This is a genomic window from Peribacillus sp. NPDC058075, from assembly GCF_042885195.1.
Classification (GTDB): Bacteria; Bacillota; Bacilli; order Bacillales; family DSM-1321; genus Peribacillus.
This window is the reverse complement of sequence record NZ_JBHVSL010000002.1, coordinates 171,421-229,091: the sequence shown is the minus strand read 5'-3', so window position 1 is coordinate 229,091 and position 57,671 is coordinate 171,421. Positions and strand designations below refer to the sequence as shown.

Annotated in this window: 52 protein-coding genes, 1 other RNA gene, 3 pseudogenes and 1 riboswitch (2 of these 57 only partly in view); of the genes and pseudogenes, 40 read left to right on the top strand and 16 right to left on the bottom strand. The window is 41.8% G+C overall.

Annotated features, from left to right (window positions below):
• Positions 1–269: the 5' portion of a M15 family metallopeptidase gene (locus ACFVS1_RS18860; RefSeq protein WP_352923886.1), read on the bottom strand. The gene continues 556 nt to the left of window position 1, outside the view; 269 of the gene's 825 nt are visible here — the first part of the coding sequence; the start codon lies at positions 267–269; the stop codon falls past the left edge of the window.
• Between the two features lie 56 nt (positions 270–325).
• On the bottom strand, positions 326–868 hold the full coding sequence (locus ACFVS1_RS18855; protein WP_387549708.1) for a hypothetical protein: 543 nt from the start codon (positions 866–868) through the stop codon (positions 326–328).
• A gap of 177 nt (positions 869–1,045) precedes the next feature.
• On the opposite strand from ACFVS1_RS18855, the gene secG reads away from it, so the two are divergent.
• The 5 genes from secG to ssrA all read left to right on the top strand — a co-directional run bounded on the left by secG (position 1,046) and on the right by ssrA (position 5,573).
• The gene (gene secG / locus ACFVS1_RS18850; RefSeq protein ID WP_034309999.1) at positions 1,046–1,279 is read left to right on the top strand and encodes a preprotein translocase subunit SecG; all 234 of its coding nucleotides are present in this window, start codon (positions 1,046–1,048) and stop codon (positions 1,277–1,279) included.
• A gap of 139 nt (positions 1,280–1,418) precedes the next feature.
• A complete protein-coding gene (locus ACFVS1_RS18845; protein ID WP_352923883.1) occupies positions 1,419–2,165 on the top strand; it encodes an alpha/beta hydrolase in 747 nt (248 codons plus the stop codon).
• A 30-nt stretch (positions 2,166–2,195) separates the two neighbouring features.
• Positions 2,196–4,553, top strand: a complete 2,358-nt coding sequence (rnr, locus tag ACFVS1_RS18840) for a ribonuclease R (protein WP_387549705.1) — start codon at positions 2,196–2,198, stop codon at positions 4,551–4,553.
• Positions 4,554–4,620: 67 nt separating this feature from the next.
• A complete protein-coding gene (gene smpB, locus ACFVS1_RS18835) occupies positions 4,621–5,088 on the top strand; it encodes an SsrA-binding protein SmpB (protein ID WP_101223703.1) in 468 nt (155 codons plus the stop codon).
• Positions 5,089–5,211: 123 nt separating this feature from the next.
• Positions 5,212–5,573: a transfer-messenger RNA gene (gene ssrA, locus ACFVS1_RS18830) on the top strand.
• A gap of 166 nt (positions 5,574–5,739) precedes the next feature.
• On the opposite strand, the gene ACFVS1_RS18825 is transcribed toward ssrA, so the two are convergent.
• Together ACFVS1_RS18825 and ACFVS1_RS18820 are read right to left on the bottom strand one after the other, a co-directional pair.
• The gene (locus tag ACFVS1_RS18825; protein WP_387550152.1) at positions 5,740–5,886 is read right to left on the bottom strand and encodes a hypothetical protein; all 147 of its coding nucleotides are present in this window, start codon (positions 5,884–5,886) and stop codon (positions 5,740–5,742) included.
• Between the two features lie 111 nt (positions 5,887–5,997).
• On the bottom strand, positions 5,998–7,152 hold the full coding sequence (locus tag ACFVS1_RS18820; protein WP_387549702.1) for a DUF2515 family protein: 1,155 nt from the start codon (positions 7,150–7,152) through the stop codon (positions 5,998–6,000).
• A 99-nt stretch (positions 7,153–7,251) separates the two neighbouring features.
• Between ACFVS1_RS18820 and shc (ACFVS1_RS18815) the strand changes: the two genes are divergently transcribed.
• From shc (ACFVS1_RS18815) to ACFVS1_RS18795, 5 genes and pseudogenes are all read left to right on the top strand, one after another.
• Positions 7,252–9,120: a squalene--hopene cyclase gene (gene shc, locus ACFVS1_RS18815; RefSeq protein WP_387549700.1), complete on the top strand. Its 1,869-nt coding sequence runs from the start codon at positions 7,252–7,254 to the stop codon at positions 9,118–9,120.
• Between the two features lie 99 nt (positions 9,121–9,219).
• Complete coding sequence (locus ACFVS1_RS18810) at positions 9,220–9,765, top strand: HXXEE domain-containing protein (RefSeq protein ID WP_387549698.1); 546 nt, start codon at positions 9,220–9,222, stop codon at positions 9,763–9,765.
• A 33-nt stretch (positions 9,766–9,798) separates the two neighbouring features.
• Positions 9,799–10,701: a TIGR01777 family oxidoreductase gene (locus ACFVS1_RS18805; RefSeq protein WP_352923875.1), complete on the top strand. Its 903-nt coding sequence runs from the start codon at positions 9,799–9,801 to the stop codon at positions 10,699–10,701.
• Between the two features lie 181 nt (positions 10,702–10,882).
• The gene (locus tag ACFVS1_RS18800; RefSeq protein WP_387549696.1) at positions 10,883–11,089 is read left to right on the top strand and encodes a hypothetical protein; all 207 of its coding nucleotides are present in this window, start codon (positions 10,883–10,885) and stop codon (positions 11,087–11,089) included.
• A pseudogene (locus ACFVS1_RS18795) lies at positions 11,074–11,172 on the top strand (nuclease-related domain-containing protein); the annotation flags it as partial. The gene ACFVS1_RS18800 and the pseudogene ACFVS1_RS18795, both read left to right, overlap by 16 nt.
• Before the next feature lie 40 nt (positions 11,173–11,212).
• Here ACFVS1_RS18795 and ACFVS1_RS18790 read toward each other — a convergent pair.
• The 5 genes from ACFVS1_RS18790 to fdhF form a co-directional block, all read right to left on the bottom strand.
• Positions 11,213–11,371 carry a hypothetical protein gene (locus ACFVS1_RS18790; protein WP_352923873.1) on the bottom strand — a complete coding sequence of 53 codons (159 nt, stop codon included), beginning with the start codon at positions 11,369–11,371 and terminating at the stop codon, positions 11,213–11,215.
• A 569-nt stretch (positions 11,372–11,940) separates the two neighbouring features.
• Positions 11,941–12,234 carry a hypothetical protein gene (locus ACFVS1_RS18785; protein WP_387549694.1) on the bottom strand — a complete coding sequence of 98 codons (294 nt, stop codon included), beginning with the start codon at positions 12,232–12,234 and terminating at the stop codon, positions 11,941–11,943.
• Between the two features lie 211 nt (positions 12,235–12,445).
• Positions 12,446–12,733 (bottom strand): hypothetical protein, encoded by a 288-nt coding sequence (locus ACFVS1_RS18780; RefSeq protein ID WP_387549692.1) that lies wholly within the window; start codon positions 12,731–12,733, stop codon positions 12,446–12,448.
• A gap of 260 nt (positions 12,734–12,993) precedes the next feature.
• Positions 12,994–13,470 carry a helical membrane plugin domain-containing protein gene (locus ACFVS1_RS18775; protein ID WP_352923869.1) on the bottom strand — a complete coding sequence of 159 codons (477 nt, stop codon included), beginning with the start codon at positions 13,468–13,470 and terminating at the stop codon, positions 12,994–12,996.
• Between the two features lie 19 nt (positions 13,471–13,489).
• The gene (fdhF, locus tag ACFVS1_RS18770; RefSeq protein WP_352923868.1) at positions 13,490–16,429 is read right to left on the bottom strand and encodes a formate dehydrogenase subunit alpha; all 2,940 of its coding nucleotides are present in this window, start codon (positions 16,427–16,429) and stop codon (positions 13,490–13,492) included.
• Between the two features lie 333 nt (positions 16,430–16,762).
• Here fdhF and ACFVS1_RS18765 point away from each other — a divergent pair, with 333 nt between their 5' ends.
• From ACFVS1_RS18765 to ACFVS1_RS18685, 17 genes are all read left to right on the top strand, one after another.
• Entirely contained in the window at positions 16,763–17,125 is a 363-nt protein-coding gene (locus ACFVS1_RS18765) for a Na-translocating system protein MpsC family protein (protein ID WP_241593165.1), read from the top strand.
• A 55-nt stretch (positions 17,126–17,180) separates the two neighbouring features.
• Complete coding sequence (fdhD, locus tag ACFVS1_RS18760) at positions 17,181–17,978, top strand: formate dehydrogenase accessory sulfurtransferase FdhD (protein ID WP_387549690.1); 798 nt, start codon at positions 17,181–17,183, stop codon at positions 17,976–17,978.
• A gap of 148 nt (positions 17,979–18,126) precedes the next feature.
• Positions 18,127–18,999 (top strand): LysR family transcriptional regulator, encoded by an 873-nt coding sequence (locus tag ACFVS1_RS18755; protein ID WP_387549688.1) that lies wholly within the window; start codon positions 18,127–18,129, stop codon positions 18,997–18,999.
• Between the two features lie 156 nt (positions 19,000–19,155).
• Positions 19,156–20,082, top strand: coding sequence for an AEC family transporter (locus tag ACFVS1_RS18750; RefSeq protein ID WP_352923864.1), 927 nt, complete (start codon positions 19,156–19,158; stop codon positions 20,080–20,082).
• Between the two features lie 159 nt (positions 20,083–20,241).
• On the top strand, positions 20,242–21,264 hold the full coding sequence (locus tag ACFVS1_RS18745; protein ID WP_144527576.1) for a Bug family tripartite tricarboxylate transporter substrate binding protein: 1,023 nt from the start codon (positions 20,242–20,244) through the stop codon (positions 21,262–21,264).
• Positions 21,265–21,321: 57 nt separating this feature from the next.
• Positions 21,322–21,777 (top strand): tripartite tricarboxylate transporter TctB family protein, encoded by a 456-nt coding sequence (locus ACFVS1_RS18740; protein ID WP_387549685.1) that lies wholly within the window; start codon positions 21,322–21,324, stop codon positions 21,775–21,777.
• A gap of 18 nt (positions 21,778–21,795) precedes the next feature.
• Positions 21,796–23,322: a tripartite tricarboxylate transporter permease gene (locus ACFVS1_RS18735; protein WP_241593176.1), complete on the top strand. Its 1,527-nt coding sequence runs from the start codon at positions 21,796–21,798 to the stop codon at positions 23,320–23,322.
• A gap of 78 nt (positions 23,323–23,400) precedes the next feature.
• Complete coding sequence (locus ACFVS1_RS18730) at positions 23,401–24,993, top strand: ATP-binding protein (protein WP_352923861.1); 1,593 nt, start codon at positions 23,401–23,403, stop codon at positions 24,991–24,993.
• The gene (locus ACFVS1_RS18725; RefSeq protein ID WP_387549682.1) at positions 24,993–25,697 is read left to right on the top strand and encodes a response regulator; all 705 of its coding nucleotides are present in this window, start codon (positions 24,993–24,995) and stop codon (positions 25,695–25,697) included. Before ACFVS1_RS18730 ends, ACFVS1_RS18725 begins: the two co-directional genes overlap by 1 nt.
• Positions 25,698–25,972: 275 nt before the next feature.
• Positions 25,973–27,016, top strand: a complete 1,044-nt coding sequence (gene desA / locus ACFVS1_RS18720) for a Delta(5) desaturase DesA (protein WP_352923858.1) — start codon at positions 25,973–25,975, stop codon at positions 27,014–27,016.
• Positions 27,017–27,118: 102 nt separating this feature from the next.
• Positions 27,119–28,240, top strand: coding sequence for a sensor histidine kinase (locus ACFVS1_RS18715; RefSeq protein ID WP_387549679.1), 1,122 nt, complete (start codon positions 27,119–27,121; stop codon positions 28,238–28,240).
• Between the two features lie 12 nt (positions 28,241–28,252).
• A complete protein-coding gene (locus ACFVS1_RS18710) occupies positions 28,253–28,861 on the top strand; it encodes a response regulator (RefSeq protein WP_387549677.1) in 609 nt (202 codons plus the stop codon).
• A 97-nt stretch (positions 28,862–28,958) separates the two neighbouring features.
• Complete coding sequence (msrA, locus tag ACFVS1_RS18705; RefSeq protein ID WP_352923855.1) at positions 28,959–29,480, top strand: peptide-methionine (S)-S-oxide reductase MsrA; 522 nt, start codon at positions 28,959–28,961, stop codon at positions 29,478–29,480.
• Between the two features lie 692 nt (positions 29,481–30,172).
• Positions 30,173–30,868, top strand: coding sequence for a response regulator transcription factor (locus ACFVS1_RS18700; protein ID WP_387549675.1), 696 nt, complete (start codon positions 30,173–30,175; stop codon positions 30,866–30,868).
• Positions 30,865–32,226 (top strand): sensor histidine kinase, encoded by a 1,362-nt coding sequence (locus ACFVS1_RS18695; RefSeq protein WP_387549673.1) that lies wholly within the window; start codon positions 30,865–30,867, stop codon positions 32,224–32,226. The genes ACFVS1_RS18700 and ACFVS1_RS18695 overlap by 4 nt, the downstream gene beginning before the upstream one ends.
• A gap of 65 nt (positions 32,227–32,291) precedes the next feature.
• A complete protein-coding gene (locus tag ACFVS1_RS18690) occupies positions 32,292–32,834 on the top strand; it encodes a PepSY domain-containing protein (RefSeq protein ID WP_352923851.1) in 543 nt (180 codons plus the stop codon).
• Positions 32,835–33,095: 261 nt separating this feature from the next.
• Positions 33,096–33,578: a tetratricopeptide repeat protein gene (locus ACFVS1_RS18685; protein WP_352923849.1), complete on the top strand. Its 483-nt coding sequence runs from the start codon at positions 33,096–33,098 to the stop codon at positions 33,576–33,578.
• A 226-nt stretch (positions 33,579–33,804) separates the two neighbouring features.
• Here ACFVS1_RS18685 and shc (ACFVS1_RS18680) read toward each other — a convergent pair whose 3' ends face one another.
• From shc (ACFVS1_RS18680) to ACFVS1_RS18670, 3 genes are all read right to left on the bottom strand, one after another.
• The gene (shc, locus tag ACFVS1_RS18680) at positions 33,805–35,700 is read right to left on the bottom strand and encodes a squalene--hopene cyclase (RefSeq protein WP_387549670.1); all 1,896 of its coding nucleotides are present in this window, start codon (positions 35,698–35,700) and stop codon (positions 33,805–33,807) included.
• A 170-nt stretch (positions 35,701–35,870) separates the two neighbouring features.
• Positions 35,871–37,520 (bottom strand): M14 family metallopeptidase, encoded by a 1,650-nt coding sequence (locus ACFVS1_RS18675; RefSeq protein ID WP_387549668.1) that lies wholly within the window; start codon positions 37,518–37,520, stop codon positions 35,871–35,873.
• A gap of 196 nt (positions 37,521–37,716) precedes the next feature.
• Positions 37,717–38,079 (bottom strand): DUF1450 domain-containing protein, encoded by a 363-nt coding sequence (locus ACFVS1_RS18670; RefSeq protein ID WP_352923845.1) that lies wholly within the window; start codon positions 38,077–38,079, stop codon positions 37,717–37,719.
• A 251-nt stretch (positions 38,080–38,330) separates the two neighbouring features.
• On the opposite strand from ACFVS1_RS18670, the gene ACFVS1_RS18665 reads away from it, so the two are divergent.
• The 5 genes from ACFVS1_RS18665 (at position 38,331) to ltaS (ending at position 45,197) form a co-directional block, all read left to right on the top strand.
• Positions 38,331–39,281, top strand: coding sequence for an ABC transporter permease (locus ACFVS1_RS18665; protein ID WP_387549666.1), 951 nt, complete (start codon positions 38,331–38,333; stop codon positions 39,279–39,281).
• On the top strand, positions 39,274–40,221 hold the full coding sequence (locus ACFVS1_RS18660) for an iron chelate uptake ABC transporter family permease subunit (protein ID WP_387549664.1): 948 nt from the start codon (positions 39,274–39,276) through the stop codon (positions 40,219–40,221). Before ACFVS1_RS18665 ends, ACFVS1_RS18660 begins: the two co-directional genes overlap by 8 nt.
• The gene (locus tag ACFVS1_RS18655; protein WP_034310071.1) at positions 40,215–40,973 is read left to right on the top strand and encodes an iron ABC transporter ATP-binding protein; all 759 of its coding nucleotides are present in this window, start codon (positions 40,215–40,217) and stop codon (positions 40,971–40,973) included. The genes ACFVS1_RS18660 and ACFVS1_RS18655 overlap by 7 nt, the downstream gene beginning before the upstream one ends.
• Positions 40,974–41,183: 210 nt before the next feature.
• Positions 41,184–42,128 (top strand): siderophore ABC transporter substrate-binding protein, encoded by a 945-nt coding sequence (locus ACFVS1_RS18650; RefSeq protein ID WP_483878258.1) that lies wholly within the window; start codon positions 41,184–41,186, stop codon positions 42,126–42,128.
• 1,098 nt (positions 42,129–43,226) lie between these two features.
• On the top strand, positions 43,227–45,197 hold the full coding sequence (ltaS, locus tag ACFVS1_RS18645) for a lipoteichoic acid synthase (protein ID WP_387549659.1): 1,971 nt from the start codon (positions 43,227–43,229) through the stop codon (positions 45,195–45,197).
• A 57-nt stretch (positions 45,198–45,254) separates the two neighbouring features.
• On the opposite strand, the pseudogene ACFVS1_RS18640 reads toward ltaS, so the two are convergent.
• Together ACFVS1_RS18640 and ACFVS1_RS18635 are read right to left on the bottom strand one after the other, a co-directional pair.
• Positions 45,255–45,875: pseudogene (locus ACFVS1_RS18640) on the bottom strand (RraA family protein).
• A 340-nt stretch (positions 45,876–46,215) separates the two neighbouring features.
• Positions 46,216–46,395, bottom strand: a complete 180-nt coding sequence (locus ACFVS1_RS18635) for a hypothetical protein (RefSeq protein ID WP_095390863.1) — start codon at positions 46,393–46,395, stop codon at positions 46,216–46,218.
• Between the two features lie 118 nt (positions 46,396–46,513).
• Between ACFVS1_RS18635 and ACFVS1_RS18630 the strand changes: the two genes are divergently transcribed.
• The 7 genes and pseudogenes from ACFVS1_RS18630 to ACFVS1_RS18600 all read left to right on the top strand — a co-directional run bounded on the left by ACFVS1_RS18630 (position 46,514) and on the right by ACFVS1_RS18600 (position 53,561).
• Positions 46,514–46,843 carry a DUF948 domain-containing protein gene (locus ACFVS1_RS18630; RefSeq protein WP_352923837.1) on the top strand — a complete coding sequence of 110 codons (330 nt, stop codon included), beginning with the start codon at positions 46,514–46,516 and terminating at the stop codon, positions 46,841–46,843.
• 187 nt (positions 46,844–47,030) lie between these two features.
• Positions 47,031–47,346 (top strand): annotated as a pseudogene (locus ACFVS1_RS18625) (DMT family transporter).
• A 53-nt stretch (positions 47,347–47,399) separates the two neighbouring features.
• On the top strand, positions 47,400–47,933 hold the full coding sequence (locus ACFVS1_RS18620) for a YhcN/YlaJ family sporulation lipoprotein (protein ID WP_387549656.1): 534 nt from the start codon (positions 47,400–47,402) through the stop codon (positions 47,931–47,933).
• Positions 47,934–48,084: 151 nt separating this feature from the next.
• Positions 48,085–49,596, top strand: a complete 1,512-nt coding sequence (locus ACFVS1_RS18615) for a spore germination protein (protein ID WP_387549654.1) — start codon at positions 48,085–48,087, stop codon at positions 49,594–49,596.
• Between the two features lie 23 nt (positions 49,597–49,619).
• On the top strand, positions 49,620–50,720 hold the full coding sequence (locus ACFVS1_RS18610) for a GerAB/ArcD/ProY family transporter (RefSeq protein WP_352923832.1): 1,101 nt from the start codon (positions 49,620–49,622) through the stop codon (positions 50,718–50,720).
• A complete protein-coding gene (locus ACFVS1_RS18605) occupies positions 50,717–51,796 on the top strand; it encodes a Ger(x)C family spore germination protein (protein ID WP_387549651.1) in 1,080 nt (359 codons plus the stop codon). The genes ACFVS1_RS18610 and ACFVS1_RS18605 overlap by 4 nt, the downstream gene beginning before the upstream one ends.
• 85 nt (positions 51,797–51,881) lie before the next feature.
• Positions 51,882–53,561: a glycoside hydrolase family 13 protein gene (locus ACFVS1_RS18600; RefSeq protein WP_387549649.1), complete on the top strand. Its 1,680-nt coding sequence runs from the start codon at positions 51,882–51,884 to the stop codon at positions 53,559–53,561.
• 49 nt (positions 53,562–53,610) lie between these two features.
• Here ACFVS1_RS18600 and ACFVS1_RS18595 read toward each other — a convergent pair whose 3' ends face one another.
• A complete protein-coding gene (locus tag ACFVS1_RS18595; protein WP_387549647.1) occupies positions 53,611–55,062 on the bottom strand; it encodes an amino acid permease in 1,452 nt (483 codons plus the stop codon).
• Between the two features lie 95 nt (positions 55,063–55,157).
• Positions 55,158–55,342, bottom strand: a riboswitch (Lysine riboswitch).
• 255 nt (positions 55,343–55,597) lie between these two features.
• On the bottom strand, positions 55,598–56,560 hold the full coding sequence (locus ACFVS1_RS18590) for a LacI family DNA-binding transcriptional regulator (RefSeq protein WP_352923827.1): 963 nt from the start codon (positions 56,558–56,560) through the stop codon (positions 55,598–55,600).
• A gap of 633 nt (positions 56,561–57,193) precedes the next feature.
• Between ACFVS1_RS18590 and ACFVS1_RS18585 the strand changes: the two genes are divergently transcribed.
• Positions 57,194–57,671, top strand: partial view of a metal ABC transporter solute-binding protein, Zn/Mn family gene (locus ACFVS1_RS18585; protein WP_387549645.1) — the 5' portion only. It continues 446 nt past the right edge of the window; the window shows 478 of its 924 coding nt (coding positions 1–478); the start codon lies at positions 57,194–57,196; its stop codon lies beyond the right edge, outside the window.

The following is a 57,671-nucleotide window of genomic DNA, read 5'->3' as shown; positions in this document are numbered from 1 at the left end:
TATTGCTTATTGACAAGTACAGGTATGCTTTCCGGATGGGCCAACGTCTGAAGGCCATCCTGTGCGGGTTTAGACGTTTCATCAACTTCCACTTGGCGTTGGGCCGATTCTTTTGAATCATTATTCTTGTCGGTTTCTGTCTCCGTCTCCTGGGAGCTCGGTTGTTCTTCTTTTTGCTCTTTTTCATGCTCGCTGGTCAGGTCGGATGAACAGCCAGCCATCAGAATGAAAGATGATAGAGCGGTTGCTGCAAATATAGGTTTTAACATATGAAAGGCCCCTTGCTTTTAATGTAAGATTTTCCGATAAAAGTAGTTTTGAAAAATTATCGTGATAAGTAATCCCTAGTTAATTCACTTTGGTATTTATCAAGAAATAAGCCAATCCAGACGACCATCAATAAAAATGGATAATCGTTACGGATTGCGGTTTCCACGACTGGATCAGACCAAAAGCTCGAAAGGAAACCAGATGACTTCTTGACTGTCTCGAATGTGACAAGGGCGTGAAGCGATAACCAAAGAATCGTAAGAGTATTGGTTCCAAACCCAATGACCGCAGCTATGACGCTCAGCAAGGCGGCTGCTGCCCCGATCAGGAGGACATTGAAACTTGATTGGAAAAAGTCGGTACCGCTATTGGAAAGTCCATTATAAATAATAGCAGTAAAATAAACGGTTGTCGTGATATATGCAGCAAATAATAAGTATCGATTTCCGTGATACTTTGCCAGCAGCAATAAAAGCGGTGATAGGATGATTAATAGGACACTGATAAAATTGCTTCCGCCTGTCCATAAAGAATAGCCGGCAACCGCCGAGAATAGGATGGTCAGGAGATCAAGAATCCGGAGTATGGACTTAAACATGTTGACACCTCTTTCTCTATTTATGCAAATTATCTCAAACTTTGATTCAAAAAGAAAATAAATGACTATGGATTTTTAGGAATTCTTACCATCATAGTATAACAAAGATTGTGGATATTTATTGGGTGTGGTAAAGTTAAAGTAATTGTTTATTGGTTCTTCAGGAGGTGTAATTGCATGCATGCATTTCTCATAACGCTTTTAGTGATTGTCAGTATCGCCCTCATTGTGACGGTATTGCTTCAATCAGGTAAGAGTGCAGGTTTATCAGGTGCGATTGCCGGCGGTGCTGAGCAGCTATTCGGAAAGCAAAAGGCACGCGGTTTGGACCTGGTTTTACATCGTGCAACAATAGTATTGGCGATTTTATTCTTTGCTTTAACTTTACTTGTTGCATACTTTGATGTGTAAAGGATCAAAAATGAGTCTAGCTAAATAGCTAGGCTTTTTTCTTTGCACAATAGTTACATGAATAGATATAGTGATTTTAGTACTTAATTATAGGATAGGGATGTTTAAAATTCTATTTACTGATAAAGGAGCTTAGGTCATGAAAATAAAGCTGCAGCAGCCCTTTACTTTTGAAGGCGGAAAAAGAGCTGTCTTACTTTTACATGGATTTACGGGGAATTCAGCGGATGTACGGATGCTGGGGCGTTACTTGGAGAAACAGGGATACACCTGCCATGCCCCGCACTATAAAGGGCATGGCGTACCCCCAGAGGAGCTGGTGAAAACAGGTCCGGAAGATTGGTGGAAAGATGTCATGATGGCCTACGATTTCCTGAAAAGCAAAGGCCATGAAGAAATTGCTGTTGCCGGACTGTCATTAGGAGGCGTATTTTCTCTTAAATTAGGTTACACTGTACCTATAAAGGGTATCGTATCAATGTGTGCGCCTATGTATATCAAAAGTGAAGAAATGATGTTTAAAGGAGTATTGGACTACGCCAGAGAATTTAAGAAGTATGAAGGAAAAACTCAAGAGCAAATAGAGCTTGAAATGGACCTCCTTGCCGATAAACCGATGAATACATTGAAAGCCCTTCAGGAATTGATAACGGATGTACGAGAGCACGTCGACCTTATATACGCGCCGACATTTGTTGTGCAGGGTCGGCATGATGATGTTATCAATCCAAAAAGTGCCGATATTATTATGAATGCCATTGAATCACCGGTCAAAAAAATCAAGTGGTATGAAGAATCCGGTCATGTCATTACTCTTGATAAAGAAAAGGACCAGCTGCATGAAGATGTATTGGAATTTTTAGAAAGTCTGGATTGGGCCGAATAACAAAAATATACCCTGAATAGGAGGGTTTCCATGGAAGATAACATTCAAGAACATATTAATAAGCTTCTGACATACATGACGGATGAAGCGTATAAGCCGTTAACGGTACAAGAACTGGAAGAGGCTTTGAAAATCGAAGACTCGGCAGATTTCAAGAATTTCGTTAAGGCTTTAGTAAAGATGGAAGAAAAGGGATTGGTGGTCAGAACGAGGAGCAATCGTTATGGGCTGCCGCAAAAAATGAATTTGTTCCGCGGTAAATTAACAGGACACGCTAAGGGATTCGCCTTTGTCACACCTGAAGATAACCCAGGAATGGATGATATTTTCATCCCGCCGAATGAAACGGGCACAGCGATGCATGGAGATGTCGTCATGGTAAGAGTATCTTCGGAAACATCGGGCTCAAGGCAAGAAGGCACGGTCATCAGAATTCTAGAACGCGGTATTACACAAGTGGTCGGTACATACTCCGAAAGTAAAAGTTTTGGTTTCGTCATCCCTGATGATAAAAAGATCGCAAACGATATTTTCATTCCACAGCATGCTTCACATGGAGCGGTGGAGGGCCATAAGGTTGTCGTCAAGCTTACTTCTTATCCTGAAGGACGCATAAGTGCCGAAGGTGAAGTCATCGAAATTCTTGGGCATAAAAATGATCCTGGAGTAGATATTCTTTCCGTGATCCATAAATATGGTTTGCCGATGGAGTTCCCGGATGACGTCATGGAGCAGGCGAATGCCGTTTCGGATACCATTCAAGAAAGTGAAATTGGCGGCCGCAGGGATTTGCGCAATGACGTTTTGGTCACGATTGATGGAGCGGATGCAAAGGACCTGGATGATGCCGTCTCTGTTTCCAAACTTGAAAATGGCAATTATAAGCTGGGTGTCCATATTGCTGATGTCAGCCATTATGTGAAGGAAGGATCACCAATCGATAAGGAGGCATTGGAAAGAGGGACGAGCGTGTATTTGGTGGACAGGGTCATCCCGATGATCCCGCATCGTTTATCGAATGGCATTTGTTCCTTGAATCCACAAGTCGATCGTTTTACACTCTCTTGTGAAATGGAAATTACGCCGGATGGCAAAGTCGTCAACCATGAGATTTTTGAAAGTGTCATTAAGACGACGGAACGTATGACTTATGGAAATGTGAACAAAATCCTTGTTGATAAAGATGAAGAACAGCTCGAACGCTATGAAGCGTTGGTGCCAATGTTCCAGGACATGGAGAAGTTAGCGGCCATTCTTCGCAAGAACCGGATGAACCGCGGTGCGATAGACTTTGATTTCAATGAAGCGAGAGTCATCGTTGATGATGAGGGCCATCCGACTGATGTGGTTTTACGTGAAAGGTCGGTTGCCGAAAAGCTGATTGAAGAGTTCATGCTTGCGGCTAATGAAACCGTTGCTGAGCATTTCCACCGTCTTGACGTACCGTTCATTTACCGTATTCATGAAGATCCCAAGCCGGAAAAACTGCAGCGTTTCTTTGAATTCATTACGAACTTCGGATATATTGTCAGGGGATCGGCCAATGACGTTCATCCTAAGGCGTTACAGGAAATCATTGAGGCGGTTGCCGGTAAACCGGAAGAAACGGTCATATCCACCGTCATGCTTCGTTCCATGCAACAGGCGAAATATGATCCGGAGAGCTTAGGCCACTTTGGTTTATCTGCTGAGTTTTATACACATTTCACATCGCCGATTCGCCGTTACCCGGATTTGATCGTGCACAGGTTGATCAGGACCTACTTGGTGGAAGGTAAACTGGATGAAGCTACGAAGGAGAAATGGAATGCCATCTTACCTGAGATAGCCGACCATACATCGAAACGTGAACGTCGCTCAGTCGATGCTGAACGGGAAACGGATGATCTGAAGAAAGCGGAATATATGCTGGATAAAATCGGCGAAGAATATACCGGGATCATTGGTTCAGTCACGAATTTCGGGATGTTCGTCGAGCTGCCGAACACCATTGAAGGACTTGTCCATGTCAGCTTCATGACGGATGATTATTACCGCTTCGATGAGCGTCAGCTTGCAATGATCGGGGAACGTACCGGTAATGTGTTCCGGATTGGCGATGAGATCGACGTACGTGTTTCCAACGTCAATAAAGAGGAACGCGCCATCGATTTTGAAATTATCGGCATGAAGGTAAGCCGTCCGCGTCCATCTGGCGAGAAGAAAATATTCAAAGCCAATTCAGGTGAACGTAAACGCGGCCGTGGCGGCAATGGAGGACGTAATGAAGGTAAAGGCGGCGGCCGTAATGGAGATTCGCCTTCTACTGGGAGAAAACCGAAAAAGAAGAAAAAATTCTTTGAAAATGCGCCAGCTGCCAAGCGCAAGAGAAAACCAAAAAAGAGATAAAGATTGAGGCAGGGGGATGATTCTTTCATCCTCTTGCCGCGATTGGATGTAAAAAGGGGAGAGTTAGATGCCAAAAGGCTCAGGTAAACAACTAGCACAAAATAAAAAAGCGTATCATGATTTCTTTATTGAACAAACGTTTGAAGCAGGAATCGTTTTGAAGGGGACCGAAATCAAGGCCATCCGTGCGGCCCGGGTGAATTTGAAGGATGCCTTCGCTAAAATAGAAAATGGAGAAATCTATCTTTATAATATGCATGTCAGCCCTTATGAGCAGGGAAACCAGTTTAACCATGACCCGTTGCGGACACGGAAGCTTCTTTTGCATAAGAAAGAAATCAGTAAACTGATCGGTGTAACAAAGGAAACAGGTTACACGATCGTACCTTTGAAAATGTATTTGAAAAATGGCTTTGCCAAGGTTTTGATCGGTCTGGGTAAAGGGAAGAAACAATATGACAAGCGTGAAGACCTGAAGAAGAAGGAAGCGAAGCGTGATATTGAACGTGCTTTCCGTGATCGGCAGAAGATGTAGAACTGCCAAGACCTTACAATTGATTTTTTGAACCAATCTGTTATAATTAATCTTGTACCGATGACAATTGAATATCAGCCAACTTGCTGACTATTCTTCTCTCGTACGCTCCATTTCTATCATGGGGACGTTACGGATTCGACAGGGATAGTTCGAGCTTAAGTTGCGAGTCGAGGGGATCGGCCTCGTTAAAACGTCAACGCCTATAACTGGCAAACAAAACAACAACCTAGCTTTCGCTGCTTAATAACAGTCGATAGCTGTTCCTCCCTCCATGGCCCACGTGGTAGGGTAAGGGACTCACTCTAAGTGGGATACGCCGGAATCCACCGTCTGAGGATGAAGGAAGAGACCAATCAGACTAGCTGCTCTGCCGCCTGTCGATAGGCTAATGAGTTTGCGAAATGCGAATATATCGACTACACTCGTAGAAGCTTAAGTGCCGTTATGTCTGGACGTGGGTTCGACTCCCACCGTCTCCACCAATACATATATTGGTGGTTTTTTATTTGTGTGACTTGAAGCATAAAATTGTCATCATAACATCTTTATGCTTTATAAATTTGTTTATAAGTTAAAAAAGTAGATCTAGTCCAAATATTACACAGAGCCCCCGACAACTTCTATTGGAGTTGTCGGGGGCTCTTAAGTCTACAAGAATGTTGTTTCATTTATAATTTGAACTGCTGTATAACGGAAACGATCACTTAAATCGAAGTAACCGAGATTATGCAAACCTTTTTCAACGATTTCAAGACAAATGGTACCGTATGTTTTATCATTGTTCTTTCCTGACACTCTCCCCTTTCTGTTATGACACAATCAACAATTCGAGGAATAAAAGTCAAAATGAAAGGAGCGACCAATGCAATATATAGAACAGCCGTCAAAATCACCGCACGTTGATGGTTATTCCTCTTCCCGTAACAGAAGGGCTTCCTTTCCCATGACCGCAAGCTCAATTATTTCAAGCGTTTTGCAATAATTCCCGAATACATCTCCATTCACATCGACTTCCTTATGAATATAGTCCAGAACATGCCAATCCTCAAACCAGTCGCCGCTTTCCGCATCTTCATGAGAAGTATTCGGCCAGGCGTATTTTAACAGTGGACTGTACAACCGGTCGGCGGCGCCTTTTCTCAACTTACAATTCTTGACCCGAGGTTTATAAAGGGAACGGGGGAAAAATTCGTTTACATCATTAAATAAATCAGGCCAATAATCTTTTCGTGAACCCGTATGGGGATGAGCGTTTGCCCATTTCAAAATGCCCGCTGAAATATTTGTACGCTGAAAAAGAAGGGAATACAATCTTTTTCCCAATAAAATTCGTTCGTGAAGCGAAGTGAAATGGCGCGAGGTAGCGCCGGCAAGTAAGGCTCGTTGCCTATTTTCCTCTGCACAGTATGGAAAAAGAATGTGATTGAAACGCAAAAAATCATACAACTTGAAGCTGGCCGTACCGGTTACGGTTTTTTTAAAATGATCATTTTGGATCACTCTTTTTTCCAAATAACTTTGTTCATTTATTATAGTCGCAATCGCAAGAGTGTAGGAATCCCCACTGTTCCAAAAATAACGCCACATCGTTTCCATAAAGGTAGAAATGTGAAAAAAGTGTAAAAGGTGGAACATTTCCTGGTTGGCTTTCACACTTAGGTCATAAATCAAACACTGGGGATACACATCCTGAAAAATCAACCAGCTGCCGCGTTCCAAAAAAGAATAAATCGCCTTCTGATCTCTTTCTGGCAGAAGTTTTGTCAGCAAATCCCCTTTTAAATCGGTCATGTTCCAGCCAACGTTCCTAGATACCATATGTCCAAGAAAGGCCCAATGGATTTCTGGATGCTCAAGATAAAAATTATAATAAGCGCGAGTCCGTGTAACATTGTTTTGATTATGTTGTTTTGTCTGTTCTCTTATATAGTGAATGTGTTGTTTATCGATTTCGGATAAAAAGGGCAGGAGGCCGGAAGATTTACTTTTTAATTTTTTTTTCAAATCCTTCTTTACATCCGAATAGGAATCAAGCAAAAATACATCATCCCTTATCAACATTTCATTTTAACTGCGTTCGATTCTCCCATTAAAGAAATGCATATTCATATTGCTAGAGGAATATGAATACAACGTGAGTATTCGAAAGAGGGGGGTAACATGGGACATCGGGTAAATGAGGAAATGAACCGAATCGTCGATCAGTTCATTAGGGACCAATCAGATGACGGGTCCTGGCAATATCCTTTTGAGACCGGCATCGGAACAGACTGTCACATGATTATCTTATTGCGGACATTGGAGATAAATGATGAGGCGTTTATAAAAGAACTGGTGGAACGTATTGCAGGGAAACAGCAGAAAGATGGTTCATGGGGTTTGTTTTATGATGAAGGAAAAGGGAACCTTACGTCCACTGTGGAAGCTTATTATGCCCTTCTTTACTCCGGTTACCGGGATCGGGATGACCCGGATATCCAGGCAGCCAGGCGGTTTATCCTTGCCAACGGAGGGGCTACAGAAGTCCATATGCTTTTTAAAGTCCTGTTGGCTTTAACCGGACAGTGCGAGTGGCCGCCTTTCCCCATTAAGATTGAAGTGCTGCTTATACCGGACTCCTTTCCAATTAATCTTTTTGACTTCTCCATGTTTGGCAGAACGAACATCATCCCGTTACTGATTCTGGCCAATTTGGGTTTTAGCAGGAGAACACTGCGGTCTCCTGATCTCTCTGATTTGTATCTCAAAAAAGAAAATCGGTTTTTTACAGAAGATCCGGAATTCCGCTCGGTTTTCGATTCGATTCAAAAAGGGATAGAAGGCCTGAAAGACTACCCCGGAAATCTTCGCGAGTTAGCTTTAAATCGCGCCGAACAATATATGCTGGATAGAATAGAACCGGATGGCACCTTATGTAATTATTTCGGTTCAACTTCTATGATGATTTTTGCCTTATTGGCGAGGGGATATTCGAATACACATCCGGTGATTACTCGTGCCTTGCAAGGCTTAAATGCGATGACCTGCCGGATTGATGGAGAACTCCACTGCCAATATGCGACGGCTACGGTCTGGAACACGACGTTAATCAGTTATGCTCTGCAAGAATCCGGAGTCCCTTATTCATCGAATACCGTCCAGAAGGCAAACCGATATATCCTCTCCCGGCAACATGTCAAATACGGGGATTGGGTCATTCATGAACCAGACCTGTTGCCGGGAGGCTGGGGCTTTGAGGACATGAATACAATCCATCCGGATATTGACGACACAACGGCAGCACTAAGAGCGATTCGAACGTTAGCCATCGAAAGGGTGGATTGTCGACAGGCATGGGATCGGGGAATCAAATGGCTCATTTCCATGCAAAACAATGACGGTGGATGGGCGGCATTCGAAAAGAATGTAAATAAGAAAATATTGAACCTGTTACCGATCGAGGGCGGAAAAGATTTGTTGACTGATCCGTCGACGGTTGATTTAACGGGAAGGACATTAGAGTTTTTCGGGAACTATACTCATTTGGATTTTCATCATCCTATGGTGAAACGCGGGATTCGTTGGCTGTTAAAGAATCAAGAGTCGGATGGTTCTTGGGTAGGGCGCTGGGGCGTCTATATTTATGGCACATGGGCGGCTGTAACGGGAATGATTGCGGTTGGGATTTCCCCGAATCATCCTGCCATTCAGAAGGCTGTAAACTGGTTAAAGGCCATTCAAAATCAAGACGGAGGGTGGGGGGAATCCTGTAAAAGTGATATCGAAAATTGTTATGTGCCGTTGGGTGAAAGTACCCGCACCCATACAGCGTGGGCCCTTGATACACTTATCTCAGCAGCGGCAGAAGTCACACCTGACATTAAACGGGGCGCAGCTTTTTTAGTAGATGGAAAAGAAAAAGATTGGGCAAAGGCCTACCCGAAAGGAAGGGGAATGGCGGGAGCCTTTTATATCAATTATCATTGTTACGAATACGTTTTTCCGCTATTGGCCTTGGCCCATTATCAAAAATTAGCTGAAGGGAGCTAAACAGGGATTTGTGGATTCAAATAGCTTTCAAGTGACTTTTTGCATTTTTTAAAGTTTGTCCCATTCAATGAACAAAACTACACCAGCAGGAGGCAAAAGATGCTTGAAACTTTCCACCAATTTTTCGATCTTCATACAATTATTTGGTTGTGCCCAATCATTTTTATTTTCCATGACTTAGAAGAGATCATCACCATTGAATCTTCCATGAAGGCAAGTGAAAATAGGTTTCAAAAATCTTCTTTCGTCCAACTAATATTAAGTATGAGGGAAAAACTAGGTTCGACCGCTGCCCAGCTTTCTGTTTCGGCTACTTGGATTTTGTTGATTATTTCATTCACTACAGTGGTGACTGCCCATCTCACATTAAACGGAGGGGGCTTTCTTTTATATACAGCTATTCTCAACTTATTTATTCTGCAAGCGATCATGCATATTGTTCAGTCCATCTGTTTCAAAGGCTACACACCTGGCATCATAACGGCCCTATTCCTTCTCATCCCTTACTGTCTTATTGCCTATGACAGTTTGTTCGAACACCGCCTGATAGACGGGCAATTACTTTTTGCAAGTCTCCCCGTCAGCCTGCTCATGATCCCGATTTTTCTTGTTGGCAATCTTTTAGGCCGTTATTTTATTCACTAACTTATAAGAAAGCAGTAGCAGGAGGTGAGTAAATTGCATGTTGTTATAACGGGAGGAAGCGGGTTTGTAGGTCAAGCCCTGACTCACCTGTTGACTCAAAAAGGCCATCGAGTAACCATATTAACGCGTCTTCCTGATCATAAAAGAACAAGTGAATTCGTTCATTATGTCAATTGGCTTTCTGCAGATCATCAACCTGAAAACGAACTTAAGGATGTCGATGCGGTGGTCAATTTAGCCGGGGAATCAATTAATAGCGGACGGTGGATCCAAAGTAAAAAGGAGGCTATTTTGAATAGCCGTCTTACAGCCACAAAAGAGGTCATTCGAATTTTGAGACATCTTCATCCAAAGCCAAAAGTTCTTGTTAACGCTTCAGGTGTAAGTTACTACGGGATGTCAGACTTCAAAACGTTTAATGAGTCCTCCAAAAGTGATGCAAACGATTTTTTGGCCAGTGTTGTAAAGCGTTGGGAGAAAGAAGGGGCAATGGCGAAAGAATTAGGCGTTCGAACGGTCTTCGCGCGTTTCGGCATCATTCTGGGTCAAGAGGGTGCCTTTCCGCGAACGGTGCTACCGTATAAATTAGGTATTGGGGGGACAATCGGCAGTGGGATGCAATGGATTTCCTGGGTGCACATTCAAGATGCGGTTGAGATGGTGTACTTCGCCATAATTAATTCTGAAGTAGAAGGACCTTTGAATGTGACCTCGCCTCATCCAATACGCATGTCATCATTCGGACAGTCCATTGCAGACGTCCTTCACCGCCCATATTGGCTTCATGTTCCTGGGGTTGTAGTAAGAGTAGTACTTGGTGAAATGAGTCAGTTGGTATTAAAAGGGCAGCGGGTACTCCCTCAAAAAGCACTTTACCACAATTACTCCTTTCAATTTCCATACGTACAAAGTGCACTTTCTGATATTCTAGGTTAAAGATACATTGCAGCAGGCCCTCCTTAATCAGGGGTACCGTCAGAGGCGGTACCCCTATAAGGATTAGGTACAGAATTTTAAGTTGTTTTTGTCGAAAAATCGATAAATCGTAAAATTCGCAGATAAACTGTACAATTTCCATCATTTGCTGTAGAATCCTTTTGAAAATAGGATTGGAGAGATGAAATTGATTGTAAAAAAGCGAACAGTTCCTCTTGCCGTCCGCAAATTACGTGCATTAGCGTGCAAGCTTCCTCCGAGTCACCCTAAAGTTCCCTTAATCATGAACGATCTCAGAAAAAGGGAAGCGGGCTATAAAGGGGAATGTTCCATTGATTTTCCATTAAGCTTTCTTGAACCGAAAGCTATTTCATCTCCCACGATTTAAGGCTTCAGGATCAATCCCGATTTTTTCAACTGGATACCTTATTAATCTCCAAGAAATATGCGCTTATTATTGAAGTGAAGAACATTGCAGGGTCGATCTATTTTGATCCGCATTTCAATCAGCTCAATCGAACGATAGAAGGAAAAGAAACGGCCTTTCCAGATCTCCCATCATACAAGTCAGCCGCCAGGAATCACAATTGACCAATTGGTTCTTGAAAAATGGCTTTCCCTCACTTCCCATCCTTTCATTGATTGTCATCAGTAATCCCCAAACAATCATCCATACGGCTCCTGAAAATCATGAACTCCACTATAAAGTTATCCATCGCGATGCACTTCCCGCTAAAATTAATCAAATAGAGCATTCCATAACAGAATTCAATTTTAGTGAGAAAGATTTGAAGCAAGCAATTCACGTAATGAATAAACTCCACACCGATGCGGACTTTTCCATTCTGGAACGATACAATCTTACCGAAAAGGACCTGATAAAAGGAGTGTTATGTGAGAATTGCAAGGGGAATCAGTTATTTAGAAGGCATGCACTTGGATTTGCCCTCTATGCCAATTATCCAGTAAAAAAGCACATATCCCGGCTTTACGAGATTATTTTTATCTATTAGTCTCGACCATAACGAATCAGCAGTTGGGGGATTTTTTATGCATTTCATCTTCATCCAGTGCAACGAGGATTTTGCAATCATTGAATCTGACAAGCAGCGGTGTGAATAAGGGAAGGGTGTAGAGCCTGTATTTTGATGAGTGATTTCTGGGTAATCTTGCCTTAATTATTACTCACACTACCTTAAAAAAAGGAATAGTTTCTACACTATTCCTTAATATAAAAAATCATTTCTCTGTATTTACATCAACATTTTGGAAATCCTCCAAAATAATATCTATTACTGGAAAAACTCCATCCGCTTGATAAGCTAATAAGATTTTTTTTACTGAGGCCATATGTAATTCTTCCATTTCCATATTTTTTATATCCGCCATTTTTTTTCTCATTTCTTCCTTTGTGGGATAATTTTTTGTGCCGTAAACCCACATGAAAAATCTATCTAATTCACTAACCTCTTGCTCTGTAAAGCCATGTGATAATAACTCATAATACCTAGATTTTAAATGCCATACTATCATGTAATTTAAAAAATGCATGCTTCAATAAAAACAATTCAAATTCTAATTCCTTAATTTTTTCTTCTTGATTCATTAAATCATCCACTCCAATGCTAATCTTATCCAATACGCTACACTTTCAGCAGTTGTTCGTTTTACTTTTGCAGCAACTAAGCCATTACGAACTTGATCTTGTACTGTTTTCCAAGCTAATGATTCATATTTTAACAATTTATTTAGCAGCATCATTACCAATCCATACTCTGGCAGTTTTAACTATTTTCGCTTTATTATTAAGAGCTTCTTTAATTGCTACTTTTACTACCTTTGTCGAACCAGCCGCTGGCTGAATTCCTATAGGAGTAGTAGGTTCTTGTACGTTCTCATTTTCACTCACTGATGTAGAAGTAGAAGTAGAAGTAGAAGTAGACGCAGAAGCAGTTCCGATTCCAATCCCACTAAGTATTAAAATACCAGACAATAAAACTAATAGAATCTTAGAAAAAATATTTGTTTTCAAAAGAATTCCTCCTCAAAATTTAGTTAATTAGTAACAACTTCACCCTAACATTAGTGTGAAAATATATCCGTATAAATTTACTATTATATAAAAAAATATAAAATATTAGGATTTAATACCCATTTTTATCAAAAAAACATGCCTAGTATAATAGTTGTAGGTAATAACAAAATAAGAGGGTCTTCTCTTTTTATACAAGTTCGTAATACGTGATAAAAAAAAGACTCAAAAGAAGCTTCTCTTGAGTCTTTGTGCCGAGTCTATTCTTTTAATTCCTTGCCCATCCCCTTAAGGAAGTGGACGCCAAAGCCGATTGCTCGGTTTATGTCTGGGTCATTCAATGTTTTCATTAAATCCAGAACGCCGATCTTCTTATCGGCCTGAAGGAATTTGTTTCCTTCATCGATTCCTGCAAGTGCACTGTTAAGCAGTTTCGTGGATTGTGCGGCATCGGCGTTCATCAAGGCTCCTGTTGCTCCCATAAGGGTATTGATCAGGTTTGTGACAGGTTGCCTTGTGACTTGTTGGAGTGCGATTTTGGCAATTTGTTCTTTTCCTTGAAGCATGGAGGTCGCGGCTTCGAATACTCCTGAGTCATTCAGTTCATTGACGATTTTAAACATATTGTTCAATGCCTCTTCATTATCGGTGATCAGCGTTTTAAGTTCTTCCAGCTTTTGTAGCTTTATCTCATCCTCAGTAATGGGATTATGGATTTCCGTAATAGGCGCTGCCATGATCTTCACCCTCCTTGTTTTATTTATCCGTTAAGTGAACATAACCTGGACGGGCCCACTTACGTTCAACTTCGACACCATTTTGAGGATGGCGTTTTTTGTTCCGTGGATTGGTGCCCGGTAATGGAATGTCTCCGCTCGCGCTTAATACTTCCATGCGGACCATCGTCTGTTTGTAAGCAGGCGTGCTTGTGCGTTGATCATAGATAGGACCAGTCAGGAAGTTGATGGCAGAGTCTTTATCGACGGAGTTCATCGGTAAAAATAGCTCATTATTTTTAACGCGGTCTGTGATCAGGGCTTTTAATTTAACGGCCCCGAATGGAGACACTAAGCGAACGAGTCCGCCATCACTGACTTTACGTTCTTTGGCTAGTTCCGGTGAAACCTCAACGAAAATATCAGGTACTTTCGATTGGATTCCGTTGGATTTGTTCGTCATATTGCCTTCATGGAAATGCTCCAGCATGCGTCCATTATTGATATGAAGGTCATATTCTTTCGGGAATTTATGCGGCTCCACCCAGTCAGCCAGTGCAAAGCGGGCTTTCTTATCAGGGAAGTTGAAGCCATCCACATAAAGAAGCGGCGTGCTTGAACCATCATGGCTTCCCCATAGGAAGCTGTTCCATCCTTCCAGCACCTCGTAATTCGCTTGGCTGAATATCGGTGATAAGCTTGCCATTTCATCATAGATTTCACCAGGGTGAGTGTAGTTCCAATTTGCACCTAAGCGGTTGGCGATCTCCTGAGTGATTTCCCAGTCCGCCTTAGAATCGCCCATAGTGGGAAGGGCTTTATATAAACGCTGTACACGGCGCTCCGTATTGGTGAACGTTCCGTCTTTTTCAAGAGATGGAGCTCCGGGCAATACTACGTCGGCATATTGGGCTGTCCTTGAAAGGAAAATATCCTGGACAACAAAGAAATCCAATCCGGATAACACTTTATCAACATGGTTTGCATCCGCATCAACAAGTGCCATATCTTCACCTACAAGATACATGGCTTTCATGTCGCCTTTTTCTATCGCTTTAAGCATTTCAATATTGTTCATGCCTGGTTTGCCATCGATTTTCACTCCATAAGCTTTTTCGAATTTAGCACGTGCCACGTCATCGGTAACATGCTGATATCCTGGAAGCCATGTTGGAAGGGTGCCCATATCGCAAGCGCCCTGTACATTGTTATGGCCGCGAAGCGGATAAGCTCCTGCCCCTGGGCGACGGTAGTTACCTGTAGCTAATAGCAGGTTGGAAATTGCAGCCGAAGTATCGGAAGCACCGGTGTTTTGTGTAACGCCCATTCCCCAAAGAATGCAGGTTCCGTCAGCATCGCGAATAGTTTCAGCTATTTGGATCAATGTTTCTTTTGAAATACCTGTGTGTGTTTCTGCATATTCCAGGGTATATTTCTCAAGTACTTCTTTATAATCGTCGAAGAAGTTAACATTTTCATTGATGAATTCTTGATCATGCCAGCCTTGATCGATCATATATTTTGTAACCGCCATCAACCAAACTTGGTCCGTTCCTTGTTTTGGACTGATATGGATGTCGGAGCGCTCGGCCATTTCGTTTTTGCGGATGTCAGCTACGATCAGTTTTTGTCCGTGAAGCTTGTGTGCCCGTTTTACGCGTGTCGCCAGTACGGGATGGCCTTCTGCAGGGTTAGCCCCAACGATGATGACAAGACCTGCTGCGGCGATATCTTTGATCGTACCGGCATCTCCGCCCATGCCGACTGTACGGAACAGTCCGTCTGTTGCCGGGGATTGACAGTAACGCGAGCAATTGTCGACGTTATTCGTTTCGAACATTTGCCGTGCCAGTTTTTGAATTACATAGTTTTCTTCATTCGTGATCTTGGATGAGGAAATGAAGCCTACTGAATTACCACCGTATTGCTGTTTGATCGAACCAAGTCTGGATGCAACCAAATCAAGTGCTTCATCCCAGCTTGATTCAACGAATCTACCATTTTTCCGAATCAGGGGCTTGGTCAAACGTTTTTCCGAGTTTACGAAGTCCCAGCCGAATTTCCCTTTGACACATGTGGATATCGCATTGACGGGTGCTTCATGAGTAGGTTGGACTTTAAGGATTTTACGGCCTTTTGTCCAGACTTCGAATGTGCATCCTACCCCACAGAACGTGCAGACCGTTTTTGTCTTCTTCGTCCGTGTATCACGCATTGCCGCTTCAATCTCCGAAATGGCAAAAATCCCGCTGTAGCCAGGCTCCACTTCTTTGACAAGGTCTATCATTGGTTCTAGCATATCGTTTTTCAAACCTGACATGAAACCAGCCTCACCAAGCATCGATTTTTCCATTAATGCATTACATGGACAAATGGTTACACACTGGCCGCAGCCTACACATGATGAGTTATTGATTTCCGTTCCTTCATCCCAGATTACCCGAGGGCGTTCCGCTTCCCAGTCGATGGACAGCGTCTCGTTGACCTGAAGGTTTTGGCAGACTTCAACACATTGCCCGCATGCGATACATTGATTGGCATCGTAGCGGTAAAATGGATGGGACATATCGACGGCACCCAATTGCACTTTCGGTGTATAAGGATATTTTTGGTGTTCAATTTCCATTAATTCTGCTGTGTTATGCAGTTTGCAATTTCCGTTATTATTATCACATACAGTACAGTATAAAGAATGGTTTTCCAGGATCCGGTCCATGGCTTCGGTTTGGGCTTCTTTTGCTTTGCTTGAGTCCAAGGCAATATCCATGCCGCTTACTGCTTTTGTCGAACATGATCGGACGAGTTCCCCATTAACCTCGACGATGCATGTGTCGCATGTTTGGATCGGATCCACTTCAGGAACATAACAAATCTGTGGATGAGCCATCTCATTTTGGTTGATGACCTCCAGTATTGTTGCTCCTTCATTAGCGGTATAATCCTTCCCGTTGATTTTGATGGTGATGTTTGATTCGCTCATTATATTTCCCCCTTTTATAGCCAAAAAGACGCAAAAAAACCACCATGATTACACCTCCGTCTCTGAACGGAAATGTAGGTCATGGTGGAATAGTTTAATAGCAAAGCTTGCCAATATACCAATCCATACCATAATGGATAATTTTAAAAAAGATAGGACACAACAGTACACTATTATGCTCCCAACTTTCATCATTGATATTATACCTTTAATTAGTAAAAGAAACAATGCTGGAAAGAGGGTATCATTCCCAAATTCCTTTCGTTTTTCTTCGCGTTGATTTATGATAAGAAAATTGAGAACTTAATTTTCTTGAATTGGAGTGACGCAACGGTGTCAAAAGTTATCCATGAATTCAATGATATGATTCGTAAGCTGCGCAAGGAACTATTCGGTAAAGGACCAGAACGCATACACACGGTTTTCGTGGAAAATATGGCCGTTTCCACGTTATATGGAAATTTGACTCCTACGGAAATGTTCATATCAAGATCGGAGGAAGGAAGGGATATGGTCCACTCTGCACGAACCAAAATGGTTCAGGATGTGTATTCGGAGAGTCCTCCGGATGGAATGGAAGAACTGGTTGGAGCTAAACTGCTCCATTTGTTTTCAGATATCAAAATCAAAGAGAACATAGCGATTTCCGTATTCGTATTTGATAAGGATATAGCGGACAAACTCAACGGGCATTGACCATGTTCCTTACATATTGGTCAATTGGCTCCTGGATAGTAAAAGGAGTGGGAAGATGAAAGCGATTGAAAGCAAGAGGGACATTATCCGGATAACGAAAGGCAGCATCGAGCGGACGGAAGATACGATCGTATCGGAGTATCCCGTCACTGTCAAAATAAATGGCCAGGAATTCGTCACGATGGTTTGTACACCCGAATACATCGAGGATATGGTGATCGGTTATTTGGCTTCGGAAGGCATCATCAAAAAATATGATGAGATAAAAGAAATCTGGGTCCAGGAAAAAGAAGGCTTTGTTCATGTGAAGACAGATAAAGTGAATCCCTACTTCCAGGACTTTCAAAATAAGCGGTATATTACATCTTGCTGCGGAATGAGCAGACAAGGTTTCGTCTTTGTGAATGATGCATTGACTGCCAAGAAAATGGATCATGTTTCGGTGAAGCTGACTCCTGATGACTGCTTCCGCTTGATGAAGGATTTACAAAATTCCGCCGTCACCTTTCAGAACACGGGCGGAGTCCACAATGCCGCTTTATGCGATGTCGACGGCCTCGTATTAAGCAGGATGGACATCGGACGGCATAACGCATTGGATAAAATATACGGCCATTGCCTGAAAAATGGTATTTCGATAGAAGGGAAAGCTATCGTGTTCAGCGGCCGGATTTCATCGGAAATTCTCTTGAAGGTGGCGAAAATCGGCTGTGAACTGATACTCTCGAAATCCGCTCCAACCGAATTGGCCTTGGAGTTGGCTGAAGGATTGGGAATCACCACGGTCGGATTCATCCGTAATGATTCAATGAATATCTACACATGCCCTGAAAGAATTCAATTGAATGAATGAGCATCATTCGCTTAAAAGGTACTTATCGTAAAGTCCTTGCCAGCATGGCTTGGGCTTTTTTTGTACTTGTAAAAGGATATATCCAACAAACCTTTTATGGTACAGTTTGGATAACACATTCAAGGAAATGCGTATCGGGGGAAGGGCTATGAATGAAAGGGATTGGCATATTTTAAAGGTGTTGCATGAGCATAAGAACATTACTAAAACGGCGCAAAGTCTATATATATCGCAACCTTCTTTAACAAAACGAATCCAACAAATAGAGAAGGAATTCAATCTGAAGATTGTGGAGCGGGGAACAAGGGGAGTGCAGTTCACCCCTCAAGGGGAATATTTGGCCAACTGTGCAGATGAGATGCTGATCAGGCTGCGGCAGATAAAAGAGACAGCGTTCAATATGGGTCAGGAGATCAGCGGGACATTAAGGCTGGGTGTTTCCAATTATATCACGCTGCATAAATTGCCTGGCCTGTTGAGATTATTTCGTGAGCGATATCCTAAAGTGGATTTCCATGTGACCACTGGTTGGAGTAAAGAAGTACAGAACCTCATTTACAAGGAAGAGGTGCATGTAGGGATCGTTCGGGGGGACTATCAATGGGCAGGATCAAGGCACCATCTTTTTAAGGAAACGATTTGTATTGCTTCCAAGGAAGAAATCGAAGCCCGGGACCTGCCTTTCCTGCCGAGGATCGATTATGGGACGGATGCTTTTTTGAAAACGATGATCGATAATTGGTGGAGAGACAATTTTTCAGGACCTCCTTTGGTTGGGATGGAAGTGGACAAAGGTGATACATGCAAAGAAATGGTCAGGAATGGCCTGGGCTATGGCATCCTCCCCAGTGTTTTATTGGAGAAAGACCAAAATCTCCGTCAAATGGACCTTAAGGATAAGCAAGGTAATCCCCTTATTAGGAATACGTGGATGTTATATCATGAAAAGTCGCTGGAATTAAAACTGGTCAAAGCGTTTGTCGAGTTTGTCAAAGGCGTCGATTTCATGAGTGATATTTAACTGGAAGCGCAGAAATTTCTGTGCTTTTTTTTGTCATACCTTTTTTGAATGGATAACGATAATTTATTGGTATTTTAATTATGGTTATCCCGGGATTATGATAGATGGGAGATGTAAATCATCAGGAATTTGCCTAAGGATTGGAGTGGAAGTTAAGTGAGTGTCCTGTTTCTAATCGTATTGAATGTCATTGTGCCGGTCTTTTTCCTAATAGGGGCTGGGGCCATCCTGCATCGTAAATTCAAGTTGGATATGAATACGCTGTCTAAATTGAATCACTTCCTGCTCATGCCGGCCATTAGCTTTGTCAATATCTATCAAAGTAAAATGGGCGGGGGGATGATCGTCCAGATATTCAGCTTCCTTGCTCTTCAAGCAGTAAGCCTCATCATCGTGAGTACAGTGATTGCTAAACTTGCCAGGTTTGATCAAAGTCTATCTGCCACGTTTAAAAATAGTGTAGTCCTGAATAACTCAGCCAATTTCGGGTTACCCGTCAGCCAGATGGTTTTCAATGGGAATCCTCTTGGCCTGTCGATCCAAGTCATCGTGATCATTTTTCAAAACCTGTTGACCTATACCTATGGATTGATGAATTCCGTTTCCGTCCATACAAAAAGTGCGAAGGGCGCCATTCGCGAATTCTTGAAGAACCCCGTCATTTATGCTTTATTACTCGGTTTTCTATTACATTCCGCTTCTTTCGACATTCCGCTGTTCTTATGGACCCCGATTGAAAATATCTCGAGTGCTTTCATAGCCATTGCCTTGATTACATTGGGTGCACAGAGTGCCTATTTGAAAATGACGCAATTTCCGCTTCCGCTTATCCTTAGCCTGATTGGCCGGTTAATACTCTCGCCATCCATCGCATTCCTGATCATCCTCATGCTGGGCCTGGAAGGAACTGTCGCCCAAGGATTATTTATCGCAAGCTCATTTCCAACATCGAGAAACAGCGCATTATTCGCTTTGGAATATGACAACCATCCGGAGTATGCGGCACAGGCAGTCTTGATGTCGACTTTATTCAGCAGTATAACGGTAACGATGGTCGTATATCTATCAAAAATACTATTCTAGCAGGGCTGCTCTTAGTGGGCGGGCCTTTTTCCCATGTTTCCCAATAAAACTTTATGAACATTATAGAGGTTATGGAATTTATGCATCTTAGGTTAATAATCAAAGAAAAGGGAGATATTTTTGTAGAATTAAGAAAACGCTTTCAAAAGGAGGATTATTATGTTTTCTCGTAAAAAGATTTCAGCGGTCATATTGGCGGGTTCGTTAGCTTTAAGTTTAGGTGCATGCAGCAGTTCGGATACATCAGGAGAAAAGAAAGAAAGCACCGGCTATCCGAAAAAAGCCATAACGGTCGTTGCTCCATCGGGTGCAGGCGGGGGATGGGATTTAACCGCCCGTTCATTTACAAAGGTTCTGAGCGAGACAAAATTGGTGAACCAGCCATTGACCGTCGAAAACAAACCCGGTGGCGGGGGCGCAGTCTTCATGGCGGATTATGCAACACAGCAAGCGGATAACAATGACATGCTGTTCGTGAATTCACCACCAGTCATCATCAATAACCTTAAAAAAGAAGGCAACAGTCCTTATGGATATAAAAATACGACCCCTTTGGCGCAGCTGACAAAGGATTATGGGGCGATAGTGGTAAAGGCCGATTCCGAATTCAAGGATTTGAAATCAGTGCTGGAAGCGGTGAAGAAAGATCCGCGTAAGCTGACCTTTGCGGGAGGATCAGCTCCTGGATCAATGGATCATTTGATTTCCATTCTTCCAGCCTATGAATATGGCTTGAATCCAACTGAACTTAAATACGTTTCGTACGACGGGGGCGGGGAAGCGATTACGGCATTGCTTGGCGGTAATGCAGATGTAATCGGAACGGATGCATCCAGTGTCAGGGAATTTTTAAAAGCAGGGAAGATTAGAGTGTTGGCCGTAACCTCGACTGAACGTTTGGGTGGCGATCTTAAAGACATACCGACGGCAAAGGAACAGGGTGTTGATGCTGAATTCACGATTTGGAGAGGCGTGTTTGGACCTCAGAATATGTCTGATGAAGCGAAAACATTTTGGGACGGAACCATTGCAAAGCTAGTTGAAACTTCTGAATGGAAGAAGGAAGTGGAAGTTCAAGGATGGGAACAGGAATATAAAAATAGTGAAGAATTCAGCAAGTTTTTAAAAGAACAGGAGAAACAGGTGCAGCAATTATTAGAAGCTTTAGGCATGGAAAAATAATCGGGAAGAAGGGGGTGCTTTCACCTTCTTCTTATTTTCTGAAATGGAGGGATTGTGATGGATGTTAAATTTGATCGCTTTGCATCTGTAGCCTTTCTGGCTGTCGGAGTGCTGTTCATGATAGGAAGCAGGAAGCTGGCCAGTTCTTCTTATGGAAGTTCGGTAGGACCGGACATTTTCCCTTTTGTATTGGGGCTCGTTCTTGCTGTTTTAAGTATTCGCCTATTCTATGAGGCATTTCGGAGCAAGGTGCAGGAATCGGGTAAGGGAAAGCTGGAATATAAACCTTTTATCATCATTCTGGTCTCCACCTTGATTTATATTTTGACATTGGAAACGATAGGATATGTCATTACGACCTTTCTCTTTTTGTTTGTTTGCTTTCAAACGATGGAACGGAATAAGTGGGTGACATCGCTCATCATTTCCGCAGGATTTTCCGGAATCATCTATTATTTATTCGTGAATGTTTTAAAGGGAACATTGCCGGGTTGGCCAATCTGGTTTTCATAAAAGGAAGGAGGATGTGAAGTGGGCACTTTTGATTATTTGATGCATGGATTTGAAACAGCACTAACTTGGTATAACATCCTTTTTGCATTTGTCGGAGTATTGATCGGTACGGCTGTCGGCGTTTTGCCGGGAATCGGGCCGATGAGCGGCGTGGCTCTTTTAATTCCGGTAACCGCTTCGATAACGGGGGGACTTCCACCAGAGCAAGCGGCAACAAGCGCCATCATTTTACTTGCAGGTGTTTATTATGGAGCGATGTATGGAGGGTCGACAACTTCAATCCTATTGAATACACCTGGCGAATCTTCCTCTGTCGTCACCACATTGGATGGTTACCAAATGGCGAAAAAGGGAAGGGCCGGGAGTGCTTTATCGATTTCAGCAATCGGTTCCTTCGTCGGAGGGATAGTCACCCTTATCGCCATGATTGCCTTGGCTCAGCCATTATCGACGATTGCGATTAAATTCGGTCCGGCTGAGTATTTTTCGCTCATGCTTCTAGGGTTGGCGGCCGTCAGCGGCCTCGCGGGAAAATCAGTAACCAAGGCACTGATCATGACGGTTTGCGGTTTGTTGATCGGGACGATAGGCATCGATAATGTATCCGGGATCGCCCGTTTTACATTCGACATTCCTTGGCTGTATCAAGGGGTCGAATTCCTGACGATCGCAGTCGGTCTATTCGCACTTGGAGAAGTATTCAAGACAATTTTGGAAAAAGAAGAGGATGACGGGGAAATTGCAAAAATCAAAAATTTGATTCCTTCCAAAGAAGAATTCAAGGAATCCGCGGGTCCCATTGCGAGGGGTTCGCTCTTAGGTTTCTTTGTAGGGATCCTGCCGGGTGCAGGGGCTACTCTTGCTTCTTTCTTCTCATATCTTATGGAAAAACGGATTTCAAAAAAACCCTGGAGATTTGGTACAGGCGCAATCGCTGGGGTGGCTGGACCTGAAACGGCCAATAACGCGGCATCTGGCGGAGCGATGATTCCATTATTGACGCTGGGAATTCCGGGTTCCGGTACAACGGCGATTTTAATGGGCGCGCTCATGATGTACAATGTTCAGCCAGGTCCATTATTATTCGAAGACCATCCTCAGGTGGCTTGGGGGCTTATCGCCAGTATGTTCATCGGGAATCTGATGCTGCTCATCCTTAATCTCCCGCTCGTTAAGGTTTTTGCGAAAATCATAGAAACGCCAAAGAAATATTTGATTCCGATCATTATCGCGATTTCCATTTTTGGCGTTTATGCGGTACAAGTATCGACTTATGATTTATTGCTATTACTAGGATGCGGGGTCTTGGGATATTTCTTAAGTAAAAATGATTATCCAATCGCACCGTTGGTATTAGGACTGGTTTTAGGACCGATGATAGAAAACAATATGCGCAGGGCCCTGACGATATCCGATGGGGATTACAGTTTGTTTTTCACTCGTCCGCTTTCCCTGACATTCCTGATCATAACGGCATTATGGCTGCTCATCCCGGTTTTACTCAAGAAGAGAGGGAAGGATGTTGTCATCAATGTTGAAGGTTAACTTTTATTTTCTGAATGTTGCGAAAAACCCCTTTTTTAATGGGGTTTTTTTTTATATGATGTAAGAAGAGGTGATTGAATGCGTTTACACACCAAGTTGATGCTGGGCATCTGTACGTTAATCATCTTAATGGGTGGAATCTTTGAAGTTATTTTTATAAATATCCTGGAAAATAACCTGAAGCAGGAAACAGGGGAAAAAGCATTGTCGGTTGCCCAGACCATTTCTTTGCTGCCTGAAATTAAACAAGCTTTCCGAACGGATAATCCTTCTGTAATCATCCAGCCCATAGCGGAAAGGGTTCGCAGGCAGATCGATGCGGAATTCATAGTAATAGGCGATGAGAATGAAACTCGGCTGTCCCATCCAAATCCCGACATGATCGGGAGGAAAATGGTAGGGGGGGATAACGCCGAAGTGTGGGATGGAAAATCCATCATCACGGAGTCCACTGGGACATTGGGTCCTTCCATAAGAGGGAAATCCCCGATAATCGCAAATGAAAAAGTCATTGGAGTCGTCTCTGTTGGCTACCTTCAGGATGATATTGAGAAAGAAGTGTCCAGTATACAAAGAAAGATTGTCTGGATCATCTCTTTTATATTAATCGGCGGTTTATTGATAGCCTTTTTCATTTCATTCAATATAAAAAAGGCGATATTGGGTCTGGAGCCAAAAGAAATCGCCTGGATGTTTCAAGAGAAGCATGCCATTTTGGAATCCATTCATGAAGGCATCATTGCCATTGATGTTCATGGGAAAATCACGGTCGTCAATGAAACGGCGCATAAAATCCTTCATATCCCTAAGGACGTCATGCTTCGCGGGCAAAAAATCGAAGAAGTCATAACGCATACACATTTGCTTGATGTAGTCAGCACGGCACGGGCCGAGTATGATCAGGAATTCATGTTTGACGGTGAAGTTTTTTTGGCAAGCCGGATTCCCATTTTGAATGGACAGGGTGAAATCATCGGTGCCGTTGCAAGTTTGAGAAATAAATCGGAACTATCGAATCTCCTTCAGGAACTGTCACATGTAAAGGCATATGCAGAGGGGCTGAGGGCCCAGACGCATGAATATTCGAATCGGCTCTATACTCTTCTAGGACTGATTCAACTCGGTTCATATAAAGAAGCGATGGATTTCATATCGAAGGAAGTCGATGTCACCCAAGGCTTCATTCACTTTCTAATGAAGGAAATACCTGATCCGATCATTGCTGGGTTCATCTTAGGGAAGGTGAGTTTAGCGAGCGAGCTGAAAATTGATTTTACCATTGATAGAGAGAGCAGTTTTAAAGATATTCCGTCTGAAATAGATCGGGATTTATTAGTGACGATCATCGGCAACCTCATCAATAATGCCTTCGAAGCTGTACGGGAAAACGGTAGGGAGGAAAAAAGGGTATCGTTGTTTGTCACGGACTTGGGTAAAGAGTTGATCATAGAGGTTGAAGATAATGGAAAAGGGATGAATTCAGATGTTACCGAACTGATTTTCCAGAACGGCTTTTCGACGAAAAGCCATCAAACCAATTCAGGTATAGGTTTGAGCCTTGTTCAGGAAGCGATAGAAGGATTAGGGGGGTATATCACTTTTTCGACAAAAGAAGGGGAATATACGATTTTTACTGTAGCACTGCCAAAAAACAGAGGGGTGATTTCATAATGGCCAATCGCGATATAGAAGTTTTAATCGTAGAAGATGACCTGCGGATTGCCGAAATACAAAAGCGGTTCATCGAAAAGCTTGAAGGGTTTCAAACGATCGGGATCGCCTCAAGCTATGACGAAGCTAAAAGCTTCATTGAAATCATGCAGCCGGATCTATTGCTGCTCGACATGTATTTTCCGGATATGAGTGGACTTGATATCCTGAAAGAAATCAAGCAGCAGAGCAAACAAATGGATGTCATCATGATTACGGCAGCTAAAGAAATCGAAAAAGTCCAGGAAGCCATCAAGATCGGCATATTCGATTATATTATCAAGCCTGTCGCATTTGAACGTTTCAAGCAGTCTCTACTCCGATATCAAGAGTATCATATAAAACTGGCTGAATTGGAAAAGGGCAATTTTCCCGTAACACAGCAACAGGTGGATAAGCTTTTGCGAAAGGAAATGAAAGAAAAAGAGCGGGAACAAACTTCATTGCCAAAAGGGATCGATCGGATGACTTTGGAGAAGGTGATGGTTGTGTTGGGGAAATCCTCCCCGGGGTTAACTGCCGAAATAGTGGCAAAGGAAATCGGTGTGAGCAGGACAACGGCAAGGCGTTATCTGGAGCACTTGATGTCAGAGGAAAAAATTGATGCCGATTTAACATATGGCACGGTGGGACGTCCTGAACGTGTTTATGCCATCAAGATATGAATGGGTTCGCCAAGCGGCGAATCTTTTTTTATGGATTGAATAAATGTAAGGCTTTTTCTTGGAATCAGATTGATGGGAATTCACCGTTTTTTAAGTGTGAAAATGGTGAATGAGGAAAAAATACGTGTGAAAAGTGTTGAAGCAGACAAGGATATGACAAGTGTCATGGGCGGAATTTGACGTTTATGACTATAGAAAATCGGTTATTATTTCTATACTTAAAGTAGAGATGCATGCATAATCAATCCATTCCTATATTCTTAGAGGAGGAAACCATGAGTAATCATAATCAAAAACAATTGAGAAAAGATGTTGCCCCTTTTGAAAAATCCAATACTAAATCAAGCGTGAAACAGCTCATAAATACATTTCCGCCATTTTTCCTGTTATGGTTCTTAGCTTATCAGAGCTTAACCATCTCATACTGGCTGACCCTTGCATTTGCCGTACTGGCTTCAGGGTTTGTAATCAGGATTTTCATCATCTTCCATGATTGCTGTCATCAGTCATTTTTTAAAAGCAGGAAAGCGAATGACATCCTGGGTACGATCAGTGGAATCGTCACATTATTTCCGTATGAGCAATGGAAGCATAGTCATTCCATACATCATGCAACGAGCAGTAATTTAAACAAACGCGGTACAGGAGATATTTGGGTCATGACCGTTGATGAATATGTGGACGCTTCATTCTGGGGACGTCTAGCATACCGTTTATATAGAAATCCGATCGTCATGTTTGGATTGGGTCCGTTTTATCTATTCCTTGTATCGAACCGTCTTAATAAAAAAGGCGCTAAAAAGAAAGAACGCAGAAATACATATTTGACTAATGCCGCAATCGCAGCGATATATGGTCTTTTATGCCTCGCTATCGGATGGCAGGCATTCCTGCTGATTCAGGTACCGATTCTTTTTATATCGGGATCATTGGGCATCTGGCTGTTTTATGTACAGCATCAGTTCGAAGATTCATATTTCGAAGAGGAATCTGAATGGGATTATGTGAAGGCTGCCATCGATGGAAGTTCTTATTATAAACTTCCAAAGGTTTTGCAATGGGTAACTGGTAATATCGGTTTTCACCATGTGCATCACCTTAGTCCAAGAGTGCCAAACTATAATCTGGAAAAAGTTCATGAATCCACCCTGCCTTTGCAGCAGGCAACGACAATCACCATTCGTTCAAGTTTAAAATCACTTCGCTTCCGCCTTTATGATGGTGAAAACAAGACGTTTGTCAGTTTTAAAGAGATTAAGGAACGTCTAAATGAAGCAAAATCAAAAATGGAAATGAATAATGATCGTCCAAGTCTGTAAAAAAAATAATTCTTCATCAAAAAACCATTCGAATCCCATTGGATGGTTTTTTGATGAAACTCCTTAGTATATACTAGGATAAAAAGAAATAGAGGCGGCGCCATGCAAAGTTGGTATCATATCTTTCCGAAAAACACAGGGCTGAGCCCTTATGTCTGGATCATTTTTTGTATCCTTCCTTTTTATTTCATCTTCAAATCCTCTTCGATGTTGGAGATAGTCTTTGGAATCGTCATGATCATATTGTTTTTCATATCTTATGGTCTCTCATTCGTTTCGAAGGGATGGCCCGTATACGTATGGACCGCGATACAAATAATCATTTCCATATCGATGACCATATTTTTCAGCTACATTTACTTTTCACTTTTTTTAGCATTCTTTATTGGGAATGTTCAAAATAAGGTTGGCTTTTTCGTATTATATTCGATCCAGCTATTGGCTACCATCGTGTCTGTCAATATTGGCTTCATCATGAAAGACCCTACATTCTTTTCGCAATTTCCCTTTATGCTCATTTGTGTGGTAGGCGTGATCCTGCTCCCTTTCAACACGTATAATCGGAATAAACGGGGCATGCTGGAAGAACAATTGGAGGACGCTCATAAAAGAATATCAGAGCTTGGCAAAATGGAAGAGCGTCAGCGGATTGCCCGTGACTTACATGATACACTTGGACAAAAGCTGTCTTTGATTGGCTTGAAAAGTGACCTCGCAGGTAAATTGATCGATTTGAATCCGGAGACGGCCAAGAAGGAAATCAAGGATATCCGTCAAACGGCGAGGACGGCACTCAAGGAAGTACGTGAAATGGTGTCGGAAATGCGTGGGTCCAAGCTAACCGATGAAATTATCCGGGTAAAGCAAATATTGAAAGCGGCAGAGATAGAATTCTATTTGGAAGGGACCACGGAATTGCAGGATACCCCATTGCTTGTTGAAACGGTTTTGAGCATGTGCTTGAAGGAGGCTGTGACCAATATCGTCAAACATAGCGGTGCCGATTGCTGTCATATCGTCATCGAGGAATTACAAACAGGTGTGACGATCACAGTACAGGATAATGGAGTGGGGCTTTCACATAAATCAGAGTATATTAAAGGCAATGGACTTCAAGGAATGAAAGAAAGGCTAGAATTTGTTAATGGGAGCCTGGATATTCAATCAACAGAGGGAACGACACTTTATATAAGGGTTCCGAATGCTATAAAAAATAATGGATAGGTGGGATTAACCTTGATTCGAATCGTAATTGCCGAAGATCAGCGGATGCTGCTTGGCGCGCTAGGTTCCATCCTTGATTTGGAAAGTGATATGGAAGTTGTAGGAAAAGCGAGCAATGGGGAGGAAGCGATGAATCTCGTCAATCAATTAAAGCCGGATATCTGCATAACCGATATTGAAATGCCAGTTAAAACCGGGCTCGATGTAGCGGAGGAGATCAAGGAAAAAGGCCACCAATGCAAAGTCATCATTTTGACCACCTTTGCACGTCCTGGGTATTTTGAAAGAGCCAGAAAGGCCGAGGTAGGCGGATATCTTCTGAAGGATAGCCCAAGTGAGGAACTGGCGAATTCGATCCGTGTCATCATGGATGGGCGGCGTGTTTATGCTCCTGAGCTGGTGGATATGGCTTTCGAAGAAGAAAACCCATTGACTGAACGAGAGTGCCAAGTGCTCAAATTGATTGCAGATGGCAAGACGACAAAGGAAATCGCAAGCCAGCTTTATCTAACCAACGGAACGGTTCGCAATTACATTTCGGTCATCCTTGATAAATTGGATGTAAGCAACCGTGTTGAAGCGATTGTTAGATTCAAGGAAAAGGGCTGGTCAAAAGATTAAAGGTGAATCCCTGGCGGCGTGCAAATCAATAAAACACTGTGCAAGAATTGAAATATGGTATATTAATTTTTATTACATACAGGAGAGGATGACCATTATGCAAAAGGCTACATTTGCTGGAGGCTGTTTCTGGTGCATGGTGACACCATTTGAAGAACAACCGGGGATTGGGGGAATCGTATCCGGTTATACGGGAGGGCATGTTGAAAACCCGACTTACGAGGAAGTGAAGACGGGAACTACGGGACATTATGAAGTCGTGGAAATTACTTTCGACCCTCAGTTATTTCCTTATGAAAGATTGCTGGAGCTATATTGGCAGCAAATCGATCCAACCGACGATGGCGGTCAATTCCATGACAGGGGAAGCCAATATCGGACGGCCATCTTCTATCATGATGAAGCTCAAGAAAACTTGGCTCTTGAAGCGAAAGAAAAGGTAGCCGCCAGCGGGAAGTTTCAGAAACCAATCGTAACGGAAATCCTTCCGGCCCAAACCTTTTACCCTGCCGAAGAATACCATCAAGGCTATCATATAAAAAACAAAGATGATTATAAAGCGGACCGTGCGAAATCGGGACGCGATGAATTCATTGACCAGCATTGGAACGGTCAATGAACTGGATCATTATTAAACGATCCAGTTGATTTTAGAAATCCGCCCCCTTTCTGCCAAGCGCATCAAAGCAAGCGCCTGTGGGGTCTTGACTAGCCAGTTTTTCTGCAGGAGTGTCGCATATTTCTTCAATCAAATGAGGTACCATTAAACAATTAAAGACCCAAAATGCAACCATTTCTTAATCAAAGTCAGGGATGAGACCAGACTACAGTCTTTTCTAAAGCAATACAGTTGATTGGAACGGAAGGTACGAAGACTCCTGCGGGAAAAGCGTGTTCAAGGGAGACCCCACAGGCGCAAAGAGCGCCGAGGAGGCTCCCGGACCGCCCGCGGAAAGCGAGTGCCTGGAGAGGAAATCAACGCTCTGGCTGTTATCAAAAAATCGGCTCTCTTTTCTTTGACTGTCTGCCAAGCCAGTTATTCGGGCTGAGGCCGTTCCGAACCCCATTTTGTCGAAAAACTATGATTATGGAAATATTCCATAGTCTTTTTATTATGGTTAACCGTTATTTAGATATGGGGAATCTCTATATGTGTCTGGCATGGACCATGCACATCCGGTTCTTTTTTTGACCTTTTTTAAAGGCACAAAAATTAAAGTCATTATTTCATCGGATTTTCATGCGGAGGGGTCAATTTCTCATGATATTTTCATATTTCTTCAGTACACTAAGGGGTAGGTGGTGATGATCATGAATAAGAGAATTTTAATAATAGAAGATGAAGAAAAAATAGCAAGGGTCCTCCAGCTGGAACTAAATCATGAGGGTTATCAGACCGAATCGGCTTTTACCGGAAAGACAGGTCTGGTAAGGGCAGAAGCCGAAGAGTGGGATTTAATCTTATTGGATGTGATGCTGCCCGAGTTGAATGGCATAGAAGTACTTAGGCGTTACCGGAAAAAGAATGGATCGACACCGGTCATCCTTCTAACCGCAAGGGATGCTGTGCCAGACAAGGTGAATGGCCTGGACCATGGTGCGAATGATTATGTAACGAAACCGTTTGAAATTGAAGAGCTGCTGGCACGGATCCGTGCTTGTTTTCGTACCAATGTATGGGAGAGCCAATCCGAAGGTGAAGTGGATGAACTAAAAATCCATGATCTGAAGTTAAACCTTGGTACAAGGGACATTCACAGGCAAGGCAATAGGATTGAGCTGACTTCCCGCGAGTTCGATTTGCTGGTTTATCTTTTGCAAAATAAAAATCAAGTACTTTCGAGGGAGCAAATCCTGACCCATGTATGGGGATATGACTTTGCAGGGGATACGAATGTGGTTGATGTGTATATCCGTTATTTGCGCAAAAAAATAGATTATCCCTTTGACCTGCAGCTTATCAATACTTACCGCGGTGTAGGTTACAGCTTGAAGGAGCCAGTATGAAGATTCGGACGAAAATCCAATCGTATTCCAGTCTTTTTTTAAGCGTCATGCTTATCTTGTTGAGTATCATCGTTTTAATCGCCTTTCTTTGGATATCGGTGGAAAGGGAACGGGATTTGCTTGAAGATCAAGCTTCATTAATCGAAGAAAATATGCTGACGAAAGATTTGATTTCCAGTGATTCCGATTTAATGGAACCGTATATCCCTGACGATGGAATGGTGCGGATATTCGACACGGATGGAAGGTTGGTAAAATCATTTACGGATGAAGAGGACCTTAAGGGGCTTGCGGTTAAAGCCATCAACGAGAAAGGATATGATTTTTCCAAAGCTGACGGGGAATATGTATTGACCTACCGTTATCCTTATCCTTATCCTGATGAAGGGAAGAAGCTAGGGGTGATCGAGGTCACACAGCCGCAGGATACCCTTCTTGATAATTTATCGACGCTTGCCCTCGTTTTGGCCGGTGCATCCCTTTTTGTCATTATTTTATCCATTCTTGCGGGTAAGTGGCTGGCCAATCTGATTCTCAAACCGATATCGATCATGAGCGGAACGATGAAGGATATTGAGAAAAGCGGAGAATTCAAACGGATACCACTATCGGATCAATCAAAGGACGAGCTGCAGGTGATGGGGGAGGCATTCAACAGAATGATAGAAAGGCTGGAGCGGAATTATAACCGACAGCAGCAATTCCTTTCAGATGCTTCCCATGAATTGAAAACACCGATTACGGTCATAGAAAGCTACTCCTCTCTATTGAAACGCTGGGGAATGAAGGATGAGGCGATTCAGGAAGAGGCAGTGGAGGCAATCCACCATGAAGCCATCCGGATGAAAAAGCTGACGGAGCATCTTCTGCAGTCTGCCTCCCAAACGGAACGTTCAGCTGATGTGGAAGGGGAAATAGAACTTATTTCGTTTTGTGAGGGGATTGCCCAAACATTCAGAAGGACGGGAAATCGTGAAATAACGATAGAATCAGAGTTTAAAGAAATATATGCAATGACCGTTTCCAGTAAGCTTGAACAGGTGATGGTCATCCTATTGGACAATGCAATAAAATACAGTGAATCAAGTATACAAATCATGATAAAACGGCAGGATAATGAAATTCTTATCGGTGTGAAAGATCACGGCGGAGGAATATCACCAGAACATCTTCCCCATGTCTTTGAGCGTTTTTATCGCGTGGATTCATCGAGGGCAAGGAAAACGGGAGGCAATGGACTCGGGCTTTCCATCGCCCGGACGCTTGTCGAGTCATTCGACGGTAAATTGGAGATTCAAAGTGAGGTGGGAGAGGGAACTTTGGTGACTCTTACTCTTTCTCATCAAATTCTAATCTGACGCTCATGTTCATTTCATGAAGGATGCTTATTATTAAGGTAACAACTTAAAGGAGGAATTCATTCATGAAAAAACAGTGGAGTACGATTAAAGAAGGTATCATACAAAGGAAAAAGGTAATCATGACGGTGTCCATCGCTTCCGTATTGCTTTTCGGCGGTGCTGCCGGAACGGCGGTATATGCAGTCAATAAGGGGAACCTATCCGAGGATGAGGCTGTCAAAATGATTTCAGAAAAACTAGGAGGGGAAGTTACTCAATTTGAAAAGGATTGGGACCAGCCGATGACCTATGAGATGACCGTTAAAACAAAAGAAGGCTATCAAGACGTTGATGTCGATGCTGAAAAGGGAGAGATTCTTTCTCAGGAGATGGAAGACGATGACGAGGAGGATACACAACAAGCCGTGGAAAATGCAAAAGTCAGCAGTGATCAAGCTGAAAAGATTGCCTTGAAAGCAGTGGATGGTCAAGTAACGGATATGGAGCTGGATTCAGAGAATGGCACACTTGTGTACGAGCTGGAAATAAAACAAGGACAAAAGGAATATGATGTTGTGGTGGATGCAACCACGGGTAAAGTATTGAAAAACCAGCTGGATGATTAATAAGCAATATGTGATATATGAATGAACTTGAACTGAAATGTATGAGAGGATTTGCCAAGTGGCAAATCCTTTTTTTAGTTGCGATTATGAATCTCAAGCGAAATGAGGAGGAAGGAAGAAGCATTCGATTCAAGAGGCGTATGGGTAGAGGAACCAACATGTAGCTGATGATACTCTTAAAACATCTGCGGTTATAAAGGGATTTAAAAGAAGAAACGCGAATAGGGGCAATAAGGAATCTTATACAATGGAGGATTGATTATGGGAAATTTGGAAGAGGCACTGTCACTAAGGGGAAAGAAAGAATTCGAAAAATCCAATCGATTATTGATGGATCTGGCAAAGCAAAATCCGGGGGATGCAGTCATACAGTATCAGTGTGCCTGGAGTTTGGATATTCTCGGGCTTGAGGTAAAGGCGGTGCCCTATTATGAAGCGGCACTCAAATTAGGTTTGCCAAAGGAGGATGCAAAAGGGGCCTACCTAGGGTTGGGGAGCACATATCGCACCATTGGGGAATATGGAAAATCAAGACAGACACTGGAATCCGGGCTGACGAAGTTTCCTGAGGATAAGGCTTTAGTGGTATTCAGGGCCATGGCATTTTATAATTTGGGCCAACATGATCTTGCAATGGAGTCTTTATTGAAGATAATTGCCGAAACCTCGAGTGATCGAGAAATCCAATCTTATGCCAAGGCCATAGAATTTTACAGTGATAAGCTGGATAAAGTTTTTACATAAAAGTGATCATCCCCAAACTATCCACAAAGCCTGGATAAAACAAGTCATTTCTACATATCCAAAATGAATGAATCAACAAAAAGACAGATAATTTCTTGCATTTAGCACGATTACGGGTAAGTGAATGTGGATAACCTCGGATTGTGGATAACTTCACAGTGTTATTCACTACTTTTCCACAGGTAATCCACATATTCACTTTTAATATGATAATAAACACTGGCAATTAAGTCTTCAGGAATTTTTTATGGTAATGACTTAAGGCTAAAAGGGGATAAATATAGCGATAGCTATGATAATGAATATACAAAAAATCTGCCATTCCCTGGCCTGTAGGATAATCATTGGTCCAGCTTTCTTGTTGACCTGCACGGATGAGATAGGCAATGCCTTTTTCAATCTCGGCTGTCGGCTTTTCTGATGCCGATATCAACGCATCCACAGCCCATGCTGTATGTGTCAGTGTGCTTGTTCCGAGGGGGATATATCGCTGCTTGATATCACTGTAACAAGATTCACCCCAGCCGCCATCTTCATTTTGGATTTTCTTCAACCAAGATAAGGCTTTTTGTATGGATGGATGTTCAGTGGCTTGCCCCGCTGCCTTCATGCCGGTCAGTGCAGACCATGTACCATATAGAAAGCAGATGCCCCAGCGCCCATACCAGGAGCCATCACGCTTCTGGTCTTCCAATAGCCAATCCACCGCTCTTTTACTGACTTCCTCCGGCTTCTTCATATTTGTATAGTTCCCCAGGAATTCCAGCGTTCTTCCTGTCAGATCAGCGGTAGAAGGGTCAGTCAGGAGATATTTCGAACCCTCTATAGGAAGAAGCTGCAGCCATTTATGGTCGTTATTGCGTTCGAAGGCTGGAAATCCACCATCATCATTTTGCATGGATATCGTGAAGGAGACACCGCGCTGCCAGCTGTCCCGATTATCCGGTTTTGCTTGCAGTTGCTTTGCCAGCGCCCGCAGTGAAGCGGTCGTATCATCGACATCCGGATTCATGGTATTTAAATCCGAGAACCCCCAGCCGCCTGGAATCGCGTTAGGATTATGGATCAGCCAATCTCCATACATATAATGCTGGCGTGACAATAAGTATTGATTGGCGGTCTTGACCGCTTTGTCTTTGGAAGGTATGCCCGCTTCTTGAAGGGCGTAGCTTATTAAGGAGGTATTCCAAACATGGGGCGTCGTGAACTGGATATGTGTGTGTCCCTCAATGGAGCAGGCCATCCCCTTCAGGCCGGCCATGGCCTTTAGAATCACTGGATCTCTTTTCGAATATCCGATTGAAAGGAGGGCAAAGATCATGAAAAAGGTAGAACCGAAATAATTATACAGTGTCCCGTCTGGTTCCAGCCTGTCGAGCATGAACCTTTTCGTTGAATCCAAGGCTAGGGAATGCAAATAATCCGGATAACCAATCAAGGTTTTGACGCCTGTTTGAAGTTTAGAGAAAAAGGAACGAAATTCTTCGGTACGATACTCCTCCCACATATGCTCTTCTGATCGGTCCTCCCTTGTTTGAAATAGATCTTTTAGACTTGGCGTGTCTTGGGTCTTGATTTGAAACCTTTTATGGCCAAGCAATAGCAAGGGAATCATGTTGACCCGTCCATATACTGAAAGATCATAAATGCTGACGAAAAAGGTCGGAGGCAGTAAGACCACTTCGAGAGGAATGGGGAATAGGCGAGGCCATTGATATTGTCCGGTTACGGTAAGCATCATTTTCGTTAACATTTTGGCCTGTTTGATGCCGCCCTTGGAAAGAATGAATTGTTTGGCTTTCCTCATATGGGGGTGATTCTTATTGCGGAGTCCGCTAAAAAGAAGGCCATAGTAAGCCTCGATCGTAACTGTAACATTGCCGTCCTTCTCGTCGTGGAAAAGTTTCCATGAACCGTTTTCGGTTTGCTTGCTTTCGATTCTTTTTACTAAACCCTCTATAAGAGGAGTGTCTTCCATATCTAAAATTTTCAATAATATGATCATATAAGCATCTGCCGTTATCCCGGTGTCGAAGGGATAATTCCATGAACCATCAGCGGATTGGTCTTGTTTCAAGCGATGAACAAGGCGGTTGATTTCCAATTGTACATGTTGGTTCAATGACTTTCCTCCTCAAAAAACACATTTTCCGTTTATATGTATATTCAAAACTTGCCGTTGCATTCAAGAAATCATGTCAGGCGCATCGTCCCAACTGAATAAAGGAGGGGGGAAACTAAAAACGCTTTGGCAATGAAAGCTGCCAAAGCGTCATTTAGAAACTATAAAAATCATTTAACTGGTAAGGAAGATGGCTGCATATAGCGGTAAATCGGCAGTTCTTTTCCCTTTGCAGCCGGGATGAAATGGAAGGTCACATAGCTGTCAATGCCTTCAGGTTCTAGGGCAAGGGAGATGAAGTTGGCATCAGGCTGGGCCATGTCGAAAACATAGCTTCCTTTAGGGAAATCCCGAGTTTTTGAAGTAACGGTGGTCGTGACTTCCCTTGTGGAATGTCCGCTTTCCAGTTCAGCGGAAACTTTTAAATCATCGACCCTATAGCTTTCAACAGCTACTTTCATAGGTCTTTTTAATTTTTTCACTTCCACTCCCAATAGCTGAAGTTTCTTGGCGATATTTTCATATTCAGGTGGAAGGATATAGGCTGTCGGACGATCTCTTACAAGGGTAGGGTAGGCATCGGTGGAATCCAGCCAATCGATGGAGGCATCGACCATTTTCGCTTTCGCTAAATCGACTACAGTCAGTTTTTGATTCTTAATCAATTTATTTTCGCTGATGATGACAATTTCATCGTTATCATTTGCTTTTCGCCCTTTTTGCACGACTTCGGTTTCTGCCTGTTTAACGGCCTTTTTAACTTTATTGGCCTGTTCGGCTGCCGTTTTGATGAATGCTGCCTGTGCTGTAGCTTGTGCAAAAACACGTCGTTTAAAATCCGTACGGCCGATATTGATTCCCCTTGTTTCTATTAAATAGGTCATTGTATTTTTCAAACCGAGGGCGTTTCGGCCAATCCGGGCTTCTGTGCTTCCTTCTGTGGCGGTAAGGACTCCATCATCTGAAGTTGCCAGTGTATAGTAATCGTGATAGGAAAGCTTTTCTTGGTCCAATGTTTTAAAAACATTAGGCAAAAGCAGTTCATCGGAAGCTTTTCGAAGCTGCTTGGGAATATTTAAATTTTTGGCTGAGGAGATGAGTAAATCATAGGAAGCGATCGATCCATTTGCTCCCACTTTTTTCAGGGGGGCAGGATTCACTGTATATTCATGTACATCCAGAATGACTTCTGGTTCATATTCATCGATTGACTGATGAATCGTCTGCACTTCAGGATACTCCACTTTTAAGTAGTCCCTATTCGCATCCATGTCATTTGCGGTATATCGTTTGAAATAATAAGAGCCATCAGGATTGACTCGTGGAACGATGGCAACATTCACTTTATCTAGGACATCACCAAGCTTGCCTTCAGCCAGCCATTGTGCAAGGACTAATGTAGATTCACCTGAAGCGGGTTCATTGCCATGAATCTGACCTTGAATCCAAATCAATGGTTTATGGGAATTTTTAATCGGTCTTTTTGAATCCTTGCTGAAAAGAAGCATCGGGATGTCGCGTCCTTCTGTGGATTTACCTATCGTCTTGACCTGGATGTTTTTGTTTTTATGGGAGAGGGACTTGATGGAATCCAACATTTCTTCCTGGCTCGTAAAGGCGACTTTGTTTGGTTTAAAGGCAGGGGTCTTGAAAGAAACATTAGGGTCAGGGAAAAGGTGGGAGAGGTTTTCTGGTTGAATGTAGCTTGGACCATTTCCGTAATAAGGGGTGAATTCTTCCGCCTCGGCTATAGGGCCAGGCAAGCTAGTGACAAGACCTAGTGTTACGACTGAAACGATGGTAGGAATGATTTTTTTCATGGACGTCCTCCTGTCTATCTTTTTCCATAAATTATCATATTTCAGGCTATTTATACAGTGAAATCGTAGGAAATAGTGAAAAATAGGAAGTAACGACTAGATTCATAATGCCTTTTAATAGATGTTCATCACCTGTATTCTGTATAATTACAGGTAAGTAGTCAAAATGACACGGAACAAGCAATTTTGGTCCGTATCATTTCAATTCATCATGTAACCGATTTAAAAGATCATGTGAATCTTCGCCACTCATAATCTGGCCGTTCACTTTCGCATAGGGGGTTTTCTGACAAAGTTTACACTCACTCAAACATTCATATTCCTTATAATGAATCCTTGGATTCGCTAAGAATTCGCCATAATCGGAAACGGTTTGTTCATTAAGGAAGCGGTCAAGATTGTTTTGGCAAAATTCAATCTGGTTTTTCGCCTTTTTTGAGAACACTTTGGATAGCAAGTTTTTCATCATATCGCTTCTTTCATTGGAAGAGTAAATATTTGTTATTTTGATTTTATCATTTCCTGTAACGAAATGCATGATTGGTTCATCCAAATTCATTACGATCTTACTATCCGGAGAATATCAAAGTAATTCCCTTGTATATATTGACACATGTCTAAGAAATGATAGAATAAGAATGACTGATAATGATAATGAATCTCATTATCACGAATGGAAGAACCTTGTAACTATTGCAGCTTCATGAATTCCATTTCAATAGGTGACTTTGCGATAGTCTTTATTCAAATATATTTAATTAAAAATATTATCGCTGTATTAAAGTGAGATAGGAAGAGTAGGAAATGTAGATGAAGATAAGATATTTAGTCATGGCTTTATTTGTTTTATCATTTACGTCATTATTCATTGGTGTAAAAGATATTACCCCCCTGGATTTATTGAATCCAAGTGATGATAAAGTGCAAATCATACTGCAAAGCCGTTTCCCTAGAATGGTGACCATAGTCATTGCCGGTATTGTGATGAGTATAAGCGGTCTGATCATGCAGCAATTGAGCCGCAATAAATTTGTATCCCCGACGACTGCCGGTACCATGGACTCTGCAAGGCTTGGACTTCTTCTTGCCATTATCATTTTTCCATCGGCAGCACTTATTGAGAAAATGGCATTCGCTTTCATATTCGCTTTGGCAGGTACATTCTTGTTCATGAAAATTCTTGATCAAGTGAAATATAAGGATACGATTTTCATTCCATTGGTTGGTTTGATGTTTGGTAATATCGTCGGATCCATCTCGACTTTCTTTGCCTATAAATATGATTTGATTCAAAGCCTCAACACATGGATGAATGGGGATTTCTCGATGATCATGTCGGGAAGGTACGAACTTATATATGTAAGTATCCCTCTTGTCATTCTCGCATACTTCTTTGCCAATAAATTCACTGTGGCAGGGATGGGTGAGGAGTTTGCTATCAATCTAGGACTCAATTATAAGCTTATAGTCAATTTTGGGTTGATCATCGTGGCATTATCCTCCACTGTCGTTTTGTTAACGGTGGGAACGATTCCTTTCATAGGATTGATCGTACCAAATATTGTATCCCTTTACCTTGGTGACAATTTGAAAAAGAGTCTTTCTCATACAGCATTGCTAGGGGCAGTATTCCTATTGATCTGCGATATTCTGGGCAGGATCCTCATATATCCATTTGAAATCCCGATCGGACTCGTGGTTGGTGTGATAGGAAGCGCCGTATTTATCTATTTGATAATGAGGAGAAAGGCATATGAATAATAAAAGCAGGATCATTATATTGGCTGCTCTTGCAGCTGCTTTAACGGCAGGTTATATCTTTTGGGACCTTGGCCCGAATTGGGATTATGCACTGCCGAGAAGGGTCATAAAAATCATCGCCATCATCGTGGTGGGTTGTGCAATAGCTTTTTCAACAGTGATTTTCCAGACGGTCACGAATAATAAAATCCTGACACCAAGCATTTTAGGGTTGGACTCCATGTATATGCTGATCCAAACTGGAGTGATTTTCATCTTCGGTTCAACGCATATCATGATCATGAATAAAAATCTCAATTTCCTGATTACACTTGCAGCCATGCTTATTTTTGCAAGCCTGCTGTTCAAGTTCATGTTCAAGAAAAGCCGCAATATTTACTTCCTTTTGCTGATTGGTATCATCTTCGGAACCTTATTTGGCAGCATGTCTTCATTCATGCAGGTATTGATTGACCCGAATGAATTTCAAATCATTCAAAATAAAATGTTCGCCAGCTTCAATAATGTCAACACGGACCTGTTAACGTTAGCTATTATCCTCATGATAGCGGCAATGATCTATTTCATGAGATTTTTGAAGTATTTGGATGTCATGTCCCTTGGGAGGGACCAAGCCATAAACTTAGGTGTGGATTATGATTTTGTCACGAAGCGGGTTTTAATTGTCGTTACGGTTTTAATCTCCATTTCGACTGCCCTGATCGGTCCGATCACGTTCCTCGGATTGCTTGTTGCAAATGTGGCTTATCAATTCATTAAGTCTTATCAGCATAAACATATCATCCCGGGTGCCATGCTGATCAGTGTGATTGCCTTGGTCGGCGGCCAATTCATTGTAGAGCGGATCTTTACGTTTTCCACGACATTAAGTGTCATCATCAACTTTGTCGGCGGTGTCTATTTCATCTATCTTCTATTAAAGGAGAATAAATCATGGTAGAAGTGAAAAATTTATTCAAAAAATATAATAATAAAACGGTTGTCGAGGATGTTTCCATTGAAATAATGAAAGGGAAAATCACATCCTTCATCGGTCCCAATGGAGCGGGGAAAAGTACCGTTCTTTCGATGATCAGCCGTCTCATTACCCGGGATTCAGGAGAAGTCCTGATCGAGGGTAAGGATATGGGGAAATTCAATAGCAATGAACTTGCGAAAAAGATTGCCATCTTAAAGCAGGCTAACCATATCAATATCCGTTTAACGATTCGTGAACTCGTCGCCTTTGGCCGTTTTCCTTATTCACAAGGCAAACTGACGAAAGAGGATTGGAAATACGTCGATGAAGCGATTGAATATATGGAACTTGCTGACATGCAGGATAAGTTTCTTGACCAGCTTAGCGGCGGGCAGCAACAGCGGGCCTTCATTGCCATGGTTATTGCTCAGAACACGGAGTATGTACTTCTTGATGAACCCCTGAACAATCTTGATATGAAGCATTCCGTACAAATCATGAAGGTATTGAGGAGATTGGCCGATGAATTGGGGAAAACGGTCATTATCGTCATTCATGACATTAATTTTGCTTCCTGTTATTCCGACTATATTGTCGCATTGAAGGATGGCAAGGTTGTTCATAATGGACCTACCGAACAAGTCATCAATTCCAATGTATTAAAGGAAATTTATGATATGGATATTGAAATCCAAAGTATCAATGACAATAAGATCTGTGTGTACTTCACGTAAGACAATTCCATTCGGTTTTAAATTACTTCAGTATTCGTAGCCGTCCAGAGATCACCTCGTACGCTTCTTAGGCAGCTAAGAGTTGGCGGGCGCCCAAGACTTTAGCCGCCTCCTGTTCATCTGGCAGGGAAAGCGTTGAAGGTGAACTTTGTGATGGTGAGGATTCAATATGTAATTTTAAATAAAAAATTTATTGAGGTGACCATAATGATTAAGAAATTATCCTTACTGCTTTTGGTTGCAATGCTGGCTGTAGTGGCTGCTGCTTGTGGATCAGATAAGGAAAAAGAAGAATCAAGCACGAAAAAAGAAAGTGCTAAAAGCGAAGAAATTACGGTTAAGCATCAACTAGGCGAAACGAAAGTAAAAACAAACCCTGAAAAAGTCGTAGTATTCGATATGGGTGCTCTTGATACTCTTGATAAATTGGGTGTGGAAGTGGCAGCTGTTCCTCATGATGGCCTTCCAAAATACCTTTCTAAATATAAAGGTACAACTGAAAATGCCGGCGGATTAAAAGAACCTGACTTCGAAAAAATCAACGAAATCGCTCCTGATTTAATCCTTATTTCTGGCCGTCAATCTGAAGCATATGAAGAATTAAGCAAAATTGCCCCTACTGTTTTTGTGGGTGTAGATACAACAAAGTATATGGAATCCTTTGAAGAGAACGTAACACTTTTAGGTAAAATCTTCGATAAAAAAGACGAAGCAGCTAAACAATTGGCAAGTGTTGAAGAAAACATCAATGCTTTGAAAGAAAAAGCACCAACTGACAAAAAAGGTTTAATCGTTCTTTCAAGCGGTGGAAAAGTAAGTGCTTACGGACCGGATTCAAGATTTGGAATCATCCATGATGTATTCGGAGTACCTGCAGTAGATGATAAATTGGAAGTATCGACACATGGCCAAAGTATTTCTTTCGAATACATTGCTGAAAAGAATCCTGACTACCTATTCGTTGTAGACAGAGATGCTGTTGCCGGTGATGGAGCTGCAGCGAAAGAAACGATTGAAAATGACATTGTAAAAAATACAAAGGCATTTAAAGAAGGTAACATCATTTATCTAGACCCTAACTACTGGTACTTATCAGGCGGCGGTTTAGAATCTGTTGACGCTATGGTTAAAGAAGTTTCAGAAGGCATTAAGTAATATAAATATGATTAATGAAAATCCTGTCCTCGATCGAGGGCAGGATTTTTTTATTTTTTATAATAAAGCTGGATGAAACAAATATACTAACAAAGGGGACAAAAGAATACTCGTGTACTGGTAACGAATCAAGGCACAGATGAGCTTATAAGGCCCCCACAACCCTATTAAGGGGAAATGGAAAAGGACAAACATATTCATATGCCTCTTGCCGCGCATTTGGGCTGCTGTCGAAAGAATATAACCTTTCAGGCAATATGAAAAAATCAGTTTCTTCCTATTATAATGTCAAATCCATGGATACTTGAGACATTCCGGTTCCTAGAAGAGTTTTCCAAATTGTAATGTAAGGTAATTTTGGTAAATCAAATCTTTTGTGGATGATAAAAATTGTCCTCTAAAGTAAAAATATAAAAATAATATGATCATCATTTTAAGGGGAATTTATATAAAAATAGTTAATAAATAAGCCATAGGGGAATGATGTCGATATTACACGAAATCCACTTGTTATTTTATGGGATTTCGGAACGGCAGGATGCAATTATGAACGAGTCAAACTTTTGCAGGCTTGGATTTTGAATGGGGTACAAAAGTGCGGAGGAGAGATGCATCCATGTAACCGGCACTTCAGTTCAACTGTCGAATTATCGGGAAAGGAATCCTGGGAATTTCAGGTCGAATTCAATAATTGAAGATTTATATCTTTACATATTTTGTAATGTGCTGGTTTTTTTATAAAGAGTCGTTTATAATGGAAAAGGCTCAAGGACGTGAAACTAAACAATGACTGTATTCCACGGTCACCCCATAAAGTTACGGTAATATTTATTGGATTAAGACATGGAGTTCCTATATATTTGTTATAGGTGCGCTGAACATTCGAGACGGGCGAAACTCTGTTATTTTTTCAAAGGCTTGTTCATAAGCTAAAGAAGTGTTCTGGATATAAGAGATATGGATGTGACAAAAGGTGGTTTTCACACAATCTTGACTATCCAAGTGAAAGAATGCTATTATAAGGTTTCCGATTTTCCGTCTTTTGTAAGTTTGTAAAAATTTATATAAATAAACCACTAGATTAATAGAGGTGAAAGCATGAATAATTTTCTAAAAAAAAGCCGGCATTTATTTGCAGATAACATACTAGGCTTTTTCTTTATTGCGGTAGTCTTGTTTACGATAAAAACTTATATTGGATATCGTGTTGAATTTAACTTAGGTCTTGAAAATGGCCTGCAACAGTTCTTGTTGTTCATAAATCCGATTAGTTCAGCCATTTTATTCTTTGGCTTGGCACTATTGGCTAGAGGCAAAAAATCGTTTAAATGGATCATCAGGTTGAACCTATTGATGTCCTTATGGTTATTCTTCAATATTGTATACTATCGGTCATTTACCGATTTCATTACATTGCCAACCTTGACGCAAGTGCAAAATGCCGGGGATTTGGGGCCGAGTATTTTAGAATTATTTAAAGGCCATGATGTATTTTATTTCCTTGATACGGTTCTTTTGATCGTGTTGTACAGATTCAGGGACTTTAAGGTGGAAGACTTCAAAGTCAAACGCCGTACAGTTGGATTGGTTTTCCTAGCAGGACTTGCAATTTTCGCAATCAATTTGGGACTTGCTGAAAAGGATCGACCGCAATTATTATCAAGAACATTCGACCGGAACTATATCGTCAAATATTTGGGCATGTTCAACTATACGGTTTATGATGCCGTTCAGAATACTAAAACATACGCTCAGCGTGCGACTGCAAACAGCACGGATATCGCAGAAGTCGTCAACTATACGAAAGCAACAAGCGCTGAACCGAACCCTAAATATTTTGGTGCAGCCAAAGGTAAGAATGTTATCTACCTGCATTTGGAATCGATGCAGAATTTCCTGATCGATTATAAGTTGAATGGGGAGGAAGTAACTCCATTTTTGAACTCACTTGCACATGATAAGTCAGATTTCATGCACTTTGATAATTTCTTCCATCAAGTGGGCCAAGGTAAAACAGCGGATGCCGAATTCATGCTTGAAAATTCCCTGTTCGGTTTACCACAGGGGGCAGCATTCACAAACCGTGCCCAAAATACGTATCAAGCAGCACCAGCGATTTTAGGACAACAAGGATACACATCTGCTGTGTTCCATGGTAATTACAAATCTTTCTGGAACCGGGATAAAATGTATAAGTCTCTTGGATTTAATCAGTTCTTTGATGCTAACCATTATAATATGGAAAATAAAGAGGAAGTACTGAGTTATGGGTTAATGGATAAGCCTTTCTTCAAGGAATCGATTCCAATGTTAGAAACGCTTAAACAGCCTTTCTATACAAAATTCATAACGGTATCTCATCATTTCCCATATGCGATGGACCAGGAAAAAGCAACAATCGGTAAGCAAACGACAGGCGATGCTTCCGTAGATAATTACTTCCAGACTGCACGCTATGCCGATGAGGCGCTTAAAGAGTTTTTCGTTTATCTGAAGGAATCCGGTCTATATGATAACTCGGTAATCGTTATGTATGGTGATCACTATGGTATTTCAGAAAACCATAAAGAAGCCATGTCAAAAGTGCTTGGCAAGGATGTTGGCGCATTTGAGAATGCCCAATTGCAACGTGTACCATTATTGATTCATGTTCCGGGTGTTGAAGGCGGGGAAATGCACCAATACGGAGGACAGATCGACCTTCTCCCTACTTTATTGCATCTGTTAGGAATCGAATCTAAAGATTATGTACAATTCGGTTCCGATTTATTGTCAAAAGATCATAATGAAGTGGTACCTTTCAGGAATGGTGATTTTGTTACACCGGATGTCACTGCCATTAAAGGTAAATACTACGATACTAAAACAGGGGAATTGGTCGAGGAAAATGATGACATCCTCAATTATAAAAAGAGAGCTGAAACGATGCTCAATTTATCCGACCAAGTAGTGAACGGTGACTTACTCCGTTTCTATACTCCAAACGGCTTTAAACCGATAGACCCTACTGATTATGATTACACTTATGATGAAGAAGGTTCAAAGGAAGACGAAAAGACCGATAAATAAGGCTAATGAAAAAAACAGGCAGGAAGCCATCGCTTCCTGCCTGTTTTTTTATATGCGTCATCCTTTATTGGTCATCATGGCAATATACTTTCTAATTTCATCAGGCTTCCCTGCGTATTTTTCTGCACGCTGTTCGTCTTTCATGATTTTATCCTTTGCTTTGACCAGGATTTCTTCACCCTTGGCTTGCGGCACGACCACGACTCCATCTATGTCCCCAATGATGATGTCCCCTGGAAATACGGTGACACCTCCACAGGAAATGGGGACATTGGTTTAGCCTACACCTGCCTTGCCGCTAGAGGCAACCGTCGTCCCTTTGCTGAAAACAGGGAAATTCAGTTCTTTAATTGCTTCTAGATCGCGAATGACTCCATCAACAACGAGGCCGCCAATTTCCATGGTCTGCATCATGCCGACAACAAAGTCTCCTGCTATAGCGCGGTACGTATCACCCTTGCTGTCAACGACAATTATATCCCCAGGCCTTGCTTGTCCGATTGCTTTTAACACGGCTGAATTATCACCGACGGGAATCTGTACGGTCAAAGCTCGTCCGGCCATACGAAATTCTTCTTTTAAGGGTTTTATTTCCGATTCCAGATTGCTCAGTCCTTCCATTGCATCCGAAATCGCCGTGGTGGGCAAATTCCTGAACTGTTGAATAAGAGTATCCATGACTATGATTCCTCCTTAAGAGTTAATGAATATAGCTTGATTATACACAAATTTTGAAATTTTCTAATAAATTTTCGTTTGATAAAATGGTAAATGTAGTGTAATCAATATATGAAGGGGAGAGAAGTTCTTCTGTCACAAGGGGGTCAAGTCAAATTCCTTATTAATCAATCGATTGATTAAACTTTATAGATCATCGTGGGTTTGAAATTCTTTGGCAGTAAGGGTGAAGTCCAACGCGACGGCCTGTTGTCTGCTTGGTTCCGTATGTACTTCTGAATGTTGCTTCCTGATGCGGGTGTCAGCGAATAAATCCATAGTGATTGGCTATTTACAATCTTCAAAGCAGGAGCAGAATCAAGACGGATGTTGCCAGTGTAAGCCAAAGGGGGCTGAAAACTTCTGGATGAATGATTAAAAAAATGATTCCTGCAATAGTGGCTGCCTGCTGTATGGTCATATGTCTGATGAATTGGATTCCAGCTTTAAAACAGGCTTTAAGCAGAGGCATTTGATTCATTTTCATTCCTCCTTTTTCTTACAATAATATGACCAGGCATAAAAGAAAATACATGGATATTCGTTTTCTGCCCAATTATTACGGGTATAGTAAAGGTAAAATAAAAGGAGGAATCTAGGTGATCATTGTATATATTAGTCTTGCCCTCTTTATCGGATCGATTATTTATTTAGCGTTTTTTGCTTTTAAAACGTTTAAGGGTTCCAAACCGACAATTGAAAATGTGACTGAAACCGTTACACGCATCCAGGCCAAAACGGACCAGATTAAATCGGAGACGGACCAACTCGCCATGACACAGCAAGAAATCACTGAAGATGTTCAATATAAAAAAGAGTCCGTACAATATACGGTGGATGCGGCTAAAGAAATACCTGAACCCTTTAAAAATATATGGTTTTCAATAAAAGGTGACAAGTGGAAGCTTAGAAACAGAAGCGATGCATAAGTGTTTGACCTACTTGAAATATACATGATAAAGGATGGAAATGATAAGTTTCTAGGGTTCCTCGGTTGAATTTTACCGGATGGTCCAAGGGAAACGCGCAGGAATATGCGTACACGGAGGGGGAAAAAGCCCGGGAGGTTATGATTTATGACCTTTCGGGCTTTTTTTGTAATTCGAGGGAAGATAGGTGGCATGGATTCAATTGGTGATTGCAGGATTATTTGAAGTGGTATGGGCGACAAGTTTAAAGTATACCGAGGGTTTTACGAAATTATTGCCTTCTATTGCAATCGCCGGTATGGTCATTTTTTTTATTTTTTATCATCAGCGATAAAAACCCTGCCTATGGGAACAGCGTATACAATTTGGACCGGAATAGGGCCCTTGGAGCTGTTCTGGTAGGCATCATCGTATTTAATGAGCCTAAGGATGCAATGCGTTTTGTATTCGGAGGTTTCATTTTGGTGGGAATTATCGGCTTGAAGATAACTTCTTCTGAATAAACTATCCACTCCTCGCAAATAGTAATATTAAATGATTTTGAGGAGTGATGAATGTGAATTATAAAGTGATCGTATCAAGTGCAATGATGGCTTTAGTGATTACAGGTTGTGCAACTAATGATAAAGAAGGTGCCAGTGAAAATCTTGGCCTGAACCGTACCCATCAGGATAATTTAGATAATCCGATGAATGTAAGCGACACAAGGCAAAATGTTAATGACAATAACGATAACGATAACGGTAATGGCATTAACGATATGAGGGTCTCCAAGGATATCTCAGATCAAGTCGAAGCCATGAAGGAAGTAAGTAACGCAAGTGTCATCGTGACTGAAAATAATGCTTATGTAGGGGCAGTATTAAAAGATGGCAGGGATAAGGATATCACGAATGATCTTAAAGAAAGAATTGCTGATAAAGTAAGGGAAGCGGATCCATCGGTAGACCAAGTCTATGTGTCGGCAAACCCGGACTTTGTTCAAAGAATGGAAGGGTATGCGAATGATATCGAGAATGGAAAACCCATTGCAGGATTCGCTGAAGAGTTCCGTGAACTTGTAACGCGGATTTTTCCAAGCCCAAGGTAATCAATAAAGAATGAAGACGTAAAGACTTATCCGGTGGATGCCGGATAGGTCTTTTCCTATTTTAAGGATATCGGTGAATCATGACTAACTTTAAATAGGGTGGTTACAATAATCGAATGAACGATAACTTTGGACAGGCAACGGGGGTGGAATGGTGAGGTTTTTTAAGGGCAGGAGGAAAATGGATGCAGCATCCTTTCAGGTTACTTCCAAGAATTTTCTGGAACTCCTTAAAAAGTTTAAAGCGTCTAATGATTTTCTTACCTTCCAATTCCCGGATGGTGATGGCTATACCATCTCCTACTTCAATTCACTGGTTAGTGCACAAGAGCTCCATGAACAAGTATTGGCAGTCATGTCGAATCAACCAAAGAAGGTCCTTAAGCAACTAAAAGGCGATATTCCGATGGAAGATATGAAATTGACGGCTGATCTAAAAGACATTCAAAGGTTGGTATTGGCCGGATCAGTCATGGTTCAATACAAGCAAGATGATGAAGTGTGTTTGCTGATTCCATGTGTTCATAGTGTGAAAAGGCAAATTTCCACACCTGAGTCGGAGTATACGGTCGTTGGGTCAAAGGAGGCATTTGTTGAATCGCTTGATTCGAATTTGAATCTGATCCGTAACCGGTTGCCCACTCCTGAATTGCAGTCCAAGGAATTTCGGGTCGGGAGCATCTCGCAAACAAGATTAGCGGTACTCTACATAGATGGGATAGTAAATCAACAAATCGTTAATACAGTCATGCAAAGAATAGAAGATATAGAATATGATACGATCGTCGATATTTCGTTTGTAAGCCAGATGATCACGGATAATCGGAATTCGATGTTTCCACAACTGATTGATACGGAGCGGCCTGATCATCTGGCCAGTGTATTATCGGAAGGGAAAATAGGAATCATGCTGGATGGATCTCCTCATGCATTAGTTGGCCCCAATACCATCATTTCGTTCTTTTCGTCATTTGAGGATTATTTTCAAATTTGGAATCTCGGTACTTCATTCCGTTTGATTCGGCTTTTCGCGGTGATGTTTTCCGTGTTGTCTTCACCTCTGTATGTTGCCGTTTTAACGTATCATTATCAAGTGATTCCAACGGATTTGCTGCCTATCCTAATCTCTTCCAGGGGCGTGATCCCTTTTCCGCCGATTTTGGAAGCGATCGTGCTGGAAGGGACAATCGAATTGCTCAGGGAAGCAGCTGTCAGGCTGCCTGCTAAGGTAGGCTCGACCATCGGAATTGTTGGCGGTATTGTCATCGGTACAGCAGCAGTTGAAGCGGGATTTGTCAGTAATGTCTTGTTGATGCTTGTCGCTTTGGCTGCCTTGGCTTCATTTACGGTGCCTATTTACCAAATCAGCAATACGATTCGCCTTATCCGCTTTCCTTTTCTAATTGCAGCGCAGTTGTACGGACTGTTTGGAATTGCTTTATGCAGTGCATTCATTTTAAGTCATTTATTGAGATTGACTTCGCTTGGCAGTCCTTATTTAGATCCTCTTTACCCGTTAAGAATTCATGACTTTAAAGATAGTCTGATTCGCCTCCCTTTTTCAAAACAGAAAAAACGCCCTCAGTTTCTGCGGACGGAAAATCCACTAAGGATAAGGAAGGAGGCGGAAACGCGAAACTCCCATAACGATATTGATGAATAAGGTGTAGAAAGCGGTGAGAAGGTATGGAAGTCAAACCAAATGAAACTAAACAAATATCTCCATTTTTTGTTTTTTTCCTCATGCCCGGCATGCAGATTGGAGTAGGGATATTGGGGTTTGAACGAATCATAGCGAAAGAGGCTGGCCAAGACGCATGGATATCGGTCCTCATATCAGGGTTGATCATAAATGTTCTGCTTTGGATGTGTTTCAGGCTTTTAGGCAGGGGTCCCCAAACAATTGACTTGGTCGCCATCCACAAGGATTTGTTTGGTAAATGGGTCGGAAATGCTTTCAATATTTTATTCATCCTCTACTTTATAATGATCTCCATCCTTCTTATCAGGACTTATTTAGAAGTCATTCAGGTTTGGATGTTCCCTGGTGTCAATGTCCTGATGTTAATAACCATCATTCTTATTCTCGTGTATAGTTTTGTGGAGGGAGGCTTCAGGGTCATAACTGGTTTTTGCATAATTGGGCTTATTATCGGATCGCCATTATTCCTTTTGAACTATTTCCCATTGAAGTATGCCCACTTTGAAAATTTGGGTCCTTTTCTTGATCATTCCTTTTTGGAAATCATGAAGGCCTGTAAGAAGATGACCCTGAATTACCTTGGATTTGAATTACTCCTCATTTATTATCCATTCATTAAAAATCGTGAAAAATCTCAAAAGTGGGCCCACTTAGGGGCGTTGTTTACTATGTCAATTTATTTAGTATCCATTATTGTTTCATTAGCCTACTATCATCAAGATCAACTGAAAGATGTAATCTGGGCAACTTTGACGTTATGGAAAATCGTAGACCTTCCATTCATTGAAAGGTTCGAATACATTGGGATTTCCGTTTGGCTGTTCATGGTGCTGCCGAATGTTTGCATAGGGGCCTGGGCAGCAAGCAGGACAGCGAAAAGAGTATTTGGATTTAGACAGAAAAAGATGTTGGTATTCATTCTGGTGATCATCTTAGTTTCCTGCATTTTTTTGGATAACCGCTATAGAATCGATAAGTTTAACACGATCAGTTCTCAAATTGGTTTTTATATCGTTTATTTGTATCTCCCTCTTTTATTCATATGGCAGTCGATCGTCTATAAAGTTAGGGGCCATAAATCGTGAAAATCAAACTTCTCTTGATAACATTAGCAGGCTTTTTGATGACGGCGTGCGGCGTGGAAAAGCAAATATTAGAAGATATTTTAATTGCTGAAGTCGTAGGTTATGATGCCGAAGACAAAAAAATCAAAGGGACGGTCGTTGTCAGCGTTCCTCAGCCTGGGGAGGAAGCAAACCTAGGTAAAGAAGTATATGAAGCGGTCTCCCATGATATAAAGGCAGCCCGCCAGCAGGAAAATGCAAAAACACCATTCCCGATTGTCGGCGGGAGACTGAATGTCATTCTATATGGTGAAGAATTGGCAGGCAAGGGGTTGAATGATTATGTTGATACATATAGGCGTGACCCAATGGTGGGAAGGGATTTGTATTTAGCGGTCGTTCAAGGCAAGGCGGAGGATCTAGTTAAAATGGAGCCGAAGTTGATTAAAACTCCAGGGGTTCAAGTGAAAGAGCTGATCGAACAGAATATAAGGACTAATTTGCCTGATGTAGATCTTCATAGGTATTTATATGCGTGTCATGGTAAAGGAATCGATCCAGTCTTGCCCTTATTGGAAACAGCAGAAGACCAAATACGGGTAAAAGGGATCGCCTTGTTTAAGAAGGATCGTTATATTGGTAAATATATTCCTTATGAGGACGGCTTTTTATATAAAGTCCTTAGTGAAAACTTTAAGATGGGGAGTTATGAAATTAAATGGAAGGAAGATAACTTTACTGATATCAATAACGTGGAGTCACGTGTCCGTTATCATATTTCGAATGCCAATCAAGACCCCGAGGTCAGGATTGAAGTGAAATTAAAGGCGAGTCTGCTAGAGGTCCAAGGCTATGACTTGGGCAAAGCGGTCGACCTGAATAAAATAGAGACCAAGGCAGAGCATGTCATTGGTAAAAAATTAAATAAGATGGTAATTATGTTTCAAGAGAACAATATAGATCCTATTGCACTCGGTGATCATGCAAAAAGTAAAACAAGAAATTTCGATCAAAAACATTGGGAGAAGGCATATCCCCATATTCCAATCGAGGTGGATCTGGATATTGAAATGATTCAAACGGGAATAGCTGAATAAAAGTAGAATATTCTGAAGTTTCCCCCTTTATAATAGGGGTATTGGTGTAATGATTATATCAATGCGGCTAAAAAGGGGGAAAGACATGGACCAAGCATGGTGGAAAGAAGCAGTTGTGTATCAAGTGTATCCAAGGAGTTTTATGGATAGTAATGGCGATGGGATAGGGGATATAAACGGGATCTTTATGAAGCTCGATTATTTACAAGAGCTGGGAGTGAACGTGATATGGCTATCCCCTGTTTATCAATCTCCCAATGATGATAATGGGTACGATATCAGTGATTATCAATCAATTATGACTGAATTCGGGACCATGGCAGATTTCGATAGGCTGTTGAAGGCGGTTCATGAACGTGGAATGAAGATCATGATGGACCTGGTGGTCAACCATTCTTCAGATGAACATCCGTGGTTCAAGGAATCCCGATCCTCAAAAGATAATCCGAAACGTGATTATTATATTTGGAAGCCTGGTAGGAACGGGAAAGAGCCAAATAATTGGGAGTCCATTTTTAAAGGTTCAGCATGGGAATATGATGAAGGAACAGATGAATATTATTTACATTTATTCAGCAGGAAACAACCGGATTTAAACTGGGAGAACCCTAAGCTCCGTGAAGAAATCTACAGCATCATGACTTGGTGGCTGGATAAGGGTGTCGATGGCTTCCGGATGGATGTCATAAACTTCCTTTCAAAAGATCAAAGCTATTCAGATGGATCCATTCATCATGAGAAGCAGTATGGTGACGGAAGCCCGTTTTTCCTGAATGGCCCGCGCATACATGAGTTTTTGCAGGAAATCAATCAGCGGGCACTTTCTGGATATGACGTGATTACGGTTGGGGAGATGCCAGGCGTCACACCGGAGGAAGCGCAATTGTTCACAGGTAAAGATCGTGGTGAGCTACATATGGTCTTTCAATTCGAACATATGGATTTGGGGAGCGGACCAGAAGGGAAATGGAGTAACGATCAATGGAAGCTAACCGATTTAAAGCGAATTCTCTCCAAATGGCAGACTGGTTTGGAGGGGGATGGCTGGAACAGTTTATACTGGAACAACCATGATCAGCCCCGGGTTGTCTCAAGGTTTGGTCATGATGGAAAGTATCGCATTGAAAGCGCTAAGATGCTTGCCGCTTGTCTTCATATGCTTCAGGGTACACCTTATATATATCAAGGGGAAGAGCTTGGCATGACCAATGTGGCATTTGAGGGCATCGATGAATACCGGGATATCGAAACATTGAATTCATATGACGAACTCGTCAATTCTCATGGCTGGTCAAAAGAGCGGATGATGTCAGCCATCCACGCTCGCAGCCGCGATAATGCGAGAACACCGATTCAGTGGAATGACTCCCGGAACGCAGGATTCACGCAAGGGGCTCCTTGGATTAAGGTTAACCCCAATTTTTCCGAGATTAATGCAGAAAAGGCCTACAATGATCACAATTCCATTTTTCATTTTTATAAAAAGCTTATCCAATTACGCAAGGAACATGATATCGTCGTTTATGGCCGTTTTGAACTGCTGTTGCCGGATGATGAACGAATATTTGCCTACACGAGGTCATTTGAAGAAGAAAAGCTGTTGGTGCTATGCAACTTTAAAGAAGAGCATGCTCCCTATACTTTGCCTGAAGAGCTGCATGCCTATTCTGCCACAAGGCTGATCGGGAATTATGATCAGGAGGAAGAAGGAATCTCCAGCAAACCCATGCAACCTTATGAATGCCGTGTTTATCATTTGAAATGAAAAAAGGACCTGTTCTTCTCCGATTAGGGAAGAGCAGGTCCTTTGCGTATTATTTTGATTTAAGATCACATTCCTCAAGGGGAATGATTTTCGTTTTATGCTTAATTTTATAGCCGATCCATAGGACGAAAAATAGAATCAAGCCAATGTAGGAAACGAACATTGAATTCCAGTCAATCCCATTGCTGCTGAAAGCCTGATAGCCTTGTCCGATGATAATGATCATACAAAGGACAAGTGCGAATATAGGCCCGAATGGGAAGCCTTTTGCACGGTATGGTAAATCATTGATATCAAGGCCTTGTGCAGCGTAGGCTTTGCGGAACCGATAATGGGCAATCGCAATCCCTACCCAGGTGACGAATCCCGCCATGCCTGAAGCATTCAATAACCAGATATAAACGACGCCATCACCGAAAAATGAAGCTAAGAATGCAACGCAGCCAACTAATGAAGTCACGATAAGTGCATTCACAGGTACGCCTCTTTTATCTAGCTTGCCTAGGAATTTCGGTGCTTTCCCGTCACGTGCCAAGTCCCATAGCATACGGGTTGAAGCGTACATGCCAGAGTTACCTGCAGAGAGTACGGATGATAAAATGATCGCGTTCATGATGGATGCAGCAAATGCAAGGCCGGCACGTTCAAATACAAGCGTGAATGGACTTACGGCAACATCTTGACTCAATAAACGTGAATCCGTAAACGGAATGATCATTCCAATAACGAAAATTGCAAGGATATAGAACAAGAGGATGCGCCAGAAAACGGATCTGATCGCTTTAGGGATATTTTTTTCTGGATCTTCACTTTCACCAGCAGTCACTCCAAGCAATTCGGTTCCTTGGAATGAAAAGCCGGCAGCCATGAATACGCCAAGAATCGTGAAGAACCCTCCGTTAAAGGGACCTTCGCCCATCGTGAAATTGGAAAAACCAATTGGGTCATTCCCACCCATGATTCCGAGAATGATCAGTACACCCGTAATCAAGAAAATGATGACTGTCACGACCTTGATCATGGCAAACCAGAATTCCGTTTCCCCGAAACCTTTAACTGACATGTAATTGATAAGAAACATAGTGATTAACGCAATGGCACTCCAGATAAATGAAGGGCTATCCGGGAACCAGAACTTCATAATTAAGACAACGGCTGCCAATTCGGCGGCAATGGTGATTGCCCAGTTATACCAGTAGTTCCAACCAATCGCAAAACCGAAAGATGGATCGACGAATTTGGATGCATAGACACGGAACGAACCGGCCACCGGCATGAACGCTGCCATTTCTGCAAGACTTGTCATTAAGTAATAAACCATGATGCCGATGACCGCGTATGCCACCAAGGCACCGCCGGGTCCGGCTGAATGAATGGCACCGCCACTTGCTAAAAATAAACCTGTTCCAATCGTTCCACCTAATGAAATCATCATTAAATGACGCGCTTTCAGGCTCCTTTTCAGTTCAGTAGGGCTTGATGGTAATTGTGAATTTGACAATTGATGTTACACTCCTTTTTATTGGAAGGGAACGAAAAATAAAAAACAGCAGTCGAAAAAGATCGACGGCTGTTTATAATAAACCCGTTTATCCTTCCGAAGATAGCTCCCCACGCTTTTTGAAAAAACGTGACAGTGGTGTTCCTGTTCGGTAACACCGCCAGCAAGAATATACATGGAATATACCCTAACTTCGGCAACTTATCCTTTCAAACGGAGTCTTTAATTTTCCAGAATCTCGTCCGTCTTACTTTTATAAGCTGCAGCCTCTAACTCATCGGTAAATGAGGAAGTATTCAATTTTCTAATATCGTTGCGCCAATTTGTAAGTGACGTCGTACGATTGTACTCATGAAATGCATGCAACCGTTAATAGATTGCTAGTAATTGAGTAAACTTTACTATATCAAAATTATAAAATAACTTCTGGGATATCGCAATGATTATTTTGTGTGGTTATTTTTTCCTAGTAAATGAAAGATGGCAATAAGGAAAGATTCAAGTGATAGTATACCAAAAAAAAGCATCCTGATAACTAAACGGTACTCCTTTTTATAAGGGCATAGTCCAGTTTTACATGTTTGACCACTTCAGGATTCTCAAATAGATCCACTGCCATTTTACCAATCCATTCTAGTGGTAAGGAAATGGTTGTGATGTCAAGCATTTCACTCAGGCTATCATTATTGAAGCCGAGAATGGCCACATCTTCCGGTACCCTTGTACCCGATTTCTTAGCGGTAAGAATGAAGCCTGCCGCCGTGTCATCATTCGTGATGATGAGAGCTTCAGGTTTGTCCGTCATTGAATTCCAATCCTGAAACAATTGTTCACCGTCTTTGATGTGATAACTGCCTTCAAACAGCCATTCCTTATTGTTTATCAGTTTATGTTTTCTCATGATATCGTTAAAGGCCTTTGTACGATGGGAACTATTTCTGCTCTTTTTACGGCCGAGACTGTATCCGATTTTTTTATATCCTTTAGTAATTACGTACTCAAGGGCACAGGAAAAAGCGGCATAATGATCTATGCTGATGGATGAGAATTCGGCCTGGGCTGTATCTTCACATAAAATAATCGGTCCGTATTTTTGATAATCCAAGAGGATTTTCATTTCCAAAATCCTTGAACAAACGATGATGCCATCGAGCTGCTTCATTTGCAGCATATTAAAAGCCTGGATTTCTTTCTCTCTGTCATAATTTGTTTGAAAGATGACGATATGACAGCCGATTGCATTTGCCTGTTTAGTGATTCCGTTAACGATTGCTCCGTAATATGGATGATTGTTGAAGGGAATGATGATGCCGATAAGATTGGTCTTGCCTTTTGAAAGATGAATGGCGTTAATGTTTCTCGTATAATTCAAACGATCGATCGCTTCTAAGACGCTCTTTCTTTTATCGGGGCTTACATATGGATGATCATTCAATACACGGGACACTGTTGAGACAGATACACCGGCACATTGAGCTATTTCTTTAATATTTGTCATGGTATCACCGTTTTTTCTTTTTATATATTGTACAATATGAAACCCATTTCAGGGCAAGAGATCAGAGTGAGCCTGCTGAAGATTTCTTCATATAAGGTCTTGTTCTGGTATTGGTTTCATCCTTTAAGATGGGTATAAGTCTTAGAGGAGGAGGAGATCATGATGTTCCAAACCTTAATCGCCCTGTTTGTGCTTTGTGGAATTGAATTGGGATTTGCGTATTTGGCAGTTTCCCTGAAACAGGAAAAATGAGTGGCAATGCACTCGAATGCGTGAGATCCCCACATTTACTTGTGAATTTTACGTCGTCCCGAAATAGTCCCCATGGTTTATATTCACCATAAAAACTCCACAATATAAATATAACTTCATTGTTACGTTTCATGTATGGAAAAACTGACTGTCAGAGAACTCTCCAGGGGAGATTCCTGACGGTTTTTGCTGTGCGTAAAAATCATTCGCCTTTTTGTTAATGTTTGAAAAATAGTTGCACTTTTTTTGAATAATTGTGTATAGTATAAAATAAGTTGTGTATAGGAAACTTTTTAGCATTTACGACAATGTAAAAAATTTTACACTTAATTTTGCATTAGGTAAACATTTTTAGGGGAATGAAAAAGGGGAGGGGAAATGATGGGTTTTCTAAAATTTATTGGGGGCGTTCTTGCTGCAATGCTGATTTTAACGGGGTGCGGCAATGACACGACCGAACAGGATAAGGACAATGGCAAGTTGAACGTAGTTGCTACGACAGGAATGATAGGGGACTTGGTGGAGAATATTGGCGGTAAACATGTCGAGGTCACTAGTTTAATGGGACCCGGAGTGGATCCCCATCTTTATAAAGCAACACAGGGTGATGTGGAGACTTTGGATTCGGCCGATATGATTTTTTATAACGGTGTGCACCTTGAAGGGAAAATGACGGATATCTTTGAAATGATGAGCAAGGATAAACCGACAATTGCCGTAACGGAGGACTTCAAGGAGAACCAGCTTCGCAAAGTGAGTGCAACGGAACATGATCCACATGTATGGTTTGATGTAAAGCTTTGGATCGTAGCGGCGGAGTCAGTCAAGAAAGAATTGATTGCCAATGATCAGGAACATG

Coding starts and splice junctions, on each gene's coding strand:
- ACFVS1_RS18675 (WP_387549668.1), bottom strand. CDS start 37,520: ATGAAAAAAATCATTCCTACCATCGTTTCAGTCGTAACACTAGGTCTT.
- ACFVS1_RS18590 (WP_352923827.1), bottom strand. CDS start 56,560: ATGACAAATATTAAAGAAATAGCTCAATGTGCCGGTGTATCTGTCTCA.
- ACFVS1_RS18700 (WP_387549675.1), top strand. CDS start 30,173: ATGAATAAGAGAATTTTAATAATAGAAGATGAAGAAAAAATAGCAAGG.
- ACFVS1_RS18820 (WP_387549702.1), bottom strand. CDS start 7,152: ATGTTGATAAGGGATGATGTATTTTTGCTTGATTCCTATTCGGATGTA.
- ACFVS1_RS18695 (WP_387549673.1), top strand. CDS start 30,865: ATGAAGATTCGGACGAAAATCCAATCGTATTCCAGTCTTTTTTTAAGC.
- ACFVS1_RS18660 (WP_387549664.1), top strand. CDS start 39,274: ATGAATAATAAAAGCAGGATCATTATATTGGCTGCTCTTGCAGCTGCT.
- rnr (WP_387549705.1), top strand. CDS start 2,196: ATGGAAGATAACATTCAAGAACATATTAATAAGCTTCTGACATACATG.
- ACFVS1_RS18600 (WP_387549649.1), top strand. CDS start 51,882: ATGGACCAAGCATGGTGGAAAGAAGCAGTTGTGTATCAAGTGTATCCA.
- secG (WP_034309999.1), top strand. CDS start 1,046: ATGCATGCATTTCTCATAACGCTTTTAGTGATTGTCAGTATCGCCCTC.
- desA (WP_352923858.1), top strand. CDS start 25,973: ATGAGTAATCATAATCAAAAACAATTGAGAAAAGATGTTGCCCCTTTT.
- ACFVS1_RS18745 (WP_144527576.1), top strand. CDS start 20,242: ATGTTTTCTCGTAAAAAGATTTCAGCGGTCATATTGGCGGGTTCGTTA.
- ACFVS1_RS18775 (WP_352923869.1), bottom strand. CDS start 13,470: ATGGCAGCGCCTATTACGGAAATCCATAATCCCATTACTGAGGATGAG.
- ACFVS1_RS18690 (WP_352923851.1), top strand. CDS start 32,292: ATGAAAAAACAGTGGAGTACGATTAAAGAAGGTATCATACAAAGGAAA.
- ACFVS1_RS18655 (WP_034310071.1), top strand. CDS start 40,215: ATGGTAGAAGTGAAAAATTTATTCAAAAAATATAATAATAAAACGGTT.
- ACFVS1_RS18610 (WP_352923832.1), top strand. CDS start 49,620: ATGGAAGTCAAACCAAATGAAACTAAACAAATATCTCCATTTTTTGTT.
- ACFVS1_RS18730 (WP_352923861.1), top strand. CDS start 23,401: ATGCGTTTACACACCAAGTTGATGCTGGGCATCTGTACGTTAATCATC.
- ACFVS1_RS18845 (WP_352923883.1), top strand. CDS start 1,419: ATGAAAATAAAGCTGCAGCAGCCCTTTACTTTTGAAGGCGGAAAAAGA.
- ACFVS1_RS18755 (WP_387549688.1), top strand. CDS start 18,127: ATGAATGAAAGGGATTGGCATATTTTAAAGGTGTTGCATGAGCATAAG.
- ACFVS1_RS18785 (WP_387549694.1), bottom strand. CDS start 12,234: ATGATAGTATGGCATTTAAAATCTAGGTATTATGAGTTATTATCACAT.
- shc (WP_387549700.1), top strand. CDS start 7,252: ATGGGACATCGGGTAAATGAGGAAATGAACCGAATCGTCGATCAGTTC.
- ACFVS1_RS18725 (WP_387549682.1), top strand. CDS start 24,993: ATGGCCAATCGCGATATAGAAGTTTTAATCGTAGAAGATGACCTGCGG.
- ACFVS1_RS18855 (WP_387549708.1), bottom strand. CDS start 868: ATGTTTAAGTCCATACTCCGGATTCTTGATCTCCTGACCATCCTATTC.
- fdhF (WP_352923868.1), bottom strand. CDS start 16,429: ATGAGCGAATCAAACATCACCATCAAAATCAACGGGAAGGATTATACC.
- ACFVS1_RS18615 (WP_387549654.1), top strand. CDS start 48,085: ATGGTGAGGTTTTTTAAGGGCAGGAGGAAAATGGATGCAGCATCCTTT.
- smpB (WP_101223703.1), top strand. CDS start 4,621: ATGCCAAAAGGCTCAGGTAAACAACTAGCACAAAATAAAAAAGCGTAT.
- ACFVS1_RS18715 (WP_387549679.1), top strand. CDS start 27,119: ATGCAAAGTTGGTATCATATCTTTCCGAAAAACACAGGGCTGAGCCCT.
- ACFVS1_RS18685 (WP_352923849.1), top strand. CDS start 33,096: ATGGGAAATTTGGAAGAGGCACTGTCACTAAGGGGAAAGAAAGAATTC.
- ACFVS1_RS18665 (WP_387549666.1), top strand. CDS start 38,331: ATGAAGATAAGATATTTAGTCATGGCTTTATTTGTTTTATCATTTACG.
- ACFVS1_RS18670 (WP_352923845.1), bottom strand. CDS start 38,079: ATGAATTTGGATGAACCAATCATGCATTTCGTTACAGGAAATGATAAA.
- ACFVS1_RS18635 (WP_095390863.1), bottom strand. CDS start 46,395: ATGAATCAAATGCCTCTGCTTAAAGCCTGTTTTAAAGCTGGAATCCAA.
- msrA (WP_352923855.1), top strand. CDS start 28,959: ATGCAAAAGGCTACATTTGCTGGAGGCTGTTTCTGGTGCATGGTGACA.
- ACFVS1_RS18810 (WP_387549698.1), top strand. CDS start 9,220: ATGCTTGAAACTTTCCACCAATTTTTCGATCTTCATACAATTATTTGG.
- fdhD (WP_387549690.1), top strand. CDS start 17,181: ATGAAAGCGATTGAAAGCAAGAGGGACATTATCCGGATAACGAAAGGC.
- ACFVS1_RS18790 (WP_352923873.1), bottom strand. CDS start 11,371: ATGATTGTTTGGGGATTACTGATGACAATCAATGAAAGGATGGGAAGT.
- ltaS (WP_387549659.1), top strand. CDS start 43,227: ATGAATAATTTTCTAAAAAAAAGCCGGCATTTATTTGCAGATAACATA.
- ACFVS1_RS18740 (WP_387549685.1), top strand. CDS start 21,322: ATGGATGTTAAATTTGATCGCTTTGCATCTGTAGCCTTTCTGGCTGTC.
- ACFVS1_RS18800 (WP_387549696.1), top strand. CDS start 10,883: ATGAAATTGATTGTAAAAAAGCGAACAGTTCCTCTTGCCGTCCGCAAA.